General features: G+C 41.2%; 57 protein-coding genes and 3 pseudogenes (1 of these 60 running past the window's edge). 6 read left to right on the forward strand and 54 right to left on the reverse strand.

What is annotated here, in order from left to right:
* Window positions 1–2,213 (reverse strand): annotated as a pseudogene (locus HMPREF2876_RS06495) (hypothetical protein); the annotation flags it as partial.
* A gap of 278 nt (window positions 2,214–2,491) precedes the next feature.
* Here HMPREF2876_RS06495 and HMPREF2876_RS11140 point away from each other — a divergent pair.
* Window positions 2,492–2,617, forward strand: a pseudogene (locus HMPREF2876_RS11140) (ISL3 family transposase); the annotation flags it as partial.
* Window positions 2,618–2,918: 301 nt separating this feature from the next.
* Here HMPREF2876_RS11140 and HMPREF2876_RS06500 read toward each other — a convergent pair.
* From HMPREF2876_RS06500 to HMPREF2876_RS06580, 17 genes and pseudogenes are all read right to left on the reverse strand, one after another.
* A pseudogene (locus HMPREF2876_RS06500) lies at window positions 2,919–3,197 on the reverse strand (phasin family protein).
* Window positions 3,198–3,289: 92 nt separating this feature from the next.
* Window positions 3,290–4,624 carry an Nramp family divalent metal transporter gene (locus HMPREF2876_RS06505; RefSeq protein ID WP_070584514.1) on the reverse strand — a complete coding sequence of 445 codons (1,335 nt, stop codon included), beginning with the start codon at window positions 4,622–4,624 and terminating at the stop codon, window positions 3,290–3,292.
* Between the two features lie 101 nt (window positions 4,625–4,725).
* Window positions 4,726–5,088, reverse strand: coding sequence for a DUF1304 domain-containing protein (locus HMPREF2876_RS06510; RefSeq protein ID WP_024052853.1), 363 nt, complete (start codon window positions 5,086–5,088; stop codon window positions 4,726–4,728).
* Window positions 5,089–5,101: 13 nt separating this feature from the next.
* Entirely contained in the window at window positions 5,102–5,536 is a 435-nt protein-coding gene (locus HMPREF2876_RS06515; RefSeq protein ID WP_024052854.1) for a MarR family winged helix-turn-helix transcriptional regulator, read from the reverse strand.
* A gap of 92 nt (window positions 5,537–5,628) precedes the next feature.
* Complete coding sequence (locus HMPREF2876_RS06520) at window positions 5,629–6,240, reverse strand: HAD-IA family hydrolase (protein WP_024052855.1); 612 nt, start codon at window positions 6,238–6,240, stop codon at window positions 5,629–5,631.
* A complete protein-coding gene (locus HMPREF2876_RS06525) occupies window positions 6,237–7,514 on the reverse strand; it encodes an MATE family efflux transporter (protein ID WP_070584517.1) in 1,278 nt (425 codons plus the stop codon). The genes HMPREF2876_RS06520 and HMPREF2876_RS06525 overlap by 4 nt, the downstream gene beginning before the upstream one ends.
* Before the next feature lie 125 nt (window positions 7,515–7,639).
* Window positions 7,640–9,124 (reverse strand): threonine synthase, encoded by a 1,485-nt coding sequence (gene thrC, locus HMPREF2876_RS06530; RefSeq protein ID WP_070241480.1) that lies wholly within the window; start codon window positions 9,122–9,124, stop codon window positions 7,640–7,642.
* A gap of 171 nt (window positions 9,125–9,295) precedes the next feature.
* Window positions 9,296–9,919 (reverse strand): V-type ATP synthase subunit D, encoded by a 624-nt coding sequence (locus HMPREF2876_RS06535; RefSeq protein ID WP_070584519.1) that lies wholly within the window; start codon window positions 9,917–9,919, stop codon window positions 9,296–9,298.
* 13 nt (window positions 9,920–9,932) lie between these two features.
* Window positions 9,933–11,324, reverse strand: coding sequence for a V-type ATP synthase subunit B (locus HMPREF2876_RS06540; protein WP_022526413.1), 1,392 nt, complete (start codon window positions 11,322–11,324; stop codon window positions 9,933–9,935).
* Window positions 11,325–11,337: 13 nt separating this feature from the next.
* Complete coding sequence (locus tag HMPREF2876_RS06545; protein ID WP_024052859.1) at window positions 11,338–13,101, reverse strand: V-type ATP synthase subunit A; 1,764 nt, start codon at window positions 13,099–13,101, stop codon at window positions 11,338–11,340.
* Between the two features lie 104 nt (window positions 13,102–13,205).
* Complete coding sequence (locus HMPREF2876_RS06550) at window positions 13,206–13,901, reverse strand: GNAT family N-acetyltransferase (protein ID WP_070584522.1); 696 nt, start codon at window positions 13,899–13,901, stop codon at window positions 13,206–13,208.
* A gap of 7 nt (window positions 13,902–13,908) precedes the next feature.
* On the reverse strand, window positions 13,909–14,229 hold the full coding sequence (locus tag HMPREF2876_RS06555) for a V-type ATP synthase subunit F (RefSeq protein WP_003028571.1): 321 nt from the start codon (window positions 14,227–14,229) through the stop codon (window positions 13,909–13,911).
* On the reverse strand, window positions 14,219–15,229 hold the full coding sequence (locus HMPREF2876_RS06560; RefSeq protein WP_024052861.1) for a V-type ATPase subunit: 1,011 nt from the start codon (window positions 15,227–15,229) through the stop codon (window positions 14,219–14,221). The genes HMPREF2876_RS06555 and HMPREF2876_RS06560 overlap by 11 nt, the downstream gene beginning before the upstream one ends.
* A gap of 11 nt (window positions 15,230–15,240) precedes the next feature.
* Complete coding sequence (locus tag HMPREF2876_RS06565; protein WP_024052862.1) at window positions 15,241–15,831, reverse strand: V-type sodium ATP synthase subunit E family protein; 591 nt, start codon at window positions 15,829–15,831, stop codon at window positions 15,241–15,243.
* A 46-nt stretch (window positions 15,832–15,877) separates the two neighbouring features.
* On the reverse strand, window positions 15,878–16,357 hold the full coding sequence (locus HMPREF2876_RS06570) for a V-type ATP synthase subunit K (protein WP_024052863.1): 480 nt from the start codon (window positions 16,355–16,357) through the stop codon (window positions 15,878–15,880).
* Window positions 16,358–16,453: 96 nt separating this feature from the next.
* A complete protein-coding gene (locus HMPREF2876_RS06575; RefSeq protein WP_070584524.1) occupies window positions 16,454–18,412 on the reverse strand; it encodes a V-type ATP synthase subunit I in 1,959 nt (652 codons plus the stop codon).
* The gene (locus tag HMPREF2876_RS06580; protein WP_003027241.1) at window positions 18,402–18,725 is read right to left on the reverse strand and encodes a hypothetical protein; all 324 of its coding nucleotides are present in this window, start codon (window positions 18,723–18,725) and stop codon (window positions 18,402–18,404) included. Before HMPREF2876_RS06580 ends, HMPREF2876_RS06575 begins: the two co-directional genes overlap by 11 nt.
* A 236-nt stretch (window positions 18,726–18,961) precedes the next feature.
* On the opposite strand from HMPREF2876_RS06580, the gene HMPREF2876_RS06585 reads away from it, so the two are divergent.
* Window positions 18,962–19,807 (forward strand): MurR/RpiR family transcriptional regulator, encoded by an 846-nt coding sequence (locus tag HMPREF2876_RS06585; protein ID WP_024052865.1) that lies wholly within the window; start codon window positions 18,962–18,964, stop codon window positions 19,805–19,807.
* A gap of 54 nt (window positions 19,808–19,861) precedes the next feature.
* Here the strand turns inward: HMPREF2876_RS06585 and HMPREF2876_RS06590 are convergent, their stop codons facing one another.
* The 23 genes from HMPREF2876_RS06590 to HMPREF2876_RS06700 form a co-directional block, all read right to left on the reverse strand.
* Window positions 19,862–20,746 carry an ROK family protein gene (locus tag HMPREF2876_RS06590; protein WP_024052866.1) on the reverse strand — a complete coding sequence of 295 codons (885 nt, stop codon included), beginning with the start codon at window positions 20,744–20,746 and terminating at the stop codon, window positions 19,862–19,864.
* A gap of 15 nt (window positions 20,747–20,761) precedes the next feature.
* Window positions 20,762–21,682, reverse strand: a complete 921-nt coding sequence (locus tag HMPREF2876_RS06595; protein WP_070584527.1) for a dihydrodipicolinate synthase family protein — start codon at window positions 21,680–21,682, stop codon at window positions 20,762–20,764.
* 25 nt (window positions 21,683–21,707) lie between these two features.
* Window positions 21,708–22,355 carry a YesL family protein gene (locus tag HMPREF2876_RS06600; protein WP_022526424.1) on the reverse strand — a complete coding sequence of 216 codons (648 nt, stop codon included), beginning with the start codon at window positions 22,353–22,355 and terminating at the stop codon, window positions 21,708–21,710.
* 24 nt (window positions 22,356–22,379) lie between these two features.
* Entirely contained in the window at window positions 22,380–22,835 is a 456-nt protein-coding gene (locus HMPREF2876_RS06605; protein WP_022526425.1) for a NanQ anomerase/TabA/YiaL family protein, read from the reverse strand.
* 13 nt (window positions 22,836–22,848) lie between these two features.
* On the reverse strand, window positions 22,849–23,679 hold the full coding sequence (locus HMPREF2876_RS06610; RefSeq protein ID WP_003027230.1) for a carbohydrate ABC transporter permease: 831 nt from the start codon (window positions 23,677–23,679) through the stop codon (window positions 22,849–22,851).
* A 16-nt stretch (window positions 23,680–23,695) separates the two neighbouring features.
* Entirely contained in the window at window positions 23,696–24,583 is an 888-nt protein-coding gene (locus tag HMPREF2876_RS06615) for a carbohydrate ABC transporter permease (RefSeq protein ID WP_024052868.1), read from the reverse strand.
* A gap of 111 nt (window positions 24,584–24,694) precedes the next feature.
* Window positions 24,695–26,020: an ABC transporter substrate-binding protein gene (locus HMPREF2876_RS06620; RefSeq protein WP_070584529.1), complete on the reverse strand. Its 1,326-nt coding sequence runs from the start codon at window positions 26,018–26,020 to the stop codon at window positions 24,695–24,697.
* A 45-nt stretch (window positions 26,021–26,065) separates the two neighbouring features.
* Complete coding sequence (locus tag HMPREF2876_RS06625; RefSeq protein WP_070584532.1) at window positions 26,066–26,770, reverse strand: N-acetylmannosamine-6-phosphate 2-epimerase; 705 nt, start codon at window positions 26,768–26,770, stop codon at window positions 26,066–26,068.
* A 625-nt stretch (window positions 26,771–27,395) separates the two neighbouring features.
* A complete protein-coding gene (locus HMPREF2876_RS06630; protein ID WP_024052871.1) occupies window positions 27,396–28,547 on the reverse strand; it encodes an iron-containing alcohol dehydrogenase in 1,152 nt (383 codons plus the stop codon).
* A 428-nt stretch (window positions 28,548–28,975) separates the two neighbouring features.
* Window positions 28,976–31,627, reverse strand: coding sequence for a bifunctional acetaldehyde-CoA/alcohol dehydrogenase (gene adhE / locus HMPREF2876_RS06635; protein ID WP_024052873.1), 2,652 nt, complete (start codon window positions 31,625–31,627; stop codon window positions 28,976–28,978).
* Between the two features lie 363 nt (window positions 31,628–31,990).
* Window positions 31,991–33,808, reverse strand: a complete 1,818-nt coding sequence (locus HMPREF2876_RS06640) for an acyltransferase family protein (protein ID WP_070584534.1) — start codon at window positions 33,806–33,808, stop codon at window positions 31,991–31,993.
* Window positions 33,798–34,211, reverse strand: coding sequence for an MORN repeat-containing protein (locus tag HMPREF2876_RS06645; RefSeq protein ID WP_024052875.1), 414 nt, complete (start codon window positions 34,209–34,211; stop codon window positions 33,798–33,800). Before HMPREF2876_RS06645 ends, HMPREF2876_RS06640 begins: the two co-directional genes overlap by 11 nt.
* Before the next feature lie 8 nt (window positions 34,212–34,219).
* Window positions 34,220–34,648, reverse strand: coding sequence for a low molecular weight protein-tyrosine-phosphatase (locus HMPREF2876_RS06650; RefSeq protein ID WP_070584536.1), 429 nt, complete (start codon window positions 34,646–34,648; stop codon window positions 34,220–34,222).
* Between the two features lie 236 nt (window positions 34,649–34,884).
* Window positions 34,885–35,448 (reverse strand): nucleotidyltransferase family protein, encoded by a 564-nt coding sequence (locus HMPREF2876_RS06655; protein ID WP_024052877.1) that lies wholly within the window; start codon window positions 35,446–35,448, stop codon window positions 34,885–34,887.
* Between the two features lies 1 nt (window position 35,449).
* A complete protein-coding gene (gene ruvB / locus HMPREF2876_RS06660) occupies window positions 35,450–36,448 on the reverse strand; it encodes a Holliday junction branch migration DNA helicase RuvB (protein WP_024052878.1) in 999 nt (332 codons plus the stop codon).
* A gap of 158 nt (window positions 36,449–36,606) precedes the next feature.
* On the reverse strand, window positions 36,607–37,644 hold the full coding sequence (locus HMPREF2876_RS06665; protein WP_024052879.1) for an aldose epimerase family protein: 1,038 nt from the start codon (window positions 37,642–37,644) through the stop codon (window positions 36,607–36,609).
* A 42-nt stretch (window positions 37,645–37,686) separates the two neighbouring features.
* A complete protein-coding gene (gene lacD / locus HMPREF2876_RS06670) occupies window positions 37,687–38,688 on the reverse strand; it encodes a tagatose-bisphosphate aldolase (protein ID WP_024052880.1) in 1,002 nt (333 codons plus the stop codon).
* A 10-nt stretch (window positions 38,689–38,698) separates the two neighbouring features.
* Complete coding sequence (locus HMPREF2876_RS06675) at window positions 38,699–39,868, reverse strand: SIS domain-containing protein (protein WP_024052881.1); 1,170 nt, start codon at window positions 39,866–39,868, stop codon at window positions 38,699–38,701.
* Window positions 39,869–40,034: 166 nt separating this feature from the next.
* Window positions 40,035–40,439, reverse strand: a complete 405-nt coding sequence (locus HMPREF2876_RS06680) for a PTS sugar transporter subunit IIA (protein ID WP_024052882.1) — start codon at window positions 40,437–40,439, stop codon at window positions 40,035–40,037.
* 17 nt (window positions 40,440–40,456) lie between these two features.
* A complete protein-coding gene (locus HMPREF2876_RS06685) occupies window positions 40,457–41,284 on the reverse strand; it encodes a PTS system mannose/fructose/sorbose family transporter subunit IID (RefSeq protein ID WP_003036938.1) in 828 nt (275 codons plus the stop codon).
* Complete coding sequence (locus HMPREF2876_RS06690; RefSeq protein WP_024052883.1) at window positions 41,271–42,164, reverse strand: PTS mannose/fructose/sorbose/N-acetylgalactosamine transporter subunit IIC; 894 nt, start codon at window positions 42,162–42,164, stop codon at window positions 41,271–41,273. The genes HMPREF2876_RS06685 and HMPREF2876_RS06690 overlap by 14 nt, the downstream gene beginning before the upstream one ends.
* Before the next feature lie 18 nt (window positions 42,165–42,182).
* Window positions 42,183–42,659: a PTS sugar transporter subunit IIB gene (locus HMPREF2876_RS06695; protein ID WP_024052884.1), complete on the reverse strand. Its 477-nt coding sequence runs from the start codon at window positions 42,657–42,659 to the stop codon at window positions 42,183–42,185.
* Window positions 42,656–44,443 (reverse strand): glycoside hydrolase family 35 protein, encoded by a 1,788-nt coding sequence (locus HMPREF2876_RS06700; protein WP_070584538.1) that lies wholly within the window; start codon window positions 44,441–44,443, stop codon window positions 42,656–42,658. Before HMPREF2876_RS06700 ends, HMPREF2876_RS06695 begins: the two co-directional genes overlap by 4 nt.
* Before the next feature lie 159 nt (window positions 44,444–44,602).
* Between HMPREF2876_RS06700 and HMPREF2876_RS06705 the strand changes: the two genes are divergently transcribed.
* Complete coding sequence (locus HMPREF2876_RS06705; RefSeq protein WP_003032072.1) at window positions 44,603–45,319, forward strand: GntR family transcriptional regulator; 717 nt, start codon at window positions 44,603–44,605, stop codon at window positions 45,317–45,319.
* Between the two features lie 403 nt (window positions 45,320–45,722).
* On the opposite strand, the gene HMPREF2876_RS06710 is transcribed toward HMPREF2876_RS06705, so the two are convergent.
* The 5 genes from HMPREF2876_RS06710 to dhaK form a co-directional block, all read right to left on the reverse strand.
* A complete protein-coding gene (locus HMPREF2876_RS06710) occupies window positions 45,723–46,160 on the reverse strand; it encodes a DUF6568 family protein (protein WP_070584540.1) in 438 nt (145 codons plus the stop codon).
* A gap of 98 nt (window positions 46,161–46,258) precedes the next feature.
* A complete protein-coding gene (locus tag HMPREF2876_RS06715) occupies window positions 46,259–46,972 on the reverse strand; it encodes an MIP/aquaporin family protein (RefSeq protein WP_070584543.1) in 714 nt (237 codons plus the stop codon).
* A 12-nt stretch (window positions 46,973–46,984) separates the two neighbouring features.
* Window positions 46,985–47,359 carry a dihydroxyacetone kinase phosphoryl donor subunit DhaM gene (dhaM, locus tag HMPREF2876_RS06720; protein WP_070241464.1) on the reverse strand — a complete coding sequence of 125 codons (375 nt, stop codon included), beginning with the start codon at window positions 47,357–47,359 and terminating at the stop codon, window positions 46,985–46,987.
* Entirely contained in the window at window positions 47,356–47,937 is a 582-nt protein-coding gene (gene dhaL, locus HMPREF2876_RS06725) for a dihydroxyacetone kinase subunit DhaL (RefSeq protein ID WP_024052889.1), read from the reverse strand. Before dhaL ends, dhaM begins: the two co-directional genes overlap by 4 nt.
* A gap of 10 nt (window positions 47,938–47,947) precedes the next feature.
* On the reverse strand, window positions 47,948–48,937 hold the full coding sequence (gene dhaK / locus HMPREF2876_RS06730; protein ID WP_024052890.1) for a dihydroxyacetone kinase subunit DhaK: 990 nt from the start codon (window positions 48,935–48,937) through the stop codon (window positions 47,948–47,950).
* Window positions 48,938–49,093: 156 nt separating this feature from the next.
* Between dhaK and dhaS the strand changes: the two genes are divergently transcribed.
* Window positions 49,094–49,630 (forward strand): dihydroxyacetone kinase transcriptional activator DhaS, encoded by a 537-nt coding sequence (dhaS, locus tag HMPREF2876_RS06735; RefSeq protein WP_024052891.1) that lies wholly within the window; start codon window positions 49,094–49,096, stop codon window positions 49,628–49,630.
* Between the two features lie 9 nt (window positions 49,631–49,639).
* The gene (gene dhaQ / locus HMPREF2876_RS06740) at window positions 49,640–50,626 is read left to right on the forward strand and encodes a DhaKLM operon coactivator DhaQ (RefSeq protein WP_024052892.1); all 987 of its coding nucleotides are present in this window, start codon (window positions 49,640–49,642) and stop codon (window positions 50,624–50,626) included.
* A gap of 58 nt (window positions 50,627–50,684) precedes the next feature.
* Here dhaQ and purB read toward each other — a convergent pair whose 3' ends face one another.
* The 8 genes from purB to purD all read right to left on the reverse strand — a co-directional run bounded on the left by purB (window position 50,685) and on the right by purD (window position 56,132).
* Complete coding sequence (gene purB, locus HMPREF2876_RS06745) at window positions 50,685–51,980, reverse strand: adenylosuccinate lyase (RefSeq protein ID WP_024052893.1); 1,296 nt, start codon at window positions 51,978–51,980, stop codon at window positions 50,685–50,687.
* A gap of 43 nt (window positions 51,981–52,023) precedes the next feature.
* The gene (locus HMPREF2876_RS10640; RefSeq protein ID WP_024052894.1) at window positions 52,024–52,167 is read right to left on the reverse strand and encodes a hypothetical protein; all 144 of its coding nucleotides are present in this window, start codon (window positions 52,165–52,167) and stop codon (window positions 52,024–52,026) included.
* 227 nt (window positions 52,168–52,394) lie between these two features.
* The gene (locus HMPREF2876_RS10930) at window positions 52,395–52,520 is read right to left on the reverse strand and encodes a hypothetical protein (protein ID WP_257360479.1); all 126 of its coding nucleotides are present in this window, start codon (window positions 52,518–52,520) and stop codon (window positions 52,395–52,397) included.
* Between the two features lie 13 nt (window positions 52,521–52,533).
* Entirely contained in the window at window positions 52,534–52,758 is a 225-nt protein-coding gene (locus HMPREF2876_RS06750) for a hypothetical protein (protein ID WP_024052895.1), read from the reverse strand.
* 11 nt (window positions 52,759–52,769) lie between these two features.
* Window positions 52,770–53,858, reverse strand: coding sequence for a 5-(carboxyamino)imidazole ribonucleotide synthase (gene purK, locus HMPREF2876_RS06755; RefSeq protein ID WP_024052896.1), 1,089 nt, complete (start codon window positions 53,856–53,858; stop codon window positions 52,770–52,772).
* Window positions 53,845–54,333 (reverse strand): 5-(carboxyamino)imidazole ribonucleotide mutase, encoded by a 489-nt coding sequence (gene purE / locus HMPREF2876_RS06760; RefSeq protein ID WP_003037056.1) that lies wholly within the window; start codon window positions 54,331–54,333, stop codon window positions 53,845–53,847. The genes purK and purE overlap by 14 nt, the downstream gene beginning before the upstream one ends.
* Before the next feature lie 118 nt (window positions 54,334–54,451).
* Window positions 54,452–54,877, reverse strand: a complete 426-nt coding sequence (locus HMPREF2876_RS06765; protein WP_070584545.1) for a 2-thiouracil desulfurase family protein — start codon at window positions 54,875–54,877, stop codon at window positions 54,452–54,454.
* On the reverse strand, window positions 54,867–56,132 hold the full coding sequence (purD, locus tag HMPREF2876_RS06770; protein ID WP_070584547.1) for a phosphoribosylamine--glycine ligase: 1,266 nt from the start codon (window positions 56,130–56,132) through the stop codon (window positions 54,867–54,869). Before purD ends, HMPREF2876_RS06765 begins: the two co-directional genes overlap by 11 nt.
* Before the next feature lie 194 nt (window positions 56,133–56,326).
* On the opposite strand from purD, the gene HMPREF2876_RS06775 reads away from it, so the two are divergent.
* Window positions 56,327–57,671, forward strand: the 5' portion of a protein-coding gene (locus tag HMPREF2876_RS06775; protein ID WP_070241460.1) for a GBS Bsp-like repeat-containing protein. Its footprint extends 590 nt past the window's final position; the window shows 1,345 of its 1,935 coding nt (coding positions 1–1,345); it begins with the start codon at window positions 56,327–56,329; the stop codon falls past the right edge of the window.

Raw genomic sequence — 57,671 nt, forward strand, 5'->3', positions numbered from 1 at the left:
AGTGTATCTGCATATTCTGGTGTGTATTTGTCTGTTTCATCATCAGGAACAGCTGTAAATGAATCAAGCGCTAAAGCTGAATTAAGGTCATCTGTCTTCTCACCTTGAAGGAATACAGCTGATGTATAAATAGCATCTTTATCAAGATCTGCTGGTACTGTGAGCGGCACTGATTTAGCTGTTCCATCAGCAGCTGACATTACAGTTGTCGCTTGACCGATTGCTTTACCATCTTTGAACCAACGGATTTGGTATTCGCGATTTGGCATAAGTCCACCAGTCTTACTTTCAGCAGTGTTTCCTGGTTTTGCAAATTTTTCAGTGTTATCGTAAACCAAGATATCGTGCATTGGTTGAGGTATGACTAGAGCAAAGTTCGTATTTGAAATATTTGCTGACGCAAGTGATGAAGGTCCTACTGGAAGAGTACCATCTGACGTACCTTCAAACATATTTGATTGGTAGTTGTTGCTCCAAATAGCATAGTCATTGACAAGAACAGTAGTATAAACATAGTCTGTATTGATGTGACGGTGTTTTTGCCCGACAGTACCGTTCCACTTCATAAGATTTTCATTGTCTAAATCTTCATCTTTTACGAGCGTTCCGAATTCTTTATCAGAAACTGTATATGAAATTTTAGCACCGCTATTAGCCTGAGTAGCACTTATACCATATAATCCACGGAATGGAATACGATAGTTGCCGTCTTTATCAACTGGTACTACAACAGTTTCAGCAATATGTGAACCCTTACCATGCTTTGCTTCATATTCTTTGATGATTTTAGCTTGAGCAGCTTTAAAATCATCTAGCTTATAGTTTTTATTGTCTTTTTTCCATTGATCTAAAAGACGTGTCACTTCATCGTTAAGGTATGAAGCTGCTACTTTTACGTTAGTCGCATTGATATCGTAGCTATCTTTTTTGTACATACGTGCATCAGAACCGCTAGGGTCACGAAGGTCATACCAAACGCTTCCTTGGATCGTACCATAGTTACCCTTACGTGAGAATTGACCATCTTTTAGGTTACCTTTTTGACGTTCTGCTTCTGGTTTCAAAAGGTAATCTTCTGCATTTAGTTTTTCTTGAAGAACTACTTGACCACCAACGATACGGTTGATACCAGCCGTGAAGTCCCAAGATTCATTTGTACGGCTAAGACGTCCGTGGAAACCTGTACGTTGGTCACCTGATTTGATGACATTGTATTTTTCTGGATCTGGATTTTCTACCCAAGTACGGATTGCAAAGTTAGAATCACCTGCAAGGTTAAACTCACCTGTAGCTCCTAGACGGTTTTTTACTGGTTTAGATAAGTCAAATACAAAAGTTCCATCTGCTTGACTTGTTGTTTTGTAAACTGGAGAAACAAAACCTTTCCCAGTAACATACTGAAGGTAGACATTTACACCACCAAGACGTTTTGCATCTTTTTGGTCAGGATCATTGATGTTACCATTACGGTAGAGCCAAGCTATTCCTTCATAAGTTTGCGTTGCACCCTTCACACCCGGACTGTAGATAGCTGTCTTCTGAGCAGCATTTTGAAGATCAGAATCAAAAGAACGTGTGCTGACTGCATTTTCTGGAGAAAGGGCACGACGTGAACGTGTAGGAGCTTCCGAAGTGGCTTCTGCCTTGACTTTAACTGTTTGAGACGCTGACAATGTTGCGCTTGAGCCATCTTTAAATGTAACAACAGCTGATCCGTCTTTGCTGACTTTAACATCAGTCGCTGTTGGATTTACACCTTTAATTGCTTCTGTAACATTTGAAATTTCTTCAGCAGTTAATGCTGATGCATCCGCTACTGTTGTCAAGCTTGGTGCTGCAACAGAATCTGATTCTTTTGTAGTTGCTGCCACTGGTGCAGCTTTCTCTTCAGCTTTAGCTGGTGTAGCTGGCGCAGGGGCTGGTTTCGCATTAGCTTCTGTAGGTGTTTGAGCTTCTGCAGCAGGTGCTGCGTAAGTTACATTCTCTTCACCTGCAGTCGCCTTAGTGGTTTCCGTAGTAGGGCCTGCTTCTGGCTTAGTCTCTGTAGTAGAACCTGTTTCTGGCTTAGTTTCTACAGTTGCGTCTGCTTTAACTGATGGAGCGACTAGCGCTGCTCCAACTGCAAAAACAAGCGAACAACCGAAAAGGAAATGTTTTCCTTTTTTGATCATACGCCAATTTTTTTGCTCTGCATTTTTACGATTAAAATACATGTTTAGATCTCCTTTTTTGAATTTTTTAGTATTTTATATACCAAATCCTATTATATTATAAAACACTTATTTAAGTATGTCAAAAATTAAGAATTAAAAAATATGAAAAAATGTGAGGGGTAACTTCTCAAAGTAACTTCCACTTGAATCGTCAAAGTGGAAGTTAGTCTAAAACGGATTTTCATGGTGGAACTAAGTGTGAGACGTTTGAGTTAGAAATGAGGTCCACTATGACAAAACATAAATACCCTTTGCTTTTATCTACCCACTACAGTTGACAGAGAGCCCTTTTTCACTTTCAGAACAAGGAGCCTGACAAATTTTTCGGACTCATTGAGGACAATCTTAAGCTGGTTCATCCTCTTTTTCAGACTGTCTTTAAAACCTTCCTCAAGGATAAAGAGCCCTTTTTTCTACACAAAAATAGGCTCTATAAGATCTATAGGGGGGTTACCCACTACAAATATTATAGAGCCAAAGCTTCTCGCAATTGCTTGGGAGCTTTTTTCTCGTCCAACGGTTTTTTCGATCTTTCAGATTGGACCAGCCGACTGCACTAAAGGCTGTTAGAATCTCTCGTAAGCGCTTGTTTGCCATAAAGTTATCTCCATCATGTTTGTCATCATCATTTTTTCTTTCAAATCCTACTTTTAGTTTAGCAAAAAACGCAGTCTTTATAAAGTTGTGACTGCGTTATCAGGAAGATTATTCTTCTGTTTTTGAAAATCCTTTGAGTAGCTGATCTAGTTTATCTTCTAGTCGTTCAATATCTTGCTTGGTGGCATATACATCATCGGATTGCTCCTTTGGACTTTCAGCCGTTTTTTCATTTACTTTGCGCTTTAGCTATGACTGAAGATGTTTGCCTTCATCCACCGTCAAGCGACCTTTGGCAATCAATTCTTTGACAAATTCGGTAGCTTTATCATAAGTCATGGAAGTCAACCCAATTCCTGCCAGCAAAACTTTTTTCAATTCGTCCATCTTGACACCTCCGTATATGAGAATCTTTCCACTTTCATTATAGTGCTTTTAAGCCATTTATTCTAGAGAAAATTGAACTGATAGACAAATTTTTAAAAAAGATCAACCACAAGTTTTACATTCAAAATAGTTAATAAAATAGAAACGGCATAAGCTAAGTAGGTATTCCATTTGCTGTTGACAAATTCGCCCATGAGCTTTTTATTAGAGGTGAAATATACGAGTGGAAAGATTGAAAATGGCAAGGCGACTGAAAGAAAGACTTGGGAATAGACCAAAAGATTGTCTAGCACCTGTTCTTTGTCTCCGTATAAAATAGCAACAATCACAACCGGTAAAAGAGCTAGTAAGCGAGTTACCAAGCGAAGAAACCACGGCGGCAGCTTCATGTTTAAGAAGCCTTCCATCACGATTTGTCCCGTTAAGGTTCCTGTGATTGTTGAGTTTTGACCACTAGCTAACAAAGCGACTGCAAAGAGCGTTGAGAGGATCGGGCTAGCAATAGCTCCAGCAATTTGAGGGTCTTTTAAGGCATTGTACATTGCAGAAAAAGCACCAATTTTATCCGCATGTCCAAAGAATAATGCTGCCCCTAAAATCAACAACAAAGAATTAACCACAAAAGCCAAACTCAATTGAATATTCGAGTCCCACGTCATAAACCGTACAGCTTCATGCACGGATTGTTTGGCTTTGTAATTAACTTTTCGCGTTTGCGCGATAGAAGAGTGCAAATACAGATTGTGTGGCATGACCGTTGCCCCCACAATGCCCAGTGCTAAGATCAAAACGGACGTTCCATTTTTACTAGCCGTATGTTGATAAGCTGCTACATTTGGCAAATATCCTGATAAAATATGATAAAGATCTGGCTTTGCAAGGATCACCAAATATAAGAAAATCAGTAAAATAGTCAAAATCAGCGTTCCAACGATTGCTTCAATCTTACGAAAGCCTAATTTCATCAAAAAAAGCAACAAGAAAACATCAAAGACTGTAATCAAAATCGAAAATAACAAAGACCAACCAAATAGTAAATGAAGCGCAATCCCTGCACCGATGACTTCTGCCAAGTCCGTTGCCATTAAAGCCAACTCTGTAATAACCCAAAGGAGATAGCGAACTGGCTTTGACGTATGAGCCGCAATGGCTTGTGCCAAATCCATCCTTGTGACAATTCCTAATTTTCCCGCCATTTGCTGTAACTGCATAGCCATTACAGAAGAAACCAAGACAGCTGATAAGAGCAAATAACGATAGGTGGCACCACCTACAACACTTGTAATCCAATTTCCCGGATCCATATAACCAACGGCAACCAACATTCCCGGCCATGAAAAAGCTAATAAAGTACGAAAGAAACCAGCGTTTTTAGGCGTTGCAATGCTTTGGTTAACTTCACTTAAGGAAACCTTTTTGTCTGACATTTCTATCCTTCTTTCTATTGTAGAATTATTTCTATTATATATTATAGCACAAACTATTAACGGTGGTTAATTTATATTTTTATAATGGTTAATATTTGGTGCTATTTAAACAATAAAATGCTTAGAATAGCTAAAATCGCAGGTCCGCCCTGAGTCAAGATGATTTTCTTGTTAGCTGTGGCTGCACCATACTCTGCTACCCCGATAACAAACAAAACAAAAACGGTCACCATTTCTAAATTATGTGAAATATACAAGCTATATAGTAGGAAAAGAGCTAAAAAGGCATTGTAAATCCCTTGATTTTTAAACAAGGAAGTGACGGACGGGCGAGATATTTCTTCCTTTGTCATATTAAAGACTCGGCTGGTGCTGTCTGACTGGGTAGCGATACTTTCTAGATAAAAGATATAGAGGTGTTCCAGTGCGACAATTGTAGCTAATATAGTAGTAATGAGTGACATACATTTCTTCTTTCTAATATTTTTCTACAGTAATCTGATCTAAGCCAGATACAAGTTTTTCTAATAAAGTGCTCAGCGTCCTTTGCTCATCATCCGAGAGAACTTTTTCTATTTGCTTTTTGACATTTACATGATAGGTCGGTGGCTCATGCAAAAGCTGCTCTTTTGCAACATTCGTTACACTCACTAGAACCTCTCGTTGATTTTTGGGATTGCGGCTCCGTTGAACATAACTGCGCTCTTCTAAAAGTTTGAAATGCCGAGTTAAGGCTGCAGGATCGATTTTTAAGACCTCTTGCACAGCAACTTGACTGCATGGAGCATTGTCCAATAAAAAGGTCAGTATCTCGTACTGCGTTAAGCTGATTTCTAATTTTTGCTCAAAGAGTTGCGTGATAGCTTGATCAGTTAAATGCAATTGGTACAGCAGGTGATGAATGGCAACCATATATTCTCCTTTCTATTTTTTTTTGATACTCTATTATTGATAAATCAATTATAGAGTATCAAAAAAAAGAAAAGCAAATATTTTGCCTTTCTTTAACAGATTATCTGTTTAATCTCTAGTAAATGGTTGATTTTGTGATTAATGTTTGGTCGGTAATCACAGAAATTGATTGATTGAATACCGCTGTTAAAAGCAACATCCACATCCAGCGTTCGATCGCCGATATAGTAAGTGCTTATCTTATCCAGCTGGTATTTCTCTACAAGATAGTTCACACCTTCTGGGTCGGGCTTTCTTGCAAATCCATTAGCAGTAGTCACAATTTCTGTAAAATAATCCAAAATCTCTAAATCCGCCAAAATTTGGTAAGCATTTTTCCCCTTGTGGGTATAGACAAACTGCTGAATATCTGCTTCCTGCGCCCAAGTAAGAATAGCCTTAGCACCATCCATGAGCTGAATGTGAGCATTTTTCTCTTGCAAACTTTGACCTCGAAAACGGTTCATCTCTTCAGCATCTAAACCTTTTTCTGCTGCGACTTTCTCCAGCAATTTCTGAACAGAATGCTGCAAAATATAAGCACGAATGACCTCTCGGTCAAAGTCTAATCCATAATGAGTATAGGTTTCTTCAATCCCCGCCAAAATTGCATCATAAGAATCCAGCAAGGTTCCGTCCAAATCCCAAATAAAAGCTTTTCTCATGTTATTTTCCTCATTTTCCGTTGATAGATAATTTGTAAAAAGACCCAGCGAAAGCCATTGTCCAAAAGGGTGGCTGTCCAAACTCCGGGCAAGCCTAATCCCAGAGTTACCCCCAGAAAGTAACCCGCCACAATGCGAATCAGCCACATACCAACCGTCGTGGCATAAAAAGGTAACTTCGCATTTCCCAATCCTTGCCAAACAGCCGTGTAGATGACTGTTCCTGCTGTCATAGGCACACCCAAAAGTGAAAAAAGAATGACCGACAAGCTAGCTGTTACAGCGCCGCTATCCTTTGTATAAAGATGTGTTAGTGGCTGTCCAAGTGCAAAAATAAGCAGAGCCACCGCTAGCATGAGTCCAAGAGATAGCCAGTAGGTCTGCTTCGTCAGCTTTCTAACTGTTTGAAAATCTGCCTGCCCCACCGCATGAGCCACTAACATAACTGTTGCAGTAGCGACTCCAAATCCCGGCATGTAGTTAAACTGGGTCAGAACCTCTCCAATTGCATTTCCCGCAACAGCATCTGTCCCGAACTTAACGATAATAGCAATAATCACCACGTCCCCAGCCCGCATCATCAGCCGCTCTCCAGCAGCTGGCAGAGATAAACGCAACAAGTCCCAATCCAGCCTCCAACTCCAAGGCGCTAAAGGCAGAGACAATTCTTTCCATAAAATCAAAACGCCTACCAGACGGGCTAAAATGGTGCCCAGCGCCACTCCAACAATTCCCATGTGGAAAATAAAAATCGCAAGACTGGAAAAAATGACATTGAGCAGATTGCTTAAAAAACTGATATACATGGGCATGCGAGGGTTGCTAGTTGCCCGAATCAAGGAGCCTAGCGTAGTCATCAGACCCAAAAGGAGAATCGTTCCCCCGATTAAAGCCAGATAAAGACCACCTGCATTGGCGACGACAGGCTCCGTTCCCAGCCAAGCTAATATCTGGCGTCCAAAAACAAGCGAGAAAAGTCCTAGAAAGACGCTCAAAATCAGAGTTGATTTAATGGCTTCGCTAGTGTGATAAGCCAGATTGTCTCGATCTCCTTCTCCCAAACTCTTGGAAATGAGACTGGATACTGCTGCTCCCAGCGCAATAAAAATAGCTTGGTAAATCGTAATAACATTACCAGCAACCGAAACTCCTGAAATAGCCACGAGACCGAGACTCGCTACCAAATACGAGTCCACCATTCCCATTAGCATCTGCAAAAAGTTTTCGACCATGGCTGGTAGGGCAATATTTAAAATCTTTTTATAAGTGGTCATACATCATGAAACTCCTGCTTTTGATTATACACTTTTCTGGCAATATTTTGTTTACACCCTGTTGCAATCTGAAAACACTCAGTTGGCTACCAGCTGAGTGTTTATTACAAAAATTTATTAGATTATTAAAGTCCTAAATAGCTTTCTACTGCTGCCTGCATCTGGTCAGCAGCGACAGTCGTTTTATGGCGAACTTGTGCGGTTTCTAGGTTAGCAACTGCAGAAGGCACTGCAACTCCTGAAATCTCGTGGAGTTTTGTTAAGGCTTCAAAGTCACTAAGACAACTTTGCCCCATTACAGCTTCGACTGCCACAACTGGGAATTTGTAAGGACTGGCGGTTGAAGCAATAACAGTCGTAGTCTCATCACCTGTAGCTGTCCGGTATTTTTGATAAATAGCTGAAGCGACCGCTGTGTGCGGATCTTCAATGTAATCAGACGCCTCATAAACTCGTTTGATTTCAGCCGCTGTCTCAACTTCGGTGGCATATTCTGCCGCAAAGAGTTCTAAAATAGCTGGGTCAAAATCAGTCAACTCATACTGACCATGCTGATTGAGAGACTTCATCAAATCCGCTGTCTTTTCTGCACTATTTCCTAACAGGTGGAAAAGCAAACGCTCTAAGTTTGAAGAAACTAAAATATCCATAGACGGACTAGAAGTTACCTTAAAGCTGCGCTTTTTGTCATAAACATGTGTCTTAAAGAAATCTGTTAGGACATTATTTTCATTAGAAGCACAGATCAACTTGCCCACCGGAAGACCAATTTGTTTAGCATAGTAGGCTGCCAAGATGTTGCCGAAGTTTCCAGTTGGAACAGCAAAATTAACTGCTTCGCCTGCTTGAATCTGACCAGTCTTAACCAACTGTGCATAAGCATAGACATAGTAAACAATCTGTGGCACCAAGCGCCCGATATTCATGGAGTTAGCAGAAGAAAATTGCAACTGATGTGTAGCTAAACGCTCACGAAGAGCCGCATCATTAAACATACGTTTAACATTGGTCTGGGCGTCATCAAAATTGCCCTCAATAGCTACCACGTGAGTATTGTTCCCGATCTGAGTGGTCATCTGCAACTCCTGAACTTTGCTGACACCATCTTTAGGATAAAAGACGATAATTTCTGTTCCCGGAACATCCGCAAAGCCTGCCATAGCTGCTTTTCCAGTATCACCAGAAGTCGCTGCCAAAATGACGATTTTATTTTTCAAGCCATGTTTTTTCGCTGATGTCGTCATCAGATGCGGGAGGATAGACAAGGCCATATCCTTGAAAGCAATCGTAGCACCATGGAATAGTTCCAAATTGTATTGCCCATTCAGTTTTACCAGGGGAGCAATCTCTGGCGTGTCAAACTTGCTGTCATAGGCATTGTTAATGCAGTTATCCAGCTCTTGATCTGTAAAGTCATCTAAAAAAGCGGATAAAATCAATTTTGCAACTTCCTGATAAGAAGCGTCTTTGAGTTTTGCAAAGTCCAATTCTACCTGCGGATAAGAAATCGGCGTAAAGAGACCACCGTCCGTTGCTAACCCCTGCAAAATAGCCTGACTGGCTGTCACCGTATTGTTTGCATCACGCGTTGATTGATAAACTAAAGTCATGAATTTCCGTCCCTTTCGTGTAGTCTGTTCTATTATAACATGATTTATCAGAAAATTCCCGCATTTTATGGGAAATGTGAGAGAGTGGAGTTGGAGATTTTTATTGTTTATATAGCTACCTCAAAAAAACAAACGGACGTGAGTTCATAGAATCCACCATCCGTTTTGTTTTTATTTCACCTTCATTACTCTCACTAGACTAGCGCGCTCGGCTTCTTCTAGCTTCATCTCGATATAATGAATGGTCTCTGTGAGATCTGGAATGGTTGCATACTCTAAGCCATTGACCCGACGGCGGGTCTTTTCAATCTCATCTGCCATCAGCTGGCAACTCTTTTCAATTTCTGCTAAGCGTAGGAGGTCGGGCAATAGGTTGCCCATATCCTCAATCGTCTCATCCATCTGGCTGTTAGAAGCCACATAGCTATAAACCACATCTCCCTCATCATCACCATAAGGATTATCAATATGAGCATGCATTTTTGGCACCTGCACACTCATGATATTCTCCTGTTCGATATGGAGGTTGACTTCTCGCATAGGGACAGCAAAAATCTCTTCTACCATGAGGTCACTTTCCAAGGTTTTCGCCAATACAAAATCCTGCATGTGACCAACCAGAGCTGTTTCAACTTTTTGGCGAAGGCGGTTGTTTTCGCGAACAGCTTCAATGAAACGACGCATCAGTTCATCTCGCTTATCCTTGAGAAGTTTATGACCGCAAGTAGCTGTTTTCAGGCGCTCTTTCAGGTTGTTCAGCTCCATTCGGGTTGGTTTGACATTTAAACGAGCCATTCAGATAACCTCCTTAGGCTTGCTGTTTACTTTCTGGTAAATATTGATCAATCATGTCGTCCTTGATCCGCTTAAGCTCCGTCCGTGGCAAAATAGACAACAATTCCCAGCCTAAATCCAAACTTTCTTCAATCGTCCGATTGGTATAAAAACCTTGATTGATATATTCTTTTTCAAATCGATCGGTAAATTGAACATAGAGCTTGTCGGTGTCAGATAAGGCTGATTCTCCTAATATAACCGCTAATTCTTTGGCTTGTTTGCCTTGTGCATAAGCCGCAAAGAGCTGATTCATGGTTGCTGCATGGTCTCCCCGAGTCTTTCCTTCGCCAGAACCCTTGTCTTTGAGGCGCGAAAGAGACGGCAGTACGTTAATCGGTGGACGATACCCACTGTTGTAAAGGTCACGCGACAGGATAATCTGGCCTTCGGTGATGTAACCCGTCAAATCAGGAATGGGATGAGTGATGTCATCCTCAGGCATGGTGAGAATAGGAATCTGCGTCACAGAGCCTTTCTTCCCCACCAAGCGCCCCGCCCGTTCATAAAGGGTGGAAAGATTGGTATAGAGATAGCCCGGATAACCTCGACGTCCCGGCACTTCTCGACGAGCTGCGGATACTTCGCGCAAGGCCTCGCAGTAGTTGGTCATATCTGTCATGATGACGAGAACATGCATGTCTTTTTCATAAGCCAAATATTCAGCAGCAGTCAGGGCAATCCGCGGTGTCGCAATCCGCTCAATAGCAGGATCATTGGCTAGATTGATAAAGAGGATAGAGCGGTCAATAGCTCCCGTTTCTCGCAAGTCATTCATGAAAAACTCGGCTTCTTCAAAGGTAATCCCCATGGCCGCAAAGACTACTGCAAAATTTTCTTCTGAATTGAGCACCGTAGCTTGACGAGCAATCTGGGCAGCCAATTCCTTATGGGGTAGACCCGCCCCAGAGAAAACTGGCAATTTTTGTCCTCGAACTAAGGTATTGAGGTGATCAATGGCTGAAATTCCAGTCTGGATAAACTCATCGGGATAATCTCGCGCGACTGGATTGATGGCTTGACCGTCAATATCCAAGTATTTTTCCGGCAAAATATCTGGTCCACCGTCAATAGGCTTGCCCATACCGTTGAAAATTCGTCCTACCATATCTTCTGACACTGGCAATTCAAGCGGTCTGCCGGTAAAACGAACCTTGGCTTTTTCTAGATTGATACCGCTGGAGCCTTCAAACAGCTGCACCATCGCCTTGTCTTCCTGCACTTCCAAGACCTGTCCCTGACGCTTGGTTCCGTCATGGAGCTGGATTTCCACCAGCTCATTAAAATGCACACCTTCGACTTGCTCCACAATCATCAAGGGACCGACAACTTCACTGACGGTACGGTATTCTTTAATCACGTTCATTGATTGCTCCTCCTTAGGCAAGAATATCATGCAGTTTTTCTCGAATAGCGGTATCCAAACTGCGAATTGCTTCCAACTGATCCTCTGGGATAAATTTAGAGCGGGCAATCCGATCGCGTAGCTCCACAGTACCATTCATGACTTCAGTAAAGTAAGCACCTAAATTCAAGGCACGATTGGCTTCCTCATCAAATATTAGGATATTAGTGAGCAGAGCCACTTGCTTTTTAAAGGAAGTGTAGGCATCAACCTCATCAAAAGCATTCTGCTGCAGGTAATCCTCACGAATCATCTTTGCTGTATTCATGGTGAGACGATCCCTTTCAGACAGAGAATCCAGACCAACCAGCCGCACAATTTCCTGTAGCTCACTCTCTTTTTGGAGAATGTTCATCGCCTTGGTCACTTTTTCCGACCAAGCCAACTGCTCATGCTGATCGATATATTGACCCACCTCGTCTAGATAAAGCGAGTAAGAGCTAAGCCAGTTAATCGCAGGGAAATGGCGACGTTGTGCCAACTGAGCGTCCAAGCCCCAGAAAACTTTGACAATCCGCAGAGTGTTTTGCGTGACTGGCTCAGAAATATCTCCACCCGGAGGGGAAACAGCGCCGATTGCGGTAATGCTTCCCTCACGCTCGTCACTCCCTAAGGTTTTAACCCGACCAGCTCGTTCGTAATATTCAGCAATACGGCTGCCCAGATAGGCTGGATAGCCTTCGTCGCCCGGCATTTCTTCCAAACGCCCGGACATTTCCCGCAGAGCTTCTGCCCAACGTGAGGTCGAATCTGCCATAATGGCCACAGAGTAGCCCATGTCTCGGAAGTACTCAGCAATTGTAATTCCTGTATAAATAGAAGCCTCACGCGCCGCAACTGGCATATTGGACGTGTTAGCAATCAGAACAGTTCGCTGCATGATAGACTGACCAGTTGCTGGATCAATCAACTCTGGAAATTCATTCAGTACATCGGTCATTTCATTGCCCCGCTCACCGCAACCCACATAAATCACGATATCCACATTGGCAAATTTAGCGACCTGGTGCTGAACAACGGTCTTGCCTGCTCCAAAAGGACCTGGAACAGCAGCCGCACCGCCCTTGGTCACGGGGAAAAAGGTATCAATCACTCGTTGGCCCGTCACCAAAGGCTCCTCTGGAATCAGCTTTTGAGCAAATGGGCGACCTCGGCGAACCGGCCATTTCTGCATAAGACTGCCAACAAAGATAGAGCCATCTGCCTGCTCAATCTCATAGACAGGCTGATCGACAGTATAACTCCCTGCTTCTATCTTGGTCACACGACCACTGACACCAATTGGCACTAGAATGCGGTGGACTACCAGCTCGGTTTCTTGAACCGTACCCAGAATATCTCCGGCTGTTACCTCTGCTCCAATCTCCAGACAAGGCACAAAGTTCCACTTGGTCTCACGATTCAGATGAGGCAGCTGCACTCCGCGCACCAGAAAATCACTCTGCGTCACCGCTTGAAAGCGTGCCAAAGGCCGCTGAATTCCGTCAAACATTTGCGAAATCAGCCCCGGTCCCAATTCTACCGACAACGGACTCCCCGTTGTTTCCACTGGCTCTCCTGGTCCAAGCCCAGAGGTTTCTTCATACACCTGAATGGAGGCCTCATCTCGACGCATCTCAATGATTTCCCCAATCAAGCCCAAATTGCCCACACGACAAATATCCTGAATATTCGCTTCCTGCATCCCAGAGGCGACCACCAAAGGACCCGAAACTTTTATAATCTTTCCTTGACTCACAATCTTCCTCCATTCTTTTGGAGATTTTTGCTTATTTTCTATCCTTGCCGTGAGCTTGAAACCCTTCTTAGCTATCTCTACAGCAAAAATTGATACTTCTTATTTTAAAAATCAGACAAGGCTTTTATTTGTTGCCCATTTTCATCGAAATTATCTGGGCTTAGCCATTTTTCTAAACGAATTTTGACCGCTGGCCAGTCCTTGTCAATCATGGCTAGCCAGTCAGTGTCTCGGTTACGCCCTTTATAAACAACTGCCTGACGAAAAGTGCCTTCGTAGATAAAACCAAGCCTTTCTGCTGCGTATCTTGAAGGTTGATTGAGTGCATCGCATTTCCACTCGTAGCGGCGATACTCCAGCTCCTCAAAAACGTAGCGTGCCAACAGATATTGGGCTTCTGTCGCCAGTCTGGTTCGTTTCAATTGGGGCGAATAGGTCACAGACCCTACCTCAATGACACGGCTACCACGATTGATTCTCATTAGAGCAAAAGTGCCCAATGCCTTGCCACTCTCCTTGTCTACAATGGCATAGTAAAAACGATCCTGAGCTGTCAACATCTGATCTAGCAAGGCCGACCATTCTTCCTGACTTTGAACAGGATTTTGAAAGAGATAAGTCCACATGTCAGCAGGAGAATCCGGACCATAGACTTCATACAAATCCGCCCCATGTTTGTCCTTGGACAGGCATTCAACGATAACATACCGTCCTTCTAGTCGCTCCATCTTGGGCAAATCTCCCGGTTTGAAATTCGGCAGGGCATCTCCAATGGGCTGGCCTAATTCATTTATTTTCATAAAAACCTCACAATATATCCTGTCCAACTGCTTTTTCTACGTTCTTACGAATACGTCTCTGTCCTAATCCTGTTACTCCTTTATGAGTCGGGATTAAGATAATCGCTGGCAACACTTGCTTATCATAGTAAGCCAGCGTTTCAGGGATTTCAGCAGCCATGTCTTCTGTCAAATAAATAATAGCAAAATCTTCTCGGCTCAGTCGTCGTAAAGTATTCACCACATCGGTCGCTTCGGTGACTGGAAAAGTCTGAAAACCAATCAGGCGAAAAGGCAGAATGGCATCGCGGTTCCCCACCACACCAATTTTATAAGTTTTACTGGCCATAAATCGGTCTCATCCTTTCTTTGATGATCTCTACTGGAAGCTGGTTCGTCAAACCAGTCAAAATAAGTCGAAGATTCTTCACTTCCAACTCTTTTCCAAATAAATAACGAACCAGCAGAAGCGGACCACTTGTTTCAAATCGCCCTTGCTCTAAGAGCTTAAACTGAACCAAGTCTGCTAGATACTCCAGTTCAAGATTTGTCAGTTTACCCGAACGCAGTTTTTCTTCATAAATGCTTAGTTCTGCGTCAAATTCTAGTGGATTAACTTTGGAAAACCAGCTAGCGAGATGACCTTTTTCTGCCAATTCAATCCACTCCGCATTCGTCAAAGTGCCTTCATCAGATAAGAGTTGCGTCATAAAACTGTGCGGTTTTTGGTGCCGAATCGCTCGCTGCACCGTTACTGCATTATAAAAATCAATCGTCAACTCCACCAGTTGCTTGAGCCGCTCGTCTTCAAATGTAGACTCCAAGCTTTTTAAGTGCTTGAAATAAGCCAGATCCATTCCAATTTCCAGAACGCGTACATCTTGATAATCTTGATATTCCGCCCAAGTCGCCGCCATTTCATCCGCCATCAATTTAGGACAATGTTCAGCAGAAAAGGTGGCAACCAAATGCTCCAAAATATCTAAAGGATAAGGTCCAACAGAAATCAACAGATGCTTTAAATTCAAACCTGTCGCCTTGTGCTTAAGCAATACCTTAAGATTGTGATAAGTATATTTGAGCGTAAAAAACTCCACCAAAGCAGATTCTGGACTAACTTCAAAAGCCCAAGCATACTCTGCAAACAAATGTTTCATGAGAAACCTCTCAATCGCATTTAAGTCTGTTAGTTGCTCATAATCCAGATTATAAACCGTTCCTTCCAAAGCCGTTGACCGACTTTCAGAAGTCGAAGCTCGCAATAACTGCTCGTATTGCGCTAGGCTTAAAAAGCTATTCTCATGAATGCTAATTTCTGTATTCACTTGAGCGAAGGTCTTTTCATTCATAGAACGCCTCCTTAGTCTGCTTCATCTTGGAAAATCGTCTGAGCAAGCTGATAACTCTCCTCCTGCCACAAAGAATCTACTAAATTGCGATAGAGGTAATTATCGTCAATATTGCCTCGCGAAAGGAGAAAACCTGCTTCTCCATTCACAGGAGAGGAAGCCAATCTTACGTGCGGATAGCGCTCTAACAATCGTTCCAATTGTCCAGCCGAATATTTAACCAATGTCCGTGAGCCAATTGTCAAAACAAGCTCTTCTTGCGGATACTTTTTTAAGACCTGCTCCAAGAAAGCCTGCTCCTGCTCGATCGACCAAACCGTCATTTGCTCATAAGCCCCCGCAAATAATTCTTTCAAAATCCCTTCCTTAGTCGCCAAAGTAGACTGACGTTTTTCATTTTCAAGCTGCTGCACTTCACGCTGTACCTGACGATTGATCGCCTTTATTTCTTGCTCACGCTGTTGCAGTTTTTCTTGTTTCAACCGTGCTTCTTGCTCTTTGGCTTCACGCTCAATAGATTCTTTCGCATCGGCTAATAGCTGCCGCCCATTTTCATGCGCTTGCTCCAAAACCGAATCCCTCAAATGAGATTCAAATTCCATATCTGCCTCCTTCTATGAAATCTTGTTTCAAGACATTGAACCTGTCTCATTTTACATTCAAAACCATCAAAAGAGATACAACAAAGGCAAGGATAGCATAAGTTTCTACCATGGCAGCAAGGATAACCCCTTTCATGACATCTTCAGGTCGCTTTGCCAAAATCTGCATGCCAGCGGTTGCTACATTTCCTTGGTATTTAGCAGAATAATAACCAACGATTCCGATTGGAAGTGCGGCAAAAAAGAGGGCTAGACCTGTTTGAAGAGCCATCTCAGGTTGAATTTTAAAGAAAATCAAAATCCCGATAACAAAACCATACAAACCTTGCGTACCTGGCAAAAGTTGCAAAATCAAAGCACTGACGAATTTCTCAGGTTGCTCTTTTAACAGGGCTGCTGCAGCCTGACCGGTTGTTCCGACATTACGTGCAGAGCCAATACCGCTGAGGAAAATCGTAAAAACCACACCGAGTGCTGCGAAAAAAGCACCACCATAAGTTGAAAAATAAGATGAAAAAGCTTGCATGAATAAACTCCATTTCTAATAGTAAACATTATTTATTTGGTAATTTTGTCAATGACATAAAACTTCTAGCTGAGCTGCTAAAATAATTTCGCTGTGTTATTTTTTGTAGCGGACATATTTTTCTGCCGGCTTCAAAGGTTTAAACGCTTTTCCGCCACCGTCATAGAATTTCCCAAAAAACTCAACAAAAATCAAACGCGCTCCGTGCACATAGCCCGACAAAAAGGAGAGAAACATGTTGATACCGTGGAGGGCGAGAAACAACACAATCCCAATACTAAAGCGAGCAAAAGGCGGAAAGAGACTAACAATTAAGTTAAAGGCTGAGCCAATGCTCGCACCAGCAAGCCCCAAAGCCATAAGTCGCGTAAAGCTCACCAAGTCTCCCACATAGCTACTGATATTGTATAGATTAAACAGTGCAGGACCCAAGCCTTTCAAACTTTTAGCGCTGATAATAGAAACCAGTACAATGCCCACAGCATTTACAGTAGCCAGCCATTCTCCGATAAAGCCGACCATAGCAAGATCTGGGAACAGTCGCCCCGCTGCTAGCAAAGCCAATCCGATGAGAATCAACATCCAAGCAAAACCCGAATTATAGGCTGCCGCATAATCCTTCATGCGGATATTCTTTTTACCACTGAGGAAAAGTCCTGTCATGACTGTCACAAAGCCAATCACGACCGAAATAATCAAAATAGTGATCACATCTGTGCTGGTATTAATGAGCGCAAAAGGCAATTTGAAGCCAAAGAAAGAACCATAAATCACTCCCCAGAGTGCAACGCCGATTCCTAAAATTCTAAAAAAACATAAATTCTTTGCTAGACTTGGCTTGACATGTAAAGTCTTCAAAGCCCAAGTCGTTCCGCCAAAAAGCAACAAACCATAGCCAATATCAGCCGCCATCATGCCAAAAAAGATAAAGTAGAAGACCGAAACAACGGGCGTTGGATCTTTATCTTCGTATTTCGGCAGCGAGTACATTTCTGTCACCAGCTCAAATGGCTCAATCAGAGCATTATTTTTAAGTTTTATCGGGACTCGCTGTCGATCAGCTGCCGCCATTTCATGAATTTGAAGCAAGACAGCCCCACCAAATTGTTGCGCAAGACCCATTTTCAAATCTTCTATCTGCTCTTGCTCAATCCAGCCCTCTAAAGCAACCAAATTCTGTGTACTAGCAAGAGCTTCCTTGCTTTCTTGACGAGAAGTTAAATTCAATACATAATCCAACTGACACTTGAGTTGTTTTAATTCTTCATTTGAAGACGCCAATTGTATTTTTGTTGAAGTTATGAGTGCTTCTTGCTCTTTTATCGTCGCTTGTAATGCTACCAAACGCTCCTTTGGCAATTCCTCAAAAGCATATTCAAACAGCTTGAAACCAAGTTCTGTCAAAACTGCTTGGGTTTCTTTAGCAACTTCTGCTTTACATAACACAAGGATTCCTTTTTCTGTACTGCTAGTAAAAATCTCTCGAACTTCCAGATTAGGATAATCCTGCAATCGAATATTGAACTGATTGTTTCCACTGGTTGGAATGGTTCCCACAAACGCACGAAAATGTTTAAATTGCTTAAATGCTACTGGAGTAACGTCTAAGCTTGCCCATTTTTCCAACTCCGCTACTTCCGACTGAGCCGTTTCTTTGACTTCTTGTGCTCTTGCCAACACTTGAAATTGTTGCTGAATCGCCACAAGAAACGCTTCTTCGTCACGCGCTTGCCCCACCTGTTCTAAACTGACAAAGCTTGTTTCCAACGGAGCTTCCTTCAATGTTTCCAGCATTTTTTTCTTAGGAACAAATGCTTGCAGGTTTTCAATCATACGTGCGAGTTTTTCCTGCCGCCGAGTCAAAGCTTGAAGGTGTTCCGAAAAAGATGTATCAGGATTCCACACTAACTCTTTCTCAAAAGCACCTTTCCAGGTCTCTTTTGTTTGTAAATCCTGAATTTCAACCGATTGGAGATTTTGCAGATAGGAAAGGATTTCATCCAACAATTCTCTTGGCAACAGCAGCGACAACTCCTGCATTTGACTAATTGCCATATTTTTCTACCACCCTGTCTACAATCATTTGCAGTAACGCCTCTTTTTTATTTGACAAAGCTGCTTGGACTTTTTCTTCGTTCTCTTGTTTCGTTTTTTCCAAGTCTTGTGTCAAGCTAGCAATCTCTTTTTCAGATTGTTCCTTTAACTCAATAAGCAACTGTTGTTTTTCTTCATCATAGGCTCGCCCTAGCTGCTTCAAATCCCTAGCAGCTTGGTCTTGCAACTCCCGAATCTGATGTTGATAACCAGCTAGCACTTCATCTGCTGCTCGCTCAATTTCTTGCATTTGCTCAAGAGTAGCGTTCGTCATATCTTGCACCTCCTTTGTATTATACAATGGCTGTAACGTTTACTTGTGTAAATTATAACACATTTTCAAACCATTCGTCACAGAGTTTTATTCCTTTTCTGCGCTTAATTGAAATCATTTCACCGTGTGCTATTTATCAAGCTACCCAGCGTCTTATTTTGTAAAACTATGTTATAATACAAATAGGTTTTTCAAAACATTTGTTCTATATCACTACAAGTAAAGAGAGTACATCTATGAAAAATACGCGACATATTATGGCGAGAATCGAAAGCCATTTTGACAGCATGACCGACTTAGAAAAGCGGATTGCAAACTACTTTTTAAATCCTTCTAGTATCTACGACGACCTTTCTTCGCAAAAAGTTGCGCAAACTCTTTACATCTCCCAGGCGGCACTTACTCGCTTTGCAAAAAAATGTGGATTTAAAGGTTACAGAGAGTTTAATTTTCAATATATTCATCAATTGCAAAATAATGTAGAAGAAACCAACCACTTACAACACGATGTGTCCCGTAGAGTTTTGCGAAATTATACTCAAATTCGACAACAGACAGAGGAATTGATTGATGAAGAAAAACTGTTGCGTGTGGTGCAGTTTATCGAAGAAGCGGATCGAGTGTATTTTTTTGGTATTGGTAGTTCAGGGTTGGTAGCTCGTGATATGAAACTGCGCTTCATGCGGCTTGGGGTCATCTGCGAAGCTTTGACAGATCAAGACGGCTTTGCTTGGACGACCAGTATTTTAGACAAAAATTGCTTGGTGATTGGTTTCTCTTTATCAGGACAAACCCAATCTATCATCAATAGTCTGATGGATGCCAAAGCAATGGGAGCTAAAACTGTATTGGTAACAGGCCAATCAGACAAAGTTGACCAACAATTTACGGAAATCATTCCTGTTGCCATTCAAAGCAAACCAGAGTATATTTGGCGCATCTCAGCTCAATTTTCTATGTTGCTGGTGATTGACTTACTCTATGCCTTTTTCCTTGAAATTGATCGGGAGAAAAAAGAAAAAATCTTCAACAGCTATTGGGAAAATAAAAAATTAAATGGTTACTACCAACGACATAAATAACAAAAGAGCAAGTTGAGTTCAGATTTTCATGAGAACCTCGCTTGCTCTTTTTATCTATTGTTGTTTATTTTTAAAATGATAATAGGCACCAAACATTCCTGCTGTATTTTGATAGTAAGCGAAAGCGAGCTTGGTTTTTTTAGCGATACTTGGTACCAAGCAGGCTTTCATAGCAGCCTCAATTCGAGGACGAAGAACGGCCTCTTGCTCCATAATGCCGCCACCTAAAATCACCACTTCTGGATTAACCACATAACAGATATTAGCAATCCCTTGTCCCAGATAGTTGACCATGCGGTCAATACCTTGGATACAGCGTACATTTCCTTCTGTTGCTTCCTTGAAAATGCGCCTTCCATTCCACATAGTAGGTTCTTCGTCGTGAAGTTCTGCTACATAATTGACCAAGGCCGTCGTTGAAGCCACATCTTGGAATGCACCATCTGATAGATACACATAACCGACTTCACAGGCTGAATTACTAAAACCGTGAAAAACCTGACCATCCACCAGCAAACAGCCACCGATACCCGTCCCAATCGTCAAACAAATCGCAATACTCGCTCCCTTGCCGCTGCCTGACATGACTTCCGACAGACCAGCACAATTGACATCATTTTCAATTTCACAAGGAATGGAAAATGCTTCTTCCAACACTTTCTTGAACTGAGTACCTGCATAGTTCGGAATCTGAGGGCCAGCATAAAAGATTTCTCCTTTATCTGGATCGACCATTCCAGCTGAGGAAATACAAATCCCAGCAACCGAAGTCTGCTCTAAATAACTTGCTACAATCCCCTTCACCTTGCGCAAAATTTCTGGACCGCCCTTATGGGCCTCTGTTGGTATTTCATGCGCTTCCAGCAAGGTGTCGGTATTATCAATCAGACCATATTTGATATTTGTTCCACCAATATCAATGGCAATGTATTTTCCCATAATCCACCTCTTTTTCTATGATAGGAATGTTTTCTTAGCTGCACGAATCAAACGCGCCGCTTCTTCTACAATCGGACGATCCGCGCCTGTCACTGGTGTTAATGGAGAACGGACAGAACCAATGTTTAGATTTTCATTGATTTTCAAGACTTCCTTGATGACAGAATACATATTTCCATAAGCAGCAGTTAATTTTCCGATAATGGTGTTGATGGTAAATTGTAATTCTTTTGCTCTCTCCAATTCTTTGTCGGCAATCAATTGGTTGAGCTTTAAGAAAAGTTCTGGCATAGCCCCATATGTTCCGCCGATACCTGCTCTTGCTCCCATCAGGCGGCCGCCTAAAAATTGCTCATCTGGCCCATTAAAGACGAGGTGGTCTTCCCCACCAAGTGCTGCAAAGGTTTGAATGTCTTGGACAGGCATGGAAGAATTCTTCACGCCAATCACACGTTCATTTTTGAGCATTTCTGTATATAAAATTGGCGTTAGAGCTACACCTGCCAACTGCGGAATATTGTAGATCACAAAGTCTGTATGTGGGGCAGCTGCGCTAATATCGTTCCAATATTGAGCAATCGAGTATTCTGGCAAACGAAAATAAATCGGTGGTATGGTCGCAATAGCGTCCACTCCCAAGCTTTCTGCATGGCGCGCTAACTCCATACTATCCTTGGTGTTGTTGCAAGCGACGTGAGCAATAATAGTTAATTTCCCTTTTGCCACTGCCATTACTTCTTCCAAAATCAATTTTCTATCAGCAACACTTTGGTAGATACATTCACCAGATGAACCATTGACATACAATCCTTGAACTCCTTTGACGAGAAAATATTCTACCAAAGCTCGCACGCGCTCTGGACTAATCTCGCCTTGATCATCATAGCAAGCATAGAAGGCCGGAATGACCCCTTCATATTTTTTTAAATCTCTCATATTTTATTCTCCAAGTTAATTGGTTTTATCGTTTATACTTATTAAAAATAGTTTCCATAATAGGCAATTGCAAAAACCCTAAGGCTGCAAAGCCAACTAATACAAAAAGAGTAAAGCCCAGTAGCAATACAAATCCTGAACTAGAGAGTAAAAAGACAATTACAGCTAATAAGGCTATCATCAAAAAGAACCACAGAAAATGCAAACTCACCATGATCAGTCCTGTTTGTAAGAGATCTTTTACCGTCATTTCAAACTTAGCTGCCAAAGGATAGACACATAAAAATAGCAAACTAGCAAAAATGATGACGCCGATACAGGTTGCTTTTAACATTTGAAACGGCATGGTTTCCTGCCTCCAAAAAAGCAGGAGGTCAAATAGACTGATTCCTACAATCAGCAGCTCTAGCAAACTAAGTTTTAAACCGACCTTCCAATTTTTCCTAAATGCTTGTACATACGTTGCTGTGACTTTTACACGACGTGCACCCTTGATTGCAAACAAGGTCTGATATAGACTAACTTTTGCAATGCCAATCGTGACAATCGGCAGACAAGACAAAAGAAAGATGAGGTTCACAGTCACCAAATCTAATATTTTCTCACATATTTTCATAAAGAAATTATCTGTATCAAATATACTTCGTATTAACTGAGAACCTCTCTTTTCCATGGTTCTACCTCCTAATCAATTAGTTTAATCATTGAGCAAAACTTTTACGACACATTTTTTGACCTTATCACCTTTAGCAGCAAATCTATTGGGCTGATGTGGTTCGTTGGGCAAAAATGCAGCAAAATTCTGCTTGTCCAAATAAAGTGGATAGAGCTGCTCACAAATCACAAACCCAATATCCTTCTTTTTATCATACGATTCTCTTACTTCTTTTACTCTTGTGCCATATTGAATGACTTCATGCCCTTCCAAGAGAAAATGCAAATCCAGATAAGCTTGATGAAATTCACATTCATCTGTCACTTCGGAACTCAATTCATTTTCCTGCACAAACAGAAAGGATTTTTCTCCGTCAATCTCATACCGTCCCAACTCACAATCGTTTAAATCGTGAGTCAGGAGATAATCAATGGCACAATCCAAATTCTCATAGATACCTTTGTAGTGGGCGAGATTTTCCAATTCATCGAAAATCATTTGGTCAGCCTCCTTATCCTTTCACAGCTCCCATAGTAATACCTTGCGTGAAGGATTTTTGGAAGACAAGAAAGACGGTTACAATCGGAACAGCTGCCATAGCAGCACCAGCCATAATCAAACCGTAGTTGGTCGCCATTTCCGCCTGCATCGTTGCTACCCCTAGTGAAATCGTTAGATTCTGCCGCGATGTCAGCATGACCAATTGCATAAAGTAATCATTCCATGTATTGATAAAGGTAAAAATGGCAAGGGCAGCAAAACCTGGTTTTACAATTGGAAAAGCTACATTCCAAAAAGTCCGAATTTCACCACAGCCATCAATCTTAGCAGATTCCAACAATTCCGTTGGGATATTTTCACTAAATTGCTTCATGAGGAAAACCCCAAAAGGCCAACCGACAAGAGGCAAAATAACTGCAGCTAGTGTATCATGAATTCCCATAAAATTGACAATACGAACCAGAGGAACCAGCACAACTTGCTTAGGCAGAGCCATGGCAGCGATAAAAGTTGCAAAAAGGATTCGTTGACCATAAAAGCGTTTCTTCGCTAAAACATAACCTGCTAAGGAAGATGTGATACAAACCAAAAACATCGTTGCTAGTGAAATAAAGACACTATTCCACATCCATTGCAGGGCTGGGTTTTGCACCATCAGCTGTTGGAAATTTTCTAATGTTGGCATCTTAGGCCACCATTGAGGTGGAATGACAATCGTATCTGGCTGCGATTTGAAAGCCCCTGTTAAAATCCAATAGAAAGGAAAAACAAAGAGAACGGTCAACACCAAGAGAATAATCGTTGAAATTACCGTAAAGGCACTCATTTTTTTCTGTTTCATCTTGTCTCTCCTTTCTTTAATATTCGACGTCATTTCCAAGAATCTTGAATTGGGCAAAGCTAATCAAAGCAATCATGACAGCTAAAAATACCCCCATGGTATTGGCATAACCATATTCAGATAACTTGAAGGCTTTTTCATACAGGTAATACATCAATGTACTGGTTGAATAGTTTGGCCCTCCAGATGTCAATAGCTGAATCAAGGCAAAACATTGGAAAGAATTGATTGTTGTAATGATCGCAATATACAGAGTTGTTGGCAAAAGACTTGACCATTTAATCTTCCAGAAAACTTGCAGTTCTGTCGCTCCATCAACACGCGCAGCTTCTACCAATGAATTGTCAATATTTCCCATAGCAGCAATATAGAGAATAATAGGCTGCCCGACAGAAGTTGTCAGCAAAATCACAATAATCGCCATCAACGCCCAATGCTTATCACCCAGCCAAGAAATATTCTGGTTGATAACATGACCTGATTTCAGTACGAAATTCAAAATCCCTGACAGTGGGTCGTAAATCCATTTCCATACAACCGTTACAGCTACACTCCCTGTCACCACTGGCAGGAAGAAGACGAACCGATAAAATGACCGTGCAATCGCATTCTGACTATAGGTTTGAGAAGCCACAAACAAAGAGAACAACACAACAATTGGTACCGAACCAATAACAATAATCACCGTATTAATGAGAGATTTAATAAAGACTGGATCTTTAAACATTCGTGAGTAATTGTCCAATCCAACGAATGAAAAGGATGTCATAGAATAATTAAAGAAACTCGTTACAAATCCCATCACCATCGGTGCCAATACAAAGACAATAAAGAATAATAGAACTGGTGCCAAAAAAGCATAGGAAATCACCGTTTCTCTCATTCTTATTTTATTCACTTTCACATTCAACACCTCATTTAGCTAGAGGAGATACTGACCTCCTCTTTTTGATAAAAAATTCCCTTTTCCTATTTTATGAAACCAACAACAGAAAAAGGGAAATCGTTACATTATTTATTTTTTACTTTTTTTAATGGTTTCATTTGCTTTTTCTGTAAAGGTCTTCAAAGCAGATTCAACTTTTTCATCGCCATTTGAAACAGATTGCAACATTGGGAACCAGAGTGTTCTCATTTCTGCAAATCCATCAATCGTGTTGTAATATGGTGAATAATATTTTGTCCAAGTGTTGATTGTTTCCATCCGTTTGTCATTATATAATTTTCCAAATGAGGAACGGACTGGGAAGGCACCTGTACGAACAACATTTTTTGGCCCCCACTTTTTATCATCCGCAATAAATTTAACAAACTTTTTAGCAGCTTCTACTTTCTTTTTATCTTTATTGTTAAAGATGCCAAAGCCATTTACAAGGTATTCCAAAGCTGGTTTGCCATTGTCTGACGGGAATGGTACTTCAACAACTTCAACGCCACTTGCCTTCAACAATTTTGCTTGGATACCATTTTGCGCAGGTGCCCAAAGAACAGTATAAGAAGTTTGCCCATTCACAAAGTTTTGAATATCTGCTCCACCATCGAATTGAGAGCCGTTTGTCATCAAACCATCTTTAATCCAGCTCACTACTTTGTTCAAACCTTTGACAAAGTTTGGACTGTCCGTTGTATATTTTGTCACCTTATCATCTGTTACAGAACCACCATAAAGATTTGAAATGAAAGCACGTGTACCTTGGTCACCACCTTGACCATTACTGAAGAGTGAGCCAGGAGTATACCCTTTAGCTTTCAATGCTTTTAATACTTTTTCAAAGTCAGCAGTTGTCCAGCCCTCTTTAACAAGGTCTAACACACCAGCTTCTTTCAGCATTTTCTTGTTCAATGCCATATAAAATGGCGCAGAGCTAATTGGATACATATAGGCTTTGTCACCAGCTTTGCTGGCCTGAATGATTTGATTGTTGTTAACATCTTTGACGAAGTCATCAGTAAAGAGATCATTCAATTCTGCCAATTTACCATTTTTACCATATTGAATAATCCGTCCTGGTGCGTCAAACAGCACATCTGGCGCTGTTCCTGCTTCAATAGCTGTTGTGATTTTTTCTGGACCAGATTTGAAGTCAATAGTTTCTAATTTCACTTTAATATCTGGATTAGCTTTTTCAAATGCTTTGATAATTTCTTTTTCATACGTACCAACACCATCGCTGGCCTTTTTTTGCGTGAAGACTGGGAAAGCCCACCAAGTAATCTCTGTCTTGCCAGAGGAATTTCCTGAATCAGCTGATTTGTTTGAACCACCTGAATTTCCACATGCTGCCAAAGATAAAATTGCAGCTCCTGCAACTAACGAACAAAGTATTTTCTTCATCCTCATATTGTTTCTCCTTTTATTGTCATCCTTTTTAGGATAAAATTGTTCCTACTTTTCACTTACTGCTGCAACAAAACGCTCTGTGATTTCTTTGGGACGCGTAATGGCACCACCCACTACAATTCCTCTAACACCTAGGTCATGAATGGTTTTGGCTTCACTCGGATAATGGATTTTTCCTTCCGCAATGACATCCAAACCTGCATCACATAAATTTTTTACTAAGTCAAAATTCGGTCCCTCGCATTGCAAACTATAAGAGGTGTAACCTGACAATGTTGTACCCACAAAATCCACACCTGCTTCTGCTGCAGCCACACCCTCTTCAAAGATACTCACATCTGCCATGAGCAATTGATGAGGATATTTTTCCTTCACTTGCTTGATAAAATCCGCAATCTTTAAACCGTCAAAACGTTCCCGCTTTGTACAATCAAAAGCAATTACTTCAATATCCAGAGATGCTAGTTCATCAATTTCTCGCATCGTTGCGGTAATAAATGGCTCTTGAGGTGGATAATCTCGCTTGATAATGCCGATGATTGGCAGCGAAGTAACCTCTTTAATTTCCTTAATATCCCGAACACTATTAGCTCGAATGCCAACAGCTCCTCCTTGTTCAGCCGCTTTTACCAAAAGGGGAATAACTCCACCTGCTTCAGTATATAGCGGTTCGTGTGGCAAGGCTTGACAGGAAACAATGATGCCATCTTTTATTTTGGCAATCAGCTCGTCTTTTGTCATTTGTGCCATAGGTAGCCTTCTCCTTTGCTATTGTAGATCAGTTTTTAAAGCGCTTTCAATCTTACGGTACTATTATAGCTGTTTTTCTAAACGCTTTCAATAACATCCGATATTTAGGTTCTAATTTCTGATAATGCTCACTTTTCTCTTAAATCTTGAAAGTAGTTTCAGAGAGATAATCATTTTAACATGATACTATCATTATCGCACATTGCCTCTGAGGCACGCAAAAGACTACATCTCTGCGAGCGCTATCTACCACATCGTCACAAGCTTTCCCCCAAGAATTTTCCAGAATGGAGACCTTATAATAGAATTAGCAAGGGGGAACGCTTTTTTCAGGAGTATCAGCCAGAGTCGCTTTTGAATAAAAGTTTAAAAGTTTCTCAGTGCTGGTGTTCTTTGCGATATTGTCCTGGCGTCCGTCTAAATTTCTTTTTAAAAAGTCCGTTGAAGTGTTTTATAATATTTTATGCCACGCGACTCCTCACAAAAGATTATCAGTCAATATTTGCCAATTTTATTTTACGAACGAACCAGAGGTAGGGGACATATTGGGCAAGCATAAAAATTGAAAACGTAAATAAGCTACCGAAAATTTCATCGGTAGCTTATTTTTATGATAAATCAGTGCTTAAAACAATTCTTTGTAAAGAGCAATCGTTTCTTCTAGGGTTGGCATAAATGGATTTCCTGGTGCACAAGCATCAATGAGTGCATTTTTAGAAAGGTATTCAAAGTCAAATTCCTCTTCTTTAATGTCCAGTTCTGTCAATTTTTTCGGAATACCCACAGTTGCTGATAATTTTTCAATTTCAGAAATGGCATAATCAGCGCATTCTTTATCACTTTTGCCTTCCGTATGGAGACCAAGAGCTTTTGCAACATTTCGGAATGCTTCTGGCACACGTTTTGCATTTTCACGCTCTACAACCGGTAAAAGCATGGCACAACAAACACCGTGAGGAAGATTGTAAACTGCTCCAAGTTGATGAGCCATAGAATGTACATAACCTAGCCCAGCATTATTAAAGGCCATACCACCTAGGAAAATCGCATTAACCATCGCTTCGCGTGCTTCAATGTCATGGCCATTTTCAACAGCACATGGCAAAAATTCTTTAATTAACTCAATTGCACCAATAGATAATTTTTTCGTTACATTGTATGCACCTGGTGTTACCAAAGCTTCAACCGCATGTGTAAGGGCATCCATACCCGTTGCAGCCGTCAAAGCTTTTGGTTTTGAAATCATCAATTCTGGATCATTTACTGACAGGAGTGCAAGGCTATTCTTGTCAACCATAACCATTTTCACTTTACGCTCTTCATCAGTAATAACATAGTTAATCGTGATTTCAGCTGATGTTCCTGCCGTCGTATTGATTGCTACAACCGGCAAGCCTTTTTCCTTTGATTTGTGAACACCTTCGTAATCTTGCGGACGCCCACCATTCGTTGCAAGAATTGAAATACTACTTGCAGCATCTTGCGGCGAACCACCACCAAGTGAAATAATAAAATCACAATTATTATCTCGCAAAACAGCTAAACCATCTTCAACATTTTTAACAGTTGGATTCGGATCAACATCACTAAAAACGACATACTCAATGCCTTCCTTATCAAGTGGTGCAGTTACCTTAGGTAAAATGTCACTACTTGCAATATAATGGTCTGTCACCAAGAGAGCTTTCTTATACCCCAACTCTTTGATATGACCACCTATTTCATTAATCACACCACAACCAATAAGATTAACTGATGGAACATAAAATACTGACATTATATGTCCTCCTTATTTTTTATAAATATCATCTATTTTAGAAACCGCTTACACAGCTATATTATAACACTCATAATGCTTTTTGCAACATCAACTTTTCATTATTTTAGTATCAAATTTACAGATTCAAAACTTATCAGTCTATTATGATATTTTAAGGCAAAGAGAAGTATAAGATTTTCTGTATACACAATGACATCGTCCCTATCAAATACCAACAATTGAAACATGACCGCCCTCCTTTTTTCACAACTAGTTTACAGGAAAACGCATACAATATTAAGCGAGAGAAAGGACACTCTCTCCAAATAGAAAAATCTCCCTACAAAAGCAGGGAGATAGTTACTGATAAACTGATTTATGTCTAAAAATCTGAATACATTGTCTGTACAATGACGAACGATTCAAATTAGAACAAACTTTACTGTCTATTTACGATGTCCTGGACGTTCTGCATAGCCATAGTAGGCATCAGCCATAATTTCTTCCATGTCAGTAACTATTGGCAAGCGTGGATTTGCTGGTGAACATTGGTCTTCATAAGCAAGAACGGCAATATCATGTAAGCTATCTTTCCAAGTTTTTTCATCAATACCTTGATCTTTAAAGTTCATCTTGATACCAACCGCTACACCAAGGTCATAAACAGCTTTGGCATACGCTTCAACCGCTTCTTCTGGTGTTGAGCAAGGAAGACCTAGCATACGAGCAATATCTTGGAATTTTTCATCAGCTTTCCAGTAATTGTACTTAGGCCATGTTGTAGTTTTAGATGGACGAGTTCCATTGTAACGGATAACATAAGGAAGTAAAATAGCATTTGTACGTCCGTGAATGGTGTGGTGAACAGCACCAATCTTATGCGCCATTGAGTGACTCATCCCAAGAAAGGCATTTGCAAAGGCCATACCAGCCATTGTAGAGGCATTGTGCATCTTTTCACGGGCTTCTGGGTCAGCCGTTTTTACAGATTTTTCCAAGTATTTGAAGACTAACTTGATAGTTTGAAGAGCAATACCATCTGTATAGTCATTGGCAAAGTTAGAAGTATAAGCTTCAGTTGCGTGTGTCAAGACATCCATACCTGTGTCAGCAGCAATAAATGCTGGAACAGATTCTACCAAAGCAGGATCAACAATTGCAATGGTTGGTGTCAATGCATAGTCAGTGATAGGGTATTTACGATTATTTGCCTTATCAGAGATAACTGCAAACGGTGTTACTTCTGAACCTGTACCAGATGTTGTTGGAATACCAATATACTGTGCTTTCTTACCAAGTGATGGGAATTTGAAGGCACGTTTGCGGATATCCATGAATTTTTGAACGAGGTCACCAAAGTCAACGTCTGGCTGTTCATAGAACATCCACATACCTTTAGCCGCATCCATTGGTGAGCCACCACCAAGGGCAATGATAGTGTCTGGTTCAAACGAGCGCATTACTTCAACACCACGACGAACTGTTGTGATATCTGGATCTGGTTCAACATCTGAAAAGACTTGAATCGTGACTTTGTTTTTACGAAGATTCAACTGGTCAATCACACGTTGTACAAAACCTAGTTTTTCAATTGATTTATCGGTAACAATCATGACACGTTCGATACCTTCGCAAGTTTGAAGGTATTGGATTGAGTTACGTTCGAAGTAGATTTTTGAAGGAACTTTAAACCATTGCATATTATTTCTACGTTTTCCTACTTTCTTGATGTTAAGAAGGTTGATAGCTGATACGTTATCACCAACTGAGTTGTGTCCGTATGAACCACATCCAAGTGTTAATGATGGAATGAAGGCGTTGTATACATCACCGATACCACCAAAGGTAGATGGAGAGTTCCAGATAATACGCATTGCTTTTATTTCCGTACCGAAACGTTTTGCAAGAGCTTCGTCTTTTGTATGGATAGCAGCTGAGTGTCCTAGACCATTAAATTCAACCATTTGACGAGCTTTTTTAAGTCCATCTTCAGTATCTTCAGCTTTCAAAACTGCAATAACAGGTGATAATTTTTCACGAGTCAATGGTTCTTTAATTCCAACTTCTGCACATTCAGCGGCCAAGATATTCGTACCTTCTGGTACTTTGAATCCTGCTTGCTCAGCAATCCACGTAGCTGGTTTACCAACAATATTTGGGTTCAATTTTGCACCAGCGCAGTTCTTGCTGTTAGCTTTTGCACCAAAACAGAATTCTTCCAAAAGCGCTTTTTCTTTCTTGTTGACAAAGTAAGTATGGTAAGATTTGAATTCTTCTACAAATTCATCATAGATTTCTTTATCAATGATCACGGCTTGCTCAGATGCACAGACCATACCATTATCAAATGATTTGGACATCACGATATCATGTGCTGCTTGGCGGATATTTGCTGATTTTTCAACGTAAGCTGGAACGTTACCAGCACCAACTCCAAGAGCAGGTTTGCCGCATGAATAGGCAGCTTTTACCATGGCGTTCCCACCAGTCGCAAGGATTGTTGCAATCCCTTCGTGGTTCATCAAAGCTGTTGTTGCTTCCATAGATGACTGTGTAATCCATTGAACACAGTTTTCAGGTGCACCTGCTGCAATCGCTGCATCACGTACGATTTGTGCCGCATGAGCAGAAGATTCTTGAGCAGATGGGTGGAAAGCAAAGATAATTGGATTCCGCGTTTTCAACGAAATCAATGATTTAAAAATCGCTGTTGAAGTTGGGTTGGTCGTTGGAGTGATTCCGCAGATTACTCCGACCGGTTCAGCAATTTTCGTTAAACCTGTAATAGGATCATCTTCAATCACACCAACAGTTTTAACACCACGCATATTGTTAACAACATGTTCGCAGGCAAAAAGGTTTTTTGTTGCTTTGTCTTCAAAGACACCGCGACCTGTTTCTTTAACAGCATGTTCTGCTAAGATACCATGTGCATCAAGAGCAGCAACTGAAGCTTTTGCAACAATGTAGTCTACTTGTTCTTGATTTAATTTTCTCATTTCTTCCAGAGCAACTAGCCCTTTTTGAACGAGTTCGTCAACATGCTTTTCAGCAGCTAACTTTTTTTCTTCGGGAGTTAATGTTTTTTTATCAGCCATGTGTTCCTCCAATGGTTTTTAGGATTTTTATAAACCCTTTGTTAAATTTTTCACAAGATTATTATACCTTATTTTTTTTCTCTTGTAAACAGTTTCATGCAAACTTCACAAACTTTTTCTTTTATATTGTGAAGTTATTTCAAAACATGAGTTTTCTATTATATTTAAAAACATTGTTTGTGAATTTTAAAACATAAAATTATATATTTCACATACTTTTTCAAGATTTCCTAAAACAAAAGTTATGTAAAAAAGAGCATTTTTGCCATGTATTCCTCCACCCTCGTTCTACCCTACTATCCTTTTTACAGTACACAAAAGTCATGAATCGCAAAGCAATCCATGACTTCTAATTATTTACTACTATTTCTTCACCGTTCCTTTTTTCACAGCTTCATCAATGGCTTGTTTAACGGTTTGTGCATAGAGCTCACCGCCCTTGGTGATTGTTGTTGTCTCCGAGCCAAAGTGCACATAGTCAGTTCCGTACCAAATTTCTGGGTGTTCGATAGCAGTTTGATACCAATCCGCTACAAATACATAATCGTATTTTTTCACCAATTCCAACTCATACTGACGTGTTTTGACTGCCAAGCTAGAAGCGTTATGTGCTGTGCGACCATCATACGGCGTCACTAAAACCAAACGATGTCCTTTTGGTAATTTCTCAATAAATTGATTGAGCAAACTTTCGTAGTTATCAACCGTATTGGTTCCCAAGGCTAAGACGACTGTCTCCAGAAGCACCTTGTTTGAAATATCAGTTTGATAGACTTGCAAGCCCGATTCTAAGTTTCGACTGACCGCTGCATCCACTTGAATTCCCGGCATAGCCTGCTTGAGCCATTCACTTGCTCGCAAAGCTACCGAATCTCCGATAACGGTCGTACCCTTTGCTACATTGTATTGACTGGCACTCACATTATCAGCTTGGGTACGAGTGATCTGCATTTTACTGTCAGCTTGATTTAACCCATTGACGAGCAAATTTTCTTCAAAAGCACCAATTTTCGGAGCAGTCACAATCATGACCAAAGCGACCAGTGTTAATGGAATCAAACTATAAAATACAGGTGTTGTGATTTGCTTGATGTCCATCTTCAAGCCAAATACTTTTGGCTCTCTACCTGCTAATGTCGGCTCCAATAGATAGAAAGAGAAAGCCGCCAAAGCAAAAGAAAGCACGGTTGTTAATAGAACTGCCCATCCATTGCTCATCAATTGGGAAAAGATGATGTAAAACGGCCAATGGAACAAATACACACCATAGCTCGTATCTGCAATAAATGTGATAACGGGCGGCTCATCAACATGTGGCGTCTTCTCATGGAGCACACGTGTTGCCAAAATCATCACCACCGAAAATACCGTTGCAAGAAGAAAACCAAACAGATAAGTCAATAAATTATCAAATCTCAGGAGGAACGTTAATAACAGCAAAGCTGCAAAACTACCACCAAGTAGATAAAAGGTCTTTTTCAAATCAAGCGCCTGCTCCATTTTACGAAAAGGTGCTCCCAAATCACTCACACCCGAAAGTGTCGCTAAAATACTTCCTGCAAAAAACGGGAAGATATGCGTGAAACTTGAAAAGTAAATCACAGAAAAGTTTGAAGAGAAGAAACTTCTGACAAACATAGAGAGAAAACTAATCAAGAACAAAGCAGATGATAAAAGAAAGATAATACCACGAAATTGCCCAATGGTTTTACTTTTCTTCGCTAAATACCATGTTGCCAAGCCCCACAAGATATAGTAGTGCATCTCCAAAGCCAAGCTCCATGTGTGCACAAAGAGATGTTGGATAAATTGACTCTCGTAATTTCCACCAGACAAAATTTCATAAAAATTTGTCACAAAGCCGAGCACAGCAGCGATTTGCGTCCCAATACCAGCCACAAAATCCTTCCGAATCAACAGGGTAAAGGGCATGACAATCAAAATCATAAAGACAAGCGGTGGCACAATCCGATAAAAGCGACGTCTCAAGAATCCTTTAACATCAATGTCTTTGTCTCTGGCAAATTCATCAATCAAGAGAGATGTAATCAAAAAGCCTGAGAAAGTGAAGAAAATATCCACACCAATAAAACCGCCAGGAAAAGCTTTCTGGAAGAAATGGTAGAGCAGGACTAGAAGTAACCCTGTAATCCTCACTAATGAAAACCATTTAACGCGCATTTTGATAAATCCCCTGTTTAAACTTTCCCTTGTAGACAACATTATTTTCTGTTGTTAATTTGCCTTGACCATCTGCTTGACCATTTACAAAATTTCCTTCATACTTCCAGCCAGCTTTAGCTGTAAAAGTTCCTTTCCCATTGAAAGTTCCATTTTTAAAATAGCCTTTATAAACATCACCATTCTTAAAAGTCAATGTTCCTTGACCATTCATTTTACCACGGACGAGACTGCCATTATATTTGATTGTTCCTTTATCCAAGGTCAATGCCCCTTGACTGGGAATACCTGATGTAAAAGCCACCATCGCTGATAGGACAATAACCGTTACTGCTAGCAATTCCAAGTTATGCCTTGTAAGATAAATTTTGTACTTTTCGTAAAATTCTTTTAATGCGTCCATTCTCTCCACTAATCTTCGCTCTTTATGCGCTCAATCCATTTCTGACAGCCTGCCAAGACAAGCTGATAAGTTTCATCAAAATCACCTGTGTACCAAGGATCTGGCACACTTCTCTCTTCAAATTGAAATACTTTCTCCAGATATTTTCCCGGTGCGATTTTCCTCAAATCTTGAAAATTGGATTCGTCCATTCCTATAATATAATCAAAGTCTACAAAATCCTGCTGTGAAATTTGTTGAGAAGTTTTGCTTTGGTCGTAAGGAATGGCATATTTCTTAAAAATCGCCTGCGTTCCCGAATGGATTGGATTACCATGCTCCCAATCAGAAGTCGCACGACTTTCAACATAAACACCATCTGTCAAATCTTTCATCACAAATTCTGCCATTGGACTGCGACAGATATTTCCCAAGCAAACAAACACAATTTTTTTCATAGCATAGACCTCTTTACTATTATAACAAAATCTAAAAAAATAGGAATTTAAACCCCTGAGAATTTTTGAATTCTTTTAAAAACACAAAAGCCGCCGATTGGGCGACTCTTATAGGGAGATTATTATGAAAAAGAAAAGTTTTTAGGAGTTCAAGTTAAGCTCTTCTCAACTTGTGATTATAGTATACCGATATTGACTTAAATTTTTCTTAAAGATTTTACTATTTTTGAGAAATTTTAAAGAAATTCAATTTGAAGATTGTTCCACTTCTTCTGCCAATTCTTTTTGCTCAGTCGTTGTTCATAAAGAGCTTTTCTCGCTGGATCTGTTAAGAAATGCGGAGTCGGCTGAACACGAAAATGGAGAATGTCGTCTAAGCCATAAGGCGCAAAGAGTTCCAGCTGTCTATTATCCAACAAACGTAAACCCACAGCTGTACAGCGCTCTGGATATTTACTCATGGCATCTTGCGAGCTAGTATAAGATTGGGTATTTGGACTGTAGATATGCATATAGACTTGATTATTGACTTCCCAATGGTAATGTGGAAATTCTCGCTTGAGTCGATTTTCAATATTGAGCGTTTCCTCGTAAGAAATATCTGGGTCAAAGAAGATTACATCCACATCCGTCTCCGTATCAAAGCCGGGCTTGTCCGACAGAATATTCCAGATGACATTTCGTACTGAACCAGCACAAAGCCAGCTGTCTTTCAATTGCAAGTCATAGATAATCTGTAAGATAGTCATCATATCTCGGTCTGATGAAAACGCATGTAAAATCTCTTTTTCAGATAGCATGTTATTTCTCCAAATATTCATAACCCAAATGCTCGTAAGCCTTACGGGTTGCCACGCGCCCTGTTCGAGTTCGCATAACAAAGCCTTTCTGGATCAAATAAGGCTCATACATATCTTCGACCGTTTCTTGCTCTTCTGCGATATTGATAGACAGAGTCCCCAGACCAACTGGCCCGCCACCATACACTTCAATCATGGTCTTGAGAATCTTCTGATCCACATAATCTAGACCTTCCTGATCCACATCCAGCATCGTCAGGGCTTGATCAGTAATTTGGTCATCAATTAGTCCGTTGCCCATAATCTGAGCAAAATCTCGTACACGTTTAAGAAGCCGATTGGCAATCCGAGGCGTGCCTCGGCTACGCAGAGCTAATTCTTCAGCTGCTTCATGCGTAATCTCCATTTCAAAGATGTCTGCCGTCCGCTCCACAATCTCCGTCAAATCTGCTTCTGCATAATATTCCATGTGACCAGTAATGCCAAAACGAGCCCGTAAAGGATTGGACAGCATACCAGCTCTGGTCGTAGCGCCAATCAAGGTAAACGGTGGCAAATCCAAGTGAACACTACGACCGGTCTCGCCAGAGCCAATCATAATATCAATGTAAAAGTCCTCCATAGCGCTATAGAGCACCTCTTCAACAGACATAGGCAAGCGGTGAATCTCATCAATAAAGAGAACATCTCCCGGCTCCAAATCGTTCAAGATTGCCACCAAATCGCCCGCTTTCTCAACAACTGGACCCGAAGTTTGCTTGAGATTGACTCCCAGTTCATTGGCAATGACAAAAGCCATAGTGGTTTTTCCCAACCCTGGAGGTCCAAAAAGCAACGTGTGATCTAGCGCTTCATCTCGCATTTTAGCTGCCTCAATGAAAATTTTCAGCTGATTTTTGACCTTGTCTTGCCCAATATATTCTTGTAAATACTGGGGACGCAATGTGCGCTCTACGAGCTCCTCGTCTCCCATCAATTCATTATCCAAAATTCTACTCATAAATACTATTATAGCAAAAAATCAGGTTGGTAAGCTGGTTTAACCTTAGATTTTACAAATAGAAATCGAAGGGAATGAGATTATGATGATATTTGATGATACTAAATGTCTTAATCAAAAACGACAGAAAAATGTACTGCCGTTTTTAATATTCATTTTCATTTGCTTGTTGCATGATAAATGGTTGTGCTGGTAAAAACCTCACCTGCTTTCAAGATAACATCAGCCTTCAGGTCGCTGTGAATGGCATCTGGTAGGGCTTGGGTTTCAAGAGCCAAGCCATTGTGTTGAATCATGGATTGTCCATTTAAAATGACTGTATCATCTACAAAGTTTGCTGAGTAAGTCACTAGGCATGGCGCACTTGTTTTAAATGTCAAAAGGCGACCGGATTTAGGATCGTACAAGGAACCTGCTTCTTTCTCTCCTTTTTTCAATGCAAACGGATGATCCAAGCCAGACACAATCTGAATCTGCTCATCTTGATTGGCAAAAATATCCTTAAAAGCTACACCTTTTATTAGATCTTTGACAAACCCCCGCTCTGAATCTGGCATTTTAGCAGGCACGCCGTCCGGTGCGATTGGAAATACACCTAAGGTATTCAACTGCAAGATACAGTTATCAATTGGTTGGCTGAAATCACCTGATAAGTTGAAGTAACTGTGATTGGTTGGATTGACCAAGGTATCTTTGTCCGTCTGAACTTGGTAAGAAATCTCTAACTCACCTAGTTCCGTTAAAGTATAAGAAACCCAGACTTTCAGATTTCCCGGAAAACCACCCGTTCCATCTGCACGTTCGGTATAGAAAGTGACGCCTTCATTTGTGACTTCCTCAACTTGAAAAATAGCACTATCCCAGCCAGTAGAACCGCTATGATTGCAATTTTCTGCGTTGTTGACTTCTAACTGATAGGTTTCGCCATTTAGCTCAAACTGTGCTTTTGCAATCCGTCCTGCAACCGGTCCGACGCTTGCACCATATTTAGGGCTGTTGCCTACATAGGCATCAAAATGATTAAACCCCACCACGATATTTGCAAATTCATGATTTTTGTCCGGAGTGGCATACTCTAAGACAGTCGCACCATAAGTCATGACTTTCAAACGATAGCCCAAATCATTTTCAAATGTATAAGAGACAATATTTTGCCCTTGAAATGTTCCAAAAATAGCTTCTTGATAAGATTTCATACAACTTTCCTTGTTTTTATTACAAATTTAGGTTTGCCTATTTTAAATTTTTAGTTTTTCCGTCCACGAAACAGCTGTTTCACGTAAAACACGATTCAAGTCTTCAATATTTTGACGCCCCGCTTCATCTAGCCAAGCTTTAGCTGCATCTGTTCCTTGATCTGCAAAGACCGTAACTGCGTCTTTCCAAGTCGCACGTCCGCAAAGGACACCGTTAAATTGAGAACCCGCTTCATGCGCCACTTTGAGCGTTTTCTGGAAAAGCTCTACGCTAACTCCAGCACTCAGGAAAATAAAGGGCAGATGAGTTGCATCAGACTGCTCTTTGAAAAATGTCTTGGCTTCTGCGAGGTTGTAGACAGCTTCAACTCCGCCTTTCGTAAACCCTTCGACAAAATTCATATTGACCGGTACTTCCACTTTCAAAACATCAACATTGTAGCGCGGATTTGAAAAGAGTTTCATGGCTTCATTGACCTTTTGCGGTTTTACTTTCGCATAATCTGCATCTACTACATTATCACGCTTTGCATCATACGTCAATATTTCAAGGAAATAAGGAATGTTTTCTGCCACACATTCACTTCCTACGCGCTCTACCCAGGCTTGCTTGATGTCGTTGATTTCAGGCTTATCATCTACATCATAGTAAATCAAAACCTTGACCGCATCAGCGCCCAACTCTTTCATGCGTTTGGCTGACCAATTTGGTAGCAAGTCTGGCAAGCGACCTTCTGTTGTCGCATCATAGCCTGTTTTTTCATAAGCAACAATAAGACCGCATTCTGGCGCACGTAATTTGGTAGCAGGTACACCGAATTCTGGATCCAAAAGGATAGAAGTAGCATACGGAGTCAACTGACTGGAAATCAATTGTTTAAATTCAATGAGCGCTTCATTTCCTGATACAGCATGTGCGCCACTTGCCAGCATTTTTTTCAACGAACCTCTCTGGTCAATCGCCAAAGCCCCAATAATGCCATTTTCATATGAAAGATTCTTTAAGTGTGCTAATTTTTCGTGACTAATCTTTAATTTTTCCATGGGTTCCTTCCTATTCTTTATCAAATGAGTGAATGATGACGCCTTGTACAACACGGTTGACGGTGCCTGTCGGAGACGGTGTGTCTGGACGATTGTTCACTTTGAGGGCTGTCAACAAGGCAAATAATTGACCATAAACAATATAAAGGAATACGCGATAAACATCATCTGCTAGCTGTTGACTAGAAAAAATGACTTGTTCAACATTTTCCAAATCTTCTTTTTGATCTGTCAATAGAATCACCTTGCGGGCAATCTCATCTCCGGCTACTTCTCGTACTAAGTCAAGGTCGTATAATTTGGTGTAGGAATCTGTCGAGCCAAACACCACAACGACCGTTTCTTCATTCACTAACGATTTTGGACCGTGACGGAATCCGACTGGGCTTTCATACATCGTCGCCACTTGTCCTGCGGTCAATTCCAAAATTTTCAGCTGGGCTTCATGCGCTAAGCCAAAGAAAGGACCTGCTCCCAGATAAATGACACGATTGTAATCCAAGGAAACCATCTTTTGAATGGCTTCTGCCGAGTCTAACATTTCTTGGCTCAAGGCTATCAAAGTAGAAACTTTTTCGGCTTTTGCAGCTAAATCTGCTTTGTCAAAGACGAGCAAGGCTGTCAACATCATAGACGTAAAGCTAGAAGTCATGGCAAAGCCAACATCATTTGACGGTGCAGGTTGGAGCAAGAGCAAATTGCGTTCGTCACCGTGTGCTTGCTGGGCTAATTTACCTTCTTCGGCACATGTAATCGTGATTTGGTAAAGTTCCTCAACTATGTCTTTTGCCAAGTCAACTGCCGCAACACTCTCTGGTGAATTGCCGCTACGAGCAAAGGAAACCAAAATGGTCGTCACTTCCTTGTGCAGATAAGCAAGCGGATTAGCGACAATATCTGTCGTTGCAATGGCATTAAAGTTCCACTTGCGTTCATCGTAAATCTTTCTGAAATAAGGCAAAAGGGTATCTCCGACATAGGCTGATGTCCCAGCCCCTGTCAAAATAACCTTGATATAATCATACTTTTCATCAATATTATTCAGAAAAACAGCAATCTCATCAGCTTGCACTTTATAATTTTCAAAAGCCGTCTGCCAAACTTGCGGCTGTTGATAGATTTCCCGTGTGGTGATTTCCGCACCTAATTCAATTAAGTCTTCCTTTGTATAATCTAGCATGGGTCTCCTTTCTGCTTTGCAATGCTAACTAAAAGAAAGGGAGCGGGAAAATGATGATTTTAAAGAAATCCATTTTCTTGCCCCAGCCCCCTTAGTTATACAGATTGCTCATTGGAGCAATTCAAGCAAGGACGTGTTTTTCAGCGACTATTAGCTGGACACTCCTTTATTCATCTTCGTCATCGTTCATTTCTGCTAATACATCATTGACTTTCACGATGTATTTGTTCGCTTTTTCGATATATTTTGCTTCTACGCCAATCAGGGCAGAATTGATAAATTCAATCACCATTGGCATATTCATCCCTGCATAAAGTTCAATTTGGAGTCCTTCCAAAATCAGACGGCTAACGACATTGCAAGGTGTTCCACCAAGCAGGTCGGCAAAGACGATATAATCATCTAAATCTTTTACAGTCGCTAAAAATTTAGCCGTAAAGTCGTCTATTCCTTCTTTCGGAAGTAAGGGAACTGTATGAACGAAGTCCAGTGGCCCCATAATCATTTCGGTGCTTTTTTTCAATTCTTCACAAAAGCGACCGTGACTGACCAATACAAGTTGTTTTGTCATTTATAGAGAAGCTCCTTTTAAACACCTAAGATTGGTGTATGAGTAAAGTGTGAAAATGCAGAAACACCAATTGCAATAATAATCACGATAAAGATTGCTTTTGTTGAATTCATGCCTTTCTTACCAAGCAGCCAATAAACAAAACCTGTAAACAATGCTGGCACCAAACGTGGGAAGATTTTATCCAATGTTTCTTGAAGATTGAAGGTGACACCACCGAAGCTTTGTGTATAGGTAAACTTAAAGTTAATCATCGTAGCAATCAAGGCCGCCACCATGAAAACACCAAGAACTGTTGCAGCATCTGTGATGGCAGACAATTTGTCCTGCATGGTTGTAACTAATTTCACCCCTTCTTTGTGGGCAAACTCTAATTGTTTCCAACGGAAGACATTGATTGCGATTGTCACAGCTATCCAAAGGAAAATTCCAAGAGGATTGCCTTCAACAGCAAGTCCAGCAGCCAGACCACCCATAATAGCAGGAATAGTAGAACCAAAAATCGCATCGCCAATCGCGGCAAATGGCCCCATTAAACCAGTTTTAATCCCTGTAACGGTATCTTTAGCCGCAACTCCTTCATTTTCTTCAAGTGCTAGGTCAATCCCTGTTACTAAAGTATGGAAAAAGTTAGATGTGTTGAAGAATTGCGTATGTGTCCGCATCATTTCTTTTAATTCTGGCGTACCGTCTCCATATATCTTGCGCAATTGCGGCAAAATCATATAAAGATAGCCTGACGCTTGCATACGCTCGTAGTTCCAACCCCATTGGAAAGTAAAGAGACTACGACGGTTGATTTGTTTAAAATCTTCTTTTGTTAATTTGTAATTAGAGTTCGTCATCGTCAATTTCCCCACTTTCTGATTGTTCTGCAGCAACAGTCACCATTTGTTTATTAGTTGCATTTTTATAATTGATTGTTGCCAAGGCAAAGCCAATAATCGCAATTCCAATCATTGGTAGGCCTTCAAATTTTGCACCACCAAGAGCTGTGGCGATTTGTTTGACAGCTCCTGAAGCAGCTGCCAATGTTGAAATATAATCAAAAACAACTTTCAACATAGCTGTAATGGCAAAACCTAAACCAAGATAATGAAGATTTTTCTTGACTGGAAGGTAACGAAGCAAAATTGCAAAACCGACACCAGGAAGCATTTTACCTGCAAGAATCAATCCGTCTGCAATCCATTGTGCATTATTGGCAAGCCAGTCTGAGAAGGCTTTTACAGCGTCTCCACCGAGCCACAAAGCCAGAAATACTGGAAGGGCACGTGAAAGTCCCCATGGAATAGCACCTAATAAGTAATTGCGTTCAATGCCTTTATAGTCAAATTTTTCAACCGCTGCATCAATACGATGTGCAAAGTAAGTCGTAGAGAACCGTCCAAGGACGTCTGTATAAACTAGCAAGGCTGCTACCGGAACGGCAATAGCTGAAATAGCGAGTTCTGATTTCATACCTGTTGCCACAGAGAATGCTGTTGCAAGAACCGCACCAGAAGTTGCATCAATCCGAGAGGCACCACCGAATGTACCAACCCCAAGCACAACGAGTTGGAGACTACCACCAATAAACAAACCAGTCTTCAAATCTCCCATGACCAGACCAGTGATAAAACCTGCAAAAACAGGGGAGCCAGCTGATGAGTTAATCGTCAACTCATCCAAAATTTGATACGCTGAATACAGCGTCAGTAAGAGAATTTGCCACCATTGTATCATAACAATGACCTCCTAAATTTATTTCAATAATGTCATAAAGTCTTCAACTGGATCATTTGGAACCATTTGAGCTGTTATTGTCACACCTTTTTCATGCAACTTGTTAAATACTACCACGTCTTCATCTACCACGTTAATTGAGCGTGTGATAGAACGCGTTTCAGATGTCTGCGACATATTGCCCACATTGAGCGTTTCGATTGGCACGCCTGCTTCTACTAATTTCAAAAAGCGGTCTGGCTTTCTCGCAACAATGAGCAGGCGTTGGCTATCATATTTGCCGGCTAGAATATTTTCTGCTGCTTTTGCAACTGGTAAAACACTCAATTTCACACCAGCTGGTGTCGCCAATTTCAAGCCGCTTTTTTCAATAGCATTTTCTGCTACTTCATCATCTACTACCATGATACGTGAGATGTTTAATTTTGTAGTCCAAAGATTGGCTACTTGCCCATGGATCAAACGTCCATCAATCCGATTCCCTACAATTGTCATAATTTTGCCCCCTTTATTGTTTTAAATGTAGGTTTGTGAACTAAATGAATAAATTCGCTGTATTTCCCTTCAGTTTCAAAAATAATGATACGATTTTTTCCGATAGTTAAGAGACCATGTGGAATATACAGCGATAAGGTCGGTCCGACATCCCAGAAGCGACCGATATTGACACCATTGACAAAGACGATTCCTTTGCCAAAGTGGGTCAACTCCAGATAAGTATCTTTAAGCGCTTTCAATTCAACGTCAAACGCATAGAAAGCTGGCTGATTTTCATGCCATTCTTTCGTAAAATCAATTTTTTCTGGATTTTTCAACTCTAATGGATACTGTTTCCAATGGAGCATAAAATGAAGATCTTTGCAAACTCCTGTGCGAATACCTTTATGCTGGCTTTCTGTCAAAAGTTTATGCCCATAGTTAACACGCCCCATGTTCTCCATCAAAATATCCAATAGATGTGTTGACTGTTTCTGCTGCGAAACTAAGATGTCTTCACCAATTTCTTTCTGGTACTGAGTTTTGATACGGTTTCCATCTACAAAAAGTTGCATCCGATCACGCCCATTGATGACACGAATCCGTTCCTCGTCCGCATCCCATTCCGCTTCTGTACGATAGAGTAGATAGCCAACATTTTGTCCCAGCTCCTCCATGTTCATAGGGTACAGACTTTCGATTGGCTGCGCTACATCTTCTAAGGTTTCAAATAAACTAACTTTCTCACTAAGCGGAATATCCTTTAACTCAAACGATTCTTTTACCAAAGGTTCCATTTGTGGATATTCTGGATAATATTTTTTTAACATTCGCTGAATAGCAAAGTATTTAGGCGTTGGGGTTCCTTGTTCATCAAGGAGAGCTTCATAATCATAAGACGTCACTTGTGGCAGGTCAATGCTTCCTCGCGCTGAACAGCCATTCATGAAACCAAAATTTGTCCCCCCATGAAACATATAAAGATTGATACTGCCTTGTTGCAAAACTTCGTGAACCGCTTCAGCCAACTCTTCTGGATCTCGTGTGATGACCGGCTCCTTCCAACGATTGAACCAACCGTCCCAAAATTCCATACACATGAGCGGCCACTTCTTGCCATGTTCATCAAAGAATTCCTGCATCTGCGCGAAATTTTCTTTTGCTTTGGAGCCAAAGTTCCCCGTTACAAACACATCATCCTCAATAAGCGTCCCTGCCCGCAAAGTGCCTCGCCAAGGTCCGTCTGACGTAAAGAGCGGACAAGTCACACCTCGCTCTAGCATCATATCTCGAACAACTCTCAAATATTCCTTATCTTCGCCATACGAGCCATATTCATTTTCGACCTGCATCATGAGAATGTTGCCGCCATTTTCCAAAAGATGCGGGACTAAGCGCGGAAGCAATTCATCATAATAGCTAGCAACTGCGGCAAAATAAGCAGGGTCAGAAGAACGAATTCTCATCTCCTCCTTCAAAAGCCAAGCCGGCAAACCACCGAATTCCCATTCTGCACAAATATAAGGTGACGGACGAAGCAAGGCATACAAGCCTAAATCTTGAGCAATTTGAAGAAATTTCTCCAAATCCAAGATCCCCTCAAAGCAAAACTGCCCTTTCTGAGGTTCATGAACGTTCCAAGGAATGTAGGTTTCTACCGTATTAAAGCCCAGAGCTTTCAAATTATAAAGCGAATGATACCAATCATCTGGCTGAATCCGAAAATAATGAATGGCACCAGACAATATTTTAAAAGGCTGTTGATTCAGATAAAATTCTTCTTTAATCTCAAATCTTGCCAAACCATTTCCTTCTTTCACATAACATTTTTGTAATCGGTTACATAGGTTAATATAATATATTTTGTATGAAATGTCAATAGTTTTTGAAAAATTTAACCATTTTAAGAAAAATTATGGTAAAATTTTTTACGAGAGGGAAGCGAAAGAGAGGTGAATAACATGGCAATCCCTAAATACCAATACATAAAAGACGAACTCAAAAGCAAGATTATCTCAGGTCAATTTGAAAACGGAGATAAATTTTATACAGAAGCTGAGCTAATCACAATGTACGATGTGAGTTCTATTACTGTTGTCAGAGCTTTAAATGAGCTAGCAAAAGACGGATATATCATTCGCCAGCAAGGAAAAGGAACATTTGTGTCGCGCGCGCGTAAGCACAAACTCGTTGAATTTTCTGACGTTGAGATATTTCCCACCCAAAATGATCAAGTGACCGTTTTATCAATCGAGCGCGGAAACGACTTGAAATTTCTTGATAAGTTAGATTTGAAGGGACACCAATTTTACTATAAAATCGAGAGACTTCGTAAAGCAAAAGATACCCCTTACATCTATCATCAATCCTATATCCCAGAGCAATATATCAACGCAAATTATCCAAATCTTGAATATTACAGCTCTATCTACAACCGCTTCAAACAAGACTATCATATTCACATGAATGACGAGCATTTTGAAGAAACAAATGAAATAATCTTCCCGACACCAGAAGCTGTTGCAACATTACTGGACATTGACACAAACTTCCCGACCGTCTTCCAAGTAAAAACAACACAGTTAGAAAGTACAGGACAAATTTTAGAGTATAGCGAAGCCTACAAACGTGGCGACTTCTTTAAAATCAAGTTCGTGTCACGCAGTGGAAATCACTAATTATTTTTATGTAAGAAGCTGGGACAAAGTGCTCAGCTTCCTTTGTTTATATATAATCAGAATTATAAGACGCAGTGGTTTGAAGAAGCTCTATTGGCTTTAGTTAATGTAGAGTTTCCCATGCACAATTGATTAGGCACTTTAGTGCCAATCAATCACTGCTGAGTGGACTCTAATACGTTGATAAATCAACTTTTACAGTCCTACTCAACCGTGCGGAGGTGGGACGATGAAATCAAGTTTCTACGAAACTACTGATTTCTGTCCCACTCTCTTTTTTATATCTTGGCATCATTATAACCCATCTATACCAATTTGAAAAGAATTTTGCTTTGTTTTTTATTTGTCAACTTTTTATCATTGTTATGAAAAAAACAAGATGTGCTGTCATCTTGTTTTTCTCTTATTTATTAAAATTCTCAATTTCTTTAGTAGTCATATTTGCCTTGATCTGCAGTACTTTTTCTTCTGTAAGACCAGTAAATTTCCCAAAATAAGGAACAAATTTTATCTTATATGCCTCACAAAAAGCAACTAACTCTGGCGTCTTTTTCTCACTATCTAAATAATAAAAAGATTTTGTTTTGGCTCGTTGCAGTTGTTTCACAAATCGCCTACAGTGTGGACAAGTTCCTCGCCCAATGTAGAGATAAAAATTTTCACTCTGAGCCTGCTTTTCTTTGAGTTCAGGCACCGTTATCTGGTGAAATTTCGCTACAATAGTTTGATACTCTTTTTGTTCATCTATTCGCTCAGCTGGATCTAGCAAAACTGAATGGCAGGTAACTATTCCGAAAATCAAAAACACTCCAAGTAATTTCAGCCAATGCTTCTTTGCCATCTCTATCCTCGCTATTCTATACAGCTATTATAAAAAATTCAGACAAGAAGCACAAGAAAAGACAAAAAAAGTAGGCCGAAACCTACTTTTGACTAGTTTTAAATGATACCCAAAATGATATTGTAGAGCAAAGCCCCTACGACACCGCCGACAATTGGACCTAGGACTGGAATCCAAGCATAGGACCAGTCAGAATCCCCTTTATTTGCGATTGGTAAAAGAGCATGCATGATACGCGGTCCCAAATCCCGTGCAGGATTGATCGCATAGCCTGTCGTTGGTCCAAGTGAGAAACCGACTGCAAAAATAACTGTTCCTACGATGATTGGACCCAAACCAGCGGCAACTTTATTTGGACCAATTGCCATAATCGTGATGACAAGAATGGCCGTTCCCAGCGCTTCTCCTAAAAAGTTAGAAGCTGTATGGCGAATGGCTGGTCCCGTTGAAAAGCTGGCTAAAATCAAGGCTGAATCTTTCGTTTCAGCCCAATGAGGGTAATAGTGAAGCCATAGAACAAAAGCCGCAGCCATGGCACCCAGCATTTGTGCAAGAATGAACGGAAAAACCTGTCCCCAACTAATCGCTCCAATAGAAGCCATTGCGAATGTGACCGCTGGATTCAAGTGAGCTGGGCTGAAAAATCCAGATACATAAACCGCCACTGTACAAGCAATCCCCCAGCCTAAAACGATAGAAACCCAGCCAGTTCCTTCCTCCTTCGTCTTGCTCAAAACATTCCCAGCAACAACCCCATCACCAAGCAATACTAGGATAAAGGTCCCTAAAAATTCACCGAGATACTGAATCATAATCCGCCTCCTTTATTTCTTAATCTCCAATTCTTTCAATTGTTCTTGGATAGTTACCAAATCTGCACCAGCTTGCAAGAGAGCAGCTGCAGTATAAGCCCCTTCAACAATGGGAACATTATTGATGATGATGTCCTTATCTGAAAAATCTGCCACCAGCTCCAGATTCATGCGAGCCGATCCAAGATCAAAGAAAGCTAAAATCTTCTCCGCTTTGTTGGCTTCCACAACCGTTTGAACTTGTTCAAAACTTGTGCCAATGCCGCCATCTTCTGTACCGCCCACATAGGTCAGCACAATGTCTTTAGCAACTTCTGAAATTAAATCCACAAGGCCTTGAGCAATCCATTTTGAATGAGAAACGATGACAATCCCAACTTCTGTCATGCTTTTTCCTCCACTTCTAGCAAGGCTTCAAAAAGTAAGCCTGATGAATACGAACCGGGGTCAATATGTCCGATAGAGCGCTCTCCAACATAAGAAGCCCGACCCTTCGTTGCTTTCATATCTTTCGTCGCTTCAACCAAAGTATGAATGGTTTCTTTAGTCAACTCTCCTTTTTGAAGAGCCATCACCACACCATCCCAGACATCTACCATCGTTTTTTCACCGACGCTTGCTTTCCCACGCTTTTGAATCATATCAAGCCCTGCTTGAACAGCATCTGCCAAGCTAGCAGCTTCTTTTTCAGCCTTCATTATTCCCATGAAAGCTGAGCCGTAAAGAGGTCCAGAAGCCCCACCGACCTTGCTGAGCAATTGCATGGAGACAACTTGAAAGACTTCTGCTGAATTGGTAAAATCTTTTCCTTCCAGATTTTCAACGACAGCGGCCATACCACGCGCCATATTGCCACCGTGGTCTCCGTCACCAATGGGCGTATCTAACTCTGACAGATAGTCTTTGTTGGCTTGAATTTTTTCGTTAAAGAGAAGCATCCATTTCTTTGCTAATGCTGCATCCATATCATACCTCCTACCAAGCAATCGTTGCAACAGGACTGTTCAAAGCTTCTAGCCAGTCTTCACGTTCCAATTTGATAAAGGTCAGAGAAATGCCTGCCATGTCAATAGATGTCATGTAGTTTCCTAATTTCTTGTAAACAACTTCCAGACCTGCTGCTGCGAGAATTCCAGCCACATCGTTGGCAAAGACGTATTGTTCCATGAGCGGTGTTGCCCCCATGCCATTGATAAGGATTCCGATTTTATCTCCTGCTTTGAGTTCAAAAGAGTCTTTCAATTTTGCCACTAATTCTTGTGCCAAGTCTTTAGACGGCTGCATTTTTTCTTTGCGATAGCCGGGTTCTCCATGAATGCCGATGCCAAATTCAATTTCATCATCAGCAAGCACAAAGCCAGGTTTCCCAACTTCAGGAACGGTTGCTCCACTGAGAGCCAGCCCAACCGTATGAATCTGAGGCACCAATTCGTCAGCCAAGGCCTTGATTTCACTCAGTGATTTTCCAGACCGCGCAGCATTTCCCAAAATCTTATGAACCAAAATGGTACCAGCAACTCCACGGCGACCTTGCGTATAAAGGCTGTCCTCAACAGCAATATCGTCATCGACAACAACACTTGCCACCTCGATTCCTTCCATTTCTGCCATATCCTGTGCCATTTCAAAGTTCATGATGTCGCCAGAATAATTCTTGATAACCATGAACACACCTGCGCCTTCGTCTGCTTCTTTGATTGCCTGCAAGACTTGGTCAGGAGTTGGGGAAGTAAAGACCGCTCCGCAAATCGCAGCTGACAACATACCGTCGCCCACAAAGCCAGCATGAGCGGGCTCATGACCGCTACCGCCACCTGAAATAATCGCTACCTTGCCAGATTTTTCGCTATTTCTAGCAATGATGTCAAAGCCTTCTACACGATGCACCAAATCACTGTGGATATAAGCCAGCCCGTCTAGCATTTCGTCCACAACAGCCGTTGGTTGATTGATAATTTTTTTCATGAGTTTCTCCTTTGCTTTATGTTTCTTATTTTTATTGTAAAATTCTTTGCTCCATTTTGGAACGGACAAAATCAAAAATTTGTCCCTCTTTTTAGTTTTCCTATTGCATCATTCATGATAAACTAAGAATAGAACTAAAAAGACTGAGGAGGGAAGATGGCAACATCCTTAATCACGAAAAAAAGGATTGCCAAATCCTTTAAAAAATTAATGACCGAACAAGCTTTTGAAAAAATCTCTGTTCGACAAATTATGGAAGACGCCGGTATTCGCAGGCAAACGTTTTACAATCATTTTCTGGATAAGTACGAATTATTAGAATGGATTTTTCAGACGGAGTTGCGAGAGCAAGTAACGGATAATCTGGAATATATCTCTGGCTATCAGCTGCTGCAAGAACTGCTACACTATTTTAGCGTTAATAAGAGTTTTTATGCACAATTATTTGACATTGTTGACCAAAATGACTTTTCTTCTTATTTTCAAACCTACTGCCAACAACTTGTAGCCAAACTCGTCAGAGAATATCATTCCCGTCCTTTCCATTCTGAAATGGAGTATCATTTTTTCATTCATTATCACAGTCAAGCGCTTGCGAATGCTATCAAACATCTGCTGGATTTATCTGAGCAAGATTACCAGCAACAGGCGCAACTTTTAACACAACTAATCAAAACAGCTATAGAAAATTAAGGCAAGTATATGGTTCACATTATCAATTCAATTCATTCAAGCATTCAGCAAAACATCAATGCAATTACCCGCATGTATCCTCACCTTTCACAGCTGAAACAACTGCCCGTCATTTATCATAATCAGCACGATTCTTCTGTCGTGCCCATTATTTCGGGTGGCGGCAGCGGTCATGAACCAGCTCATTTTGGCTATGTGGGCGATGGTATGTTAACCGCTGCTATTAGTGGCCCCATTTTTGTGCCACCTTGTGCGGAGCATATTTTAGAAACCATTCGTTTTCTGCATCAAGGCAAGGGCGTTTTTGTCATTATTAAAAACTTCGATGCTGATATTAAAGAATTTTCCCAAGCCATTTATCAAGCGCGCAAGGAAGGAATTCCAGTCAAATACATCATTTCCCATGATGATATTTCAGTCGAAAAAAGCAACTTCCAAATCCGCCACCGCGGGGTTGCAGGAACGATTCTGTTACATAAAATCCTCGGGCAAGCTGCCAAAGAAGGGACTGGTCTAGATGAATTGGAAAAGCTCGCTCTTTCTCTGTCCACCTCCATTGCGACACTAGGAGTCGCAACAAAATCTGCCACCTTACCAAGCAAGCAGCTGCCTATCTTTGATTTGCCCCAAGGTCAAATTTCCTACGGAATTGGAATCCATGGAGAGCCCGGTTATCGGATGGTTCCGTTTGAATCTTCCGAACTGCTCGCTGTGGAGCTTATCAACAAAATCAAAATGAAATTCAAATGGCAAGAAGGACAAGAGTTTATTCTCCTCATCAATAACTTAGGCGGTACTTCAAAATTGGAAGAACTCGTTTTCACAGATGACATTCTTCAACTGTTAGATATAGAAGGCTTGAAACTGCCCTTTGTCAAAACAGGTCACCTCATCACAAGCCTAGATATGGCAGGACTTTCTGTTACCCTCTGCCATGTTTCTGACAGCTCCTGGCTAAAAGCCTTAGAAACCCCAACCAATGCTTTTGCTTGGTGAGAGAGCAAAAATCCAGAGAGTGGGAGTCTGTCCCACTCTCTGGATTTTTAATTTTATATTAATCCAAACCTATACGGTGGAAAATATCATCTACGCGCTTGGTGTAGTAAACTGGATCAAAAATGTCGTTAATTTCCTCTGGTGTTAAACGAGAGGTCACAGCTTCATCAGCTTCTAGTAGCGGACGAAAATCTGTTTGATTGTCCCAAGAATAAGCCGTCTTTGGCTGTACTAAATCATAAGCCTCTTCACGTGTCATGCCTTTTTCAATCAAGCTCAGCATGACGCGCTGGCTGTAAATAAGACCAAAAGTTGAGTTCATATTGCGGCGCATATTTTCAGGGAAAACAGTCAGATTCTTAACGATATCGCCAAAGCGGTTGAGCATGTAATCAATCAGAATCGTCGTATCAGGTGTAATAATACGCTCTGCTGAAGAATGGGAGATATCACGTTCATGCCAGAGCGACACGTTTTCATAAGCCGTCACCATGTGACCGCGAATCACACGGGCAAGCCCTGTCATATTTTCAGAACCGATTGGGTTGCGTTTGTGAGGCATGGCAGAGCTGCCCTTTTGCCCCTTGGCAAAGAACTCTTCCACTTCACGCTGTTCGGATTTTTGCAAACCGCGGATTTCAGTCGCCATGCGCTCGATTGATGTGGCAATGCTGGCTAGCACGGCAAAATATTCAGCATGCAAATCACGCGGTAAGACTTGAGTCGAAATTTCCTGAGCACGAATGCCTAACTTATCACAGACATATTTTTCCACAAATGGCGGAATGTTGGCAAAGTTCCCAACAGCACCAGAGATTTTCCCAGCTTCTACACCAGCGGCAGCATGTTCAAAACGCTCAATGTTGCGCTTCATTTCACTGTACCAAGTCGCGAGCTTCAGACCGAAAGTCGTAGGCTCCGCATGAACCCCGTGAGTACGCCCCATCATGATGGTGAACTTATGCTCACGCGCCTTGTCCGCTATGATGTTAAGGAAATGATCCAAATCTTTGCGAATGATGTCGTTTGCTTGCTTGTAGAGATAACCATAGGCTGTGTCCACCACATCAGTAGACGTCAAGCCGTAGTGAACCCACTTGCGCTCTTCGCCAAGCGTTTCAGATACTGCACGAGTAAAGGCTACCACATCGTGGCGAGTCTCCTGCTCAATTTCCAAAATGCGGTCAATATCAAAGTCCGCATTAGCACGGATTTTAGCCACATCTTCCTTAGGAATCTCACCCAGCTCAGCCCAAGCCTCATCAGCTAAGATTTCCACCTCCAGCCAAGCCCGGTACTTGTTTTCCTCACTCCAAATGTTCGCCATCTCAGGGCGTGAATAACGGTTGATCATTGTTTTTTATTTTCCTTTCTTTATCTATCCTTCTAAAGTTAGTTCAAGTCCTTTTACTCAAACCTACTCTCTTTTTCTTTTGTATTTCTTTTAATCCTAAAATTTTAGCTAATGTAACTTCAACATCCCAGTCTTTACTTAAATTCAACACAACCTCATTATCAATATTTTTCTCTTTACGAAACATATCTAATACGTCACCTTCAAAAACATAAATATGGTGTTACAGAATATTCAATTTCACAATTATAATTAAGATTATACTTACTCTTATACTATAAAACACTTCTTTATCATCAACATTTAAACTGCTATAAGAAGGTTTTATAACGTTAGGATGGTCTAACTTTTCAACATTTTCAATTTCTTGTTTATATCTTTTTGCTCTTTCCTTATTCTGCTCTTTAATAATTTTTATAGCGTACTTTTTTGTTCCTTAAATGCTTCACATACAATTCCTTCTCCACCCTCAGAAATTTTTTCAAGATTATCATATCCAAGTTTGGAGAATTTTTCTTTCAACTCTGTTAATTTTATCACAAAAATCTCTCCCTCACTCAAACTCCTCTTTCCCTATCTCCACCGACGGATAATGGGACAGCTGGTTCAAGTCTGTATCCAGCGGCAGATCATAGATTGTTAGGTAGTCTGCTGGGTAATGGGCTTGCAGCTCTTCATATTTGGCTTGGATTTTGTCAGCGTCTTTGCTGGCAAAGAGCACTTCGACAATCCCTGCTTCTCCATTTTCAATAAAGGCGTGAACAATGATTTGAATCATAACAAACTCCTCTAAAAATCTATTCCCTCACCTAGTTCTCTCACCTCATCTGGCTCTTCACTAAACACAGTCACATGTCCCATCTTGCGGTTGTGCTTCGCTTCCATTTTACCATACAGGTGGAGGTGGGCGCTAGGATGTTCTGCGACGTACTGCGCAGCTTTTTCCATGTGCTGGCCAAGGATATTGAGCATGACAGCTGGGGCATGAAGGGGCACTTCTGGCAGGGGCTGACCCAAAATACCCAAGATATGAGTATCAAACTGTGAGAAATCACAGGCTTCGATAGAATAATGCCCTGAATTATGCGGGCGCGGTGCGATTTCATTGACCAAAATCTGGTTGCCAGCTACAAACATCTCTATACATAGTGTACCAGAAAGTTGGACTTCTGTGGCAATTTTTCTTGCCATTTGCAGGGCCCTGTCCGCTAAATCTTGGGAAATCCGCGCTGGGACAATCGTTTTAGAAAGGATATTGTTGCGGTGGATATTTTCCTGAACAGGGAAAAGGGTCAAATCCGTGCCATTTCCAGACACAATAACCGATATTTCCATGGTGAAGGGGACAAAATCCTCTAGCACACAAAGAGTCTTGTCTGCTAAATCACGCGCAGTCGCTAAACTCTCCTCGTCTCTAATGACCACCTGACCGTGACCGTCATATCCGCCTGTTGCTGTTTTCAGCACGCGCTTAGTCGAAAAGTCATAGCCTGTAAGATCTGCCGATGAGCGGATAATTCGATAGGGAGCCAAATCCACACCAGTACTTGAGAGAAATTCTTTCTCGTGTACTCGGTTTTGAGAGATACGTAGCAACCTTGTTCCTTGTGGCAAATATGCCAAATCAGCTACCGCATCTAAGCTGTCTGCATCCACATTTTCAAACTCATAAGTCAGGACATCACAGCGCTCAGCCAATTGACGAAGAGCCGCCACATCATCATAAGGCGCAACGATGACTTCACTGACACGAGCAGCTGGACAATTAGCAGCTGGATCTAGCGTAATGACTTTGTGGCCTCGGTAGATTGCAGCAATCGCCATCATTTGTCCTAATTGACCACCACCGATAATTCCAATCGTTTTAGTTGAGTTCATTGCTAGACTCCTCAGCAATTTTTCCTTGTTTTTCTGCAAAGTCAGCCAGTGCTTGGGCAATTGGGGCATCTTCAACAGACAGCAAGCGCAAAGCAAAGAGCGCTGCATTGGTTGCACCTGCTTCGCCGATAGCCATCGTTGCCACAGGCACACCGCCAGGCATTTGCACAATAGAGTAGAGCGAATCCACTCCGCTCAATGCACGAGATTTTATAGGCACACCGATAACCGGCAACGTTGTTTTAGCCGCTACCATACCAGGCAGGTGAGCCGCCCCGCCAGCACCTGCAATGATAACCTTAATACCATGTGCGCGTGCTTCCTCAGCATATCGGAACATAAGGTCTGGTGTTCGGTGGGCAGAGACCACCTTTTTTTCATAAGCAACACCGAAGTCCTCAAGAACTTGGGCTGCTTTTTTCATCGTTTCCCAGTCGGATTTGGAACCCATGATGATAGAAATAATTGGTTGCATAATTTCTCCTTTTTCAAGCCTGCCTTAGACTGTAGAGGCGTCGTGAACTTTCTTGCGTGTGATGCTACGCTTTTCTTCTCATCTTTTCTTAAAAGCCGAGGAAAAGCTAACATCCCATCTAAAAAATCTTCTTAACTAGGTTTGTAGACCTTTGAGCTACCAACTTTCCTAAAAGACCACTGCCCTCTATTTTTCGACTAGAAAAATGACCATCGTAAATCTGGTTGACACCACAAGAGGGACTTCGGGACTGAAGAATAGCCAAGTCAATGTTTTTTTCAGCTAAACTAGACAATGTGTGATCAATTCCTACTTGAAATTCTTTATCATAAAAATTCCCATTGACATCACATGGCCGCCCTTTTAAAATCTCTACTGGCTCTCTTGGAACTGGTAAGCGGCCCGCAACTTCTGGGCACACTGCTAAGACATCTTTATCCGCAACAAAGTCAATAACAGCTTGATTATAATTATTGCCTCCATTGTACTTGCAATTTTCTCCAAGCAAACAGGCACTAACTAGTATACATTTTTTATTTTTCAAGAGCCTTGCTCCCAATATCAGTTCTGTAGAACAGTCCAGTCGTGTCTTGTTTGTCGAGTTGGGTGTAAATTTTTTCCTGCGCAGCTGAAACGCTGTCAGATGTGGTGACTAACATATAGACTCGGCCGCCATTGGACAGCAGTGCTTTGCCATTTTCACCAAACTTAGCGCCTGCATAGTAGGTGATGATATCACCGTCGGTCTTTTCTGGCAGAACCACACCTTTTTCGTAGCCAAGTGGATAACCTTCAGAAGCCACCACAACGCCCAATGTCACACCGCTGTCCGCCCAGGTCATATCTGGCTCCTTGCCCTCCAAAATGTCCGCGATGTTTTGCGCAAAATCAGAGGTTAGGCGCGACAGAATGACCTGCGTCTCTGGATCACCAAAGCGAGCATTGAACTCAATGACCTTGGGACCGTCCGCAGTCAGAATCAAACCAGCATAAAGAACACCGATATAAGGTCGCCCTTCTTTAATCATCCCCTCCAGCACTGGTTTGACAATGGTGTCAACTGCAGTTTCAACCACGCTTGCTGGCAAATGTGGTACGGGCGCATAAGCACCCATACCGCCTGTATTAGGACCCTTGTCACCGTCATAAGCACGTTTGTGGTCCTGAGCTATTGGCATGATGTAAAACTTATCACTATTAACAAAGGCAAAAAGAGAAAACTCTTCTCCTTCAAGAAATTCTTCAATAACTACGCGCGCACCAGAATCGCCGAATTTATTGTCCAGCAACATTTCGTGCGCTGCTTCAACCGCTTCTTCCACCGTTTCAGCGACTACCACGCCTTTCCCCAAGGCTAAGCCGTCCGCCTTCACCACGATTGGAGCGCCCTCTTTTTCGATATAGGCTTTGGCGGCTTCAAAGTCTGAAAAAGTTTCATAGCGTGCTGTCGGCACACCGTATTTTTTCATGATTGACTTGGCAAAGTCCTTGGACCACTCCAGTTCCGCAGCCAATCGAGTCGGTCCAAAAGCCTTGAGACCGGCGGCTTCAAAATCATCAACGATACCTGCAGCTAAAGCGTCATCTGGACCAATGAAAGTCCAAGCAATATCATTTTCTTTGACAAAGTCAATCAGCGCTGCATGCTCAGAAATCCCAATCGGAACCAACTTAAGACCGTCGAAGTTCATCCCGTCATTTCCGGGAGCAACAAAGACCTGCTCCACCTGCGGTGACTCCAACAACTTCTTAGCAATCGCATGCTCGCGACCACCCGAACCAACAACTAAAAGTTTCATGATTGACCTCTTTGCGAATTATTTATAACAATTATACCATAAATGTTCGTTTATACTTTTATTTATCGTAAAATATTTTGATAATAACGAAATCCCATTACCATTTCTAATTTTTCAATTCAGTTTTCAATTTTTTCATCTTTTCCCGAATAATCTAAATGGAACTATCCAAATTATTTATTCAAAGGAGATTTATGAAGAAATACAGTCAATTATTTTTACTATCTAACACTATTTTGGGCGTTTTTTCTGCTCAACTAACTGCTCAAGCCTCGGAAGCAGATAATGCTCAAAAAAGCTCAAATCCAGCAATTCTTGCTAGCAACATTACCGTCAATGTTTCTGGAAATACAGCTTCTATTAACTACACACGCTCACAGACACAAGTTCCTTACACCATTTACCACGCTGTTTGGTCTGATGAAAATGGGCAAGACGATATCAAATGGTATTCTGCGCCTCAGACACCCACTACAGCTATTGATTTGCGTCAGCACACTGGTTATGGAACCTTTCATGTTCACACTTATATCAATATCAATGGAAAAATGGTTGGTTTAAACGGAACGACTTTCAAAGTAGAAAAACCAGCTAGCGGCACGGTTTCTACAACCGTTTTAGGAAAGACTGCTCAAATATCCTTTACTCGAAACAAAGATCAAACAAATGCCAATATTTTACACGCTGTTTGCTCTGACGAAAAAGGACAAGATGACATCAAGTGGTATACGGCAGGGCAAGACACAACAGAAATTGACTTATCCAATCATAAAGGATACGGTGTTTACCATGTTCATACTTATGAAAGTAAAAACGGAAAGATGATTGGATTAAATGACACCACTTTTAACCTTGAAAAACCAAATCCTTCTATCCAGACTAGCTTTCCTGAGCCTGGTATCATGGATATTCAGATCAAAAATGTTCCTAAAACAATCTACAAACTAACGGTTCCGGCTTGGTCTGACCGCAACGGACAGGATGATCTTCAATGGTATGCAGCTACTAAAAATTCTGATGGAAGCTACAATGTTAGAGTTGAGCTAAAAAAACACAACTATGACATAGGAACTTATCATATTCATCTTTACGGAGAAAGCTATGTCAAACCAGAGTTTACTGGCTTAGCTGGAATCACTGCCCAAGTTGATGCTGATAAATTGCCTTCTGAAGAAGAGCAAAAACCATTCTTCTCTGTTGAAAATATCAATCAAGAACAAGGGACTTATACCGTCAAAGTTAGTGAAACTTCAAAGTCCAAGCCGATTCAATCCGTCCGAGTACCTATTTGGAGCACGAGCAATCAAAGCAATATCAAGTGGTATGCAGCCACTAATCACGGTGATGGAACCTTTACGACAAGCTTTGATATTCGCAATCATCAAGTTTTTTCCGGAACATACACCAATCATATTTATGTGAAATATAAAGACGGTAGCGAGCATAGTTATGCAACGGATTCGGTTGCTATGTCCGCAGAAAAAATTAAAACCAAAGTATCTGTCGCTAAACGCTCAACTTATCTTTATGAGGTGACGG

Origin of the sequence: Streptococcus sp. HMSC073A12, assembly GCF_001812815.1 — a bacterium.
In the GTDB taxonomy this organism is placed as follows: domain Bacteria; phylum Bacillota; class Bacilli; order Lactobacillales; family Streptococcaceae; genus Streptococcus; species Streptococcus vaginalis.

Excerpts from the sequence above, each read along its gene's own strand:
- HMPREF2876_RS06505 (WP_070584514.1), bottom strand. The coding sequence starts at position 4,624 with ATGTCAGACAAAAAGGTTTCCTTAAGTGAAGTTAACCAAAGCATTGCA.
- HMPREF2876_RS06510 (WP_024052853.1), bottom strand. The coding sequence starts at position 5,088 with ATGTCACTCATTACTACTATATTAGCTACAATTGTCGCACTGGAACAC.
- HMPREF2876_RS06515 (WP_024052854.1), bottom strand. The coding sequence starts at position 5,536 with ATGGTTGCCATTCATCACCTGCTGTACCAATTGCATTTAACTGATCAA.
- HMPREF2876_RS06520 (WP_024052855.1), bottom strand. The coding sequence starts at position 6,240 with ATGAGAAAAGCTTTTATTTGGGATTTGGACGGAACCTTGCTGGATTCT.
- HMPREF2876_RS06525 (WP_070584517.1), bottom strand. The coding sequence starts at position 7,514 with ATGACCACTTATAAAAAGATTTTAAATATTGCCCTACCAGCCATGGTC.
- thrC (WP_070241480.1), bottom strand. The coding sequence starts at position 9,124 with ATGACTTTAGTTTATCAATCAACGCGTGATGCAAACAATACGGTGACA.
- HMPREF2876_RS06535 (WP_070584519.1), bottom strand. The coding sequence starts at position 9,919 with ATGGCTCGTTTAAATGTCAAACCAACCCGAATGGAGCTGAACAACCTG.
- HMPREF2876_RS06540 (WP_022526413.1), bottom strand. The coding sequence starts at position 11,324 with ATGAACGTGATTAAAGAATACCGTACCGTCAGTGAAGTTGTCGGTCCC.
- HMPREF2876_RS06550 (WP_070584522.1), bottom strand. The coding sequence starts at position 13,901 with ATGAAAATAAATGAATTAGGCCAGCCCATTGGAGATGCCCTGCCGAAT.
- HMPREF2876_RS06555 (WP_003028571.1), bottom strand. The coding sequence starts at position 14,229 with ATGGCCAGTAAAACTTATAAAATTGGTGTGGTGGGGAACCGCGATGCC.
- HMPREF2876_RS06560 (WP_024052861.1), bottom strand. The coding sequence starts at position 15,229 with ATGAATGAAAAGACCTTCGCTCAAGTGAATACAGAAATTAGCATTCAT.
- HMPREF2876_RS06565 (WP_024052862.1), bottom strand. The coding sequence starts at position 15,831 with ATGGAATTTGAATCTCATTTGAGGGATTCGGTTTTGGAGCAAGCGCAT.
- HMPREF2876_RS06570 (WP_024052863.1), bottom strand. The coding sequence starts at position 16,357 with ATGCAAGCTTTTTCATCTTATTTTTCAACTTATGGTGGTGCTTTTTTC.
- HMPREF2876_RS06575 (WP_070584524.1), bottom strand. The coding sequence starts at position 18,412 with ATGGCAATTAGTCAAATGCAGGAGTTGTCGCTGCTGTTGCCAAGAGAA.
- HMPREF2876_RS06580 (WP_003027241.1), bottom strand. The coding sequence starts at position 18,725 with ATGACGAACGCTACTCTTGAGCAAATGCAAGAAATTGAGCGAGCAGCA.
- HMPREF2876_RS06585 (WP_024052865.1), top strand. The coding sequence starts at position 18,962 with ATGAAAAATACGCGACATATTATGGCGAGAATCGAAAGCCATTTTGAC.
- HMPREF2876_RS06590 (WP_024052866.1), bottom strand. The coding sequence starts at position 20,746 with ATGGGAAAATACATTGCCATTGATATTGGTGGAACAAATATCAAATAT.
- HMPREF2876_RS06595 (WP_070584527.1), bottom strand. The coding sequence starts at position 21,682 with ATGAGAGATTTAAAAAAATATGAAGGGGTCATTCCGGCCTTCTATGCT.
- HMPREF2876_RS06600 (WP_022526424.1), bottom strand. The coding sequence starts at position 22,355 with ATGGAAAAGAGAGGTTCTCAGTTAATACGAAGTATATTTGATACAGAT.
- HMPREF2876_RS06605 (WP_022526425.1), bottom strand. The coding sequence starts at position 22,835 with ATGATTTTCGATGAATTGGAAAATCTCGCCCACTACAAAGGTATCTAT.
- HMPREF2876_RS06610 (WP_003027230.1), bottom strand. The coding sequence starts at position 23,679 with ATGAAACAGAAAAAAATGAGTGCCTTTACGGTAATTTCAACGATTATT.
- HMPREF2876_RS06620 (WP_070584529.1), bottom strand. The coding sequence starts at position 26,020 with ATGAGGATGAAGAAAATACTTTGTTCGTTAGTTGCAGGAGCTGCAATT.
- HMPREF2876_RS06625 (WP_070584532.1), bottom strand. The coding sequence starts at position 26,770 with ATGGCACAAATGACAAAAGACGAGCTGATTGCCAAAATAAAAGATGGC.
- HMPREF2876_RS06630 (WP_024052871.1), bottom strand. The coding sequence starts at position 28,547 with ATGTCAGTATTTTATGTTCCATCAGTTAATCTTATTGGTTGTGGTGTG.
- adhE (WP_024052873.1), bottom strand. The coding sequence starts at position 31,627 with ATGGCTGATAAAAAAACATTAACTCCCGAAGAAAAAAAGTTAGCTGCT.
- HMPREF2876_RS06640 (WP_070584534.1), bottom strand. The coding sequence starts at position 33,808 with ATGCGCGTTAAATGGTTTTCATTAGTGAGGATTACAGGGTTACTTCTA.
- HMPREF2876_RS06645 (WP_024052875.1), bottom strand. The coding sequence starts at position 34,211 with ATGGACGCATTAAAAGAATTTTACGAAAAGTACAAAATTTATCTTACA.
- HMPREF2876_RS06650 (WP_070584536.1), bottom strand. The coding sequence starts at position 34,648 with ATGAAAAAAATTGTGTTTGTTTGCTTGGGAAATATCTGTCGCAGTCCA.
- HMPREF2876_RS06655 (WP_024052877.1), bottom strand. The coding sequence starts at position 35,448 with ATGCTATCTGAAAAAGAGATTTTACATGCGTTTTCATCAGACCGAGAT.
- ruvB (WP_024052878.1), bottom strand. The coding sequence starts at position 36,448 with ATGAGTAGAATTTTGGATAATGAATTGATGGGAGACGAGGAGCTCGTA.
- HMPREF2876_RS06665 (WP_024052879.1), bottom strand. The coding sequence starts at position 37,644 with ATGAAATCTTATCAAGAAGCTATTTTTGGAACATTTCAAGGGCAAAAT.
- lacD (WP_024052880.1), bottom strand. The coding sequence starts at position 38,688 with ATGGAAAAATTAAAGATTAGTCACGAAAAATTAGCACACTTAAAGAAT.
- HMPREF2876_RS06675 (WP_024052881.1), bottom strand. The coding sequence starts at position 39,868 with ATGCTAGATTATACAAAGGAAGACTTAATTGAATTAGGTGCGGAAATC.
- HMPREF2876_RS06680 (WP_024052882.1), bottom strand. The coding sequence starts at position 40,439 with ATGACAAAACAACTTGTATTGGTCAGTCACGGTCGCTTTTGTGAAGAA.
- HMPREF2876_RS06685 (WP_003036938.1), bottom strand. The coding sequence starts at position 41,284 with ATGACGAACTCTAATTACAAATTAACAAAAGAAGATTTTAAACAAATC.
- HMPREF2876_RS06690 (WP_024052883.1), bottom strand. The coding sequence starts at position 42,164 with ATGATACAATGGTGGCAAATTCTCTTACTGACGCTGTATTCAGCGTAT.
- HMPREF2876_RS06695 (WP_024052884.1), bottom strand. The coding sequence starts at position 42,659 with ATGACAATTGTAGGGAATCGGATTGATGGACGTTTGATCCATGGGCAA.
- HMPREF2876_RS06705 (WP_003032072.1), top strand. The coding sequence starts at position 44,603 with ATGGCAATCCCTAAATACCAATACATAAAAGACGAACTCAAAAGCAAG.
- HMPREF2876_RS06710 (WP_070584540.1), bottom strand. The coding sequence starts at position 46,160 with ATGGCAAAGAAGCATTGGCTGAAATTACTTGGAGTGTTTTTGATTTTC.
- HMPREF2876_RS06715 (WP_070584543.1), bottom strand. The coding sequence starts at position 46,972 with ATGATTCAGTATCTCGGTGAATTTTTAGGGACCTTTATCCTAGTATTG.
- dhaM (WP_070241464.1), bottom strand. The coding sequence starts at position 47,359 with ATGACAGAAGTTGGGATTGTCATCGTTTCTCATTCAAAATGGATTGCT.
- dhaL (WP_024052889.1), bottom strand. The coding sequence starts at position 47,937 with ATGGATGCAGCATTAGCAAAGAAATGGATGCTTCTCTTTAACGAAAAA.
- dhaK (WP_024052890.1), bottom strand. The coding sequence starts at position 48,937 with ATGAAAAAAATTATCAATCAACCAACGGCTGTTGTGGACGAAATGCTA.
- dhaS (WP_024052891.1), top strand. The coding sequence starts at position 49,094 with ATGGCAACATCCTTAATCACGAAAAAAAGGATTGCCAAATCCTTTAAA.
- dhaQ (WP_024052892.1), top strand. The coding sequence starts at position 49,640 with ATGGTTCACATTATCAATTCAATTCATTCAAGCATTCAGCAAAACATC.
- purB (WP_024052893.1), bottom strand. The coding sequence starts at position 51,980 with ATGATCAACCGTTATTCACGCCCTGAGATGGCGAACATTTGGAGTGAG.
- HMPREF2876_RS10640 (WP_024052894.1), bottom strand. The coding sequence starts at position 52,167 with ATGTTTCGTAAAGAGAAAAATATTGATAATGAGGTTGTGTTGAATTTA.
- HMPREF2876_RS06750 (WP_024052895.1), bottom strand. The coding sequence starts at position 52,758 with ATGATTCAAATCATTGTTCACGCCTTTATTGAAAATGGAGAAGCAGGG.
- purK (WP_024052896.1), bottom strand. The coding sequence starts at position 53,858 with ATGAACTCAACTAAAACGATTGGAATTATCGGTGGTGGTCAATTAGGA.
- purE (WP_003037056.1), bottom strand. The coding sequence starts at position 54,333 with ATGCAACCAATTATTTCTATCATCATGGGTTCCAAATCCGACTGGGAA.
- purD (WP_070584547.1), bottom strand. The coding sequence starts at position 56,132 with ATGAAACTTTTAGTTGTTGGTTCGGGTGGTCGCGAGCATGCGATTGCT.